The sequence below is a fragment of the Sphingomonas trueperi genome, from assembly GCF_011927635.1.
Classification (GTDB): Bacteria; Pseudomonadota; Alphaproteobacteria; order Sphingomonadales; family Sphingomonadaceae; genus Sphingomonas; species Sphingomonas trueperi.
Genome location: NZ_JAATJB010000014.1, coordinates 57,672 through 111,158, shown reverse-complemented (window position 1 = coordinate 111,158; position 53,487 = coordinate 57,672). Strand labels below are relative to the sequence as shown.

The following is a 53,487-nucleotide window of genomic DNA, read 5'->3' as shown; positions in this document are numbered from 1 at the left end:
TCGCCTTCCCGGAACAGCCCGGAGATCAGATAGCGGTCGCGCAGTTCCTCATTGCTCACGCACGCCATCATGTCCGGGTGCGTGGCGTAATAGGTGCGGTCGAACATCCTCTGTCTCCCTCGGGCGGCGCTTATGCCACCGGTGTCTATCAGGCTCTATCGAGCTTGTAGGCCTTGCGTACAAGCCCGTTGGTGAGTTCGAACGCCAGTTCCGCCGCTTCCCAGTCGAGCAGTCGCCCCTCGGCGACCAGCTGCGCCAGGAAGCCGCAGTCGATCCGCCGCGCGACATCGTGGCGCGCCGGAATCGAGAGGAAGGCGCGGGTGTCGTCGTTGAAGCCGACGGTGTTGTAGAAGCCCGCCGTCTCGGTCACCTGCTCACGGAAGCGGCGCATGCCTTCGGGGCTGTCATGGAACCACCAGGCCGGGCCCAGCTTGAGGCACGGATAATGACCCGCCAGCGGCGCCAGCTCGCGCGAATAGACCGTCTCGTCGAGCGTGAAGAGGATGATCGACAGCGCGGTCGAGGTGCCGAAGCGATCGAGCAGCGGCTTGAGGCCGTGGACATACTCCGTCGCCATCGGGATGTCGGCACCCTTGTCGCGGCCATGGCTGGCGAACAGGCCGCCATTATGGTTGCGGAAGCTGCCCGGGTGGATCTGCATCACCATCCCGTCCTCGACGCTCATCGCCGCCATTTCGGTGAGCATCTGCGCGCGGAACAGCTCGGCATCGGCCGGAGTCCAGTCGCTGCCGAGGATCTTGGCGAACAGCGCGGCGGCCTCGGCCTTGCTCAGGTTCGCGGTGCGCGCGGTTGGGTGGCCATGATCGGTTGCGGTGGCCCCAGCGGCGCGGAAGTCGGTGCGACGCTTGGCGTGCGCGGCGAGATAGCCGTCCCAGCTATACACATCCTCACCCGTCTTCTCGGCGAAGATCTTGAGCGCGCCGTGGAACTGCTCGTGCTCGACATCGATCACCGCATCGGGGCGATAGGTGGTGACGACGCGGCCCGGCCAGCCTGATGCCTGCACGGCATGGTGCGCCGAGAGGTCGTCCTGCGGACCCTCGGTGGTGGCGAGGAACTCGATGTTGAAGCGATCGAACAGCGCGCGGGGGCGGAAGTCGTCGCTCGCCAGCTTGGCGTTGATCGTGTCGTAGTAGAAATCGGCCGTCTCGCCGTCGAGCGCGACGTCGAAGCCGAACACCTCGCCGAACACATGGCCCAGCCACATCGCCGAGGGGGTACCGCGGAACAGGTAGAGATGCTCGGCAAAGGTGCGCCAGGCCGCGCGGGGATCGGTGGCGGGCATGCCGGCCTTGCTCGGCACGCACAGCGCGTCGAGCGACACGCCCTGCGAATAGAGCATGCGGTAGATATAATGGTCGGGCGAGAGCAGCAGCTCGGTCGCGTTCGACCAGTTGGCGTTGGTCGAGAACCAGCTCGCATCGGTATGGCCGTGCGGGCTGATGATCGGCAGCTCGGCGACTTCACGATACAGTTCGCGCGCGATCGCGCGGGTGCGGTCCTCGGCCGGCAACAGCCGGTCGGGATCGAGCTTGAGCGGCTTGGCCATCGGAGACTCCGGACAGGTCAGAGAAAAATCAGGCGCCCATGTCGACGCGAGCGAGCCGCGGCGACAGGAAATGCACGCAGGCGAGCGCGACGAAATAGGCGCTGCCGGCCACCGCGAAGAGCGGCCAGTAGCTGCCGATCCGCGCCAGCACTTCGCCGGCATAGAAGGACATCAGGATGCCGCCCACTGCCCCCACGGTGCCGCCGATGCCGATCACCGAACCCACCGCGCCGCGCGGAAACATGTCCGCGGGCAGCGCATAGAGGTTGGCGGAGAAGGCCTGGTGCGCCGCCGTCGCGATGCCGATCACGGCGACTGCCATCCACACGCTGGTGAGCGATTCCGCGAACAGCACCGGCAGCACCGCGAAGGCGCAGACCAGCATCGTCAGCTTGCGCGCGACATTGGCGGTGTAGCCCGCGCGCATCAGCCGCGAGGAGAGCCAGCCGCCGGCCACACTACCCATGTCCGACACGAGATAGATCGCCGCGAGCGGCAGGCCGAAGGTCTTGAGATCGAGCTGATAGCGCTCGAACAGATAGCCCGGCAGCCAGAACAGGAAGAACCACCACACCGGATCGATGAAGAACTTGCCGAGCGCGTACGCCCAGGTTTCGCGCTTCATGAGGACCGAGCCATAGCCGAGCTTCTGCACCTTGTCGGCGGGGTCCTGCTCGATCCAGGCGAGTTCGCCCTCGGTCACCTTGGGGTGCTCGCGCGGGCTGCGGTAGAGCAGCCACCAGGCGATCAGCCAGACGAAGCTGACCACGCCGGTGATGACGAAGGCCGAGCGCCAGCCCCAGGCGATCACCATATACGGGATGACCAGCGGGGTGAGCACCGCGCCGATGTTCGCGCCGGCATTGAACACGCCGATCGCGAAGGCGCGCTCCTTGGCCGGGAACCACTCGGTCACCGCCTTGATGCCGGCCGGGAAGTTGCCGGACTCGCCGATGCCCAGCGCGAAGCGGGCGATGGCGAACTGGGTGATGTTATGGGCCGCACCGTGGAAGATGTGCGCCACCTGCCAGACGACGAAGGCGATGGTGTAGCCGACGCGCGCGCCGACCTGGTCGACGATCTTGCCGAACAGGATATAGCCGACGGCATAGGCGAACTGGAACCAGATGATGACCCCGGCAAAGTCTTGCTCGGTCCAGTGCAGGTCGGCCATCAGCGTGGGCTTGAGCACGCCGATCATCTGGCGATCGATGTAATTGATGATGGTGGCCGCGAACAGCAGCCCGCAAATCACCCAGCGATACCGCCCCACCCGTTCCACGGCGCCGCTTACCGCGGCTTCGCCCTTGCTCGCCATCAACTCTCCAATCCCACTCCGCCGTCCCGGGATCAGGCGATCCCGATCGAGCATTGCACGCACAGCTCCGGCCCGAATCGCGCCTCGACTTTCTGCCCCGGCCGTACCGGGTGGACGCCGGTGACGGCGCCGGTCGATAGCCACTGGCCTTCCGCCAGGGGCAGCCCTTGGCGCGCGCGTTCGAACAGGAAGCGCACCGCTCCGATCGGTCCGTCGAGCATGGCGCTCGCAGTGCCGGTTCCAGCGACCTCCCCGTCGATCGTTAGCGACACTGGCCAGTGAAGGAAATCCTCTCCAGAAGATATACGGTATCCGATCAACAGGCCGTTGTTGTTGCCGAAGTCCGAAATGGTGACGGCGGGGCCGTGGCGGTTGATGCCCTCGAAGGGCGAACCGGCGATCTCGATGCCCACTCGGATATCGTCGATGAACGGCAGCACCGCCTCGTTGGTCCAGGCGCGGTCGAAACTGTCGGGCAGCGCGCCGAGCCGGAGCAGATACTCCGCTTCCGTCGCGCCGAAGCCGTTGCGGAACACGGGCATTTCCGGCGTTTCGCCTGGCTTCGCCCACACCACGCTGTCGGCGAAGATCGGGCCCGACAGGCGGTTCACGCCGTGCCGCGCTACCAGCGCCTCGGGCACGCGACCGACCTTCCATCCCGCGATCGGCTGATCGAACAGTTGGATGGCGCGGGTCTGGATGGCGTAGCCGTCGCCGAGCGTCTCCGGCAGCGGACCCGGATAGTCGGCGAAGCCTTGTCGGGCGCGGCGTGCGGCTACGAAGGCCTGGGCGATTTGCTCGACTGCCGCTTGCTTCGCCATCGCTTCGATTCCCTGCGTCGCGCCGATCCTTTCGACGGGCCGCTCTGATACCGGTATCAGCGTGAGCGATCAACGACGCTGAGGCGCCCGAGGACCGCCGCGCGCCGGCTGGATGGATCAGGCCGCAGCGAGCAACTCGCGTTCCAGCGCGGCATAGCGCTCGGCCTCGTCCACTATCCCCAGACGCTCGTAGAACATCGCCAGGTTGCCGGCCGCGAGATAGCTGCCGCACCCGACCACGGACCCGTCGAGCAAGGGTTGTTCGCCGATCTCCAGGCAGCGAAGCCACGCGCCCTCCACCACCGGCAGCAGCTCGTCGATCGCGAGTTCCGGCGCACGGCTCGCCCATTCGAGATAGAGGTCGGCGACGGCGAAATAGAAATCGGGCGAGGTCGACCAGGCGGCCTGCTCGGCATCGACCAGCGCCAGCGCATCGTGGAGCCGGCCCGCTTCCTTCAGCGCGCGGATATTGGAAAGCACCACGGCGTGGCGATAGGCCGCATCGGGCGCGGTCAGGCGATAGGCCCTCTGCAGCGGTTCGACCGCCGCCTCGACCTCGCCGCGGACGAGATGCTCCCGCCCAAGCTGGTACCAGAGATAGCAATCCTCGGGCGCCTCGGCGAGCGCCACCTGCAGCAGCGCGAGGTTGCGGCCCTGCTTGGCGGCAAGCTGCGCCTCGGCATAGCCGTCATGCCCGATGCGCAGCGCACCCGGCACCAGCGGCAGCGGCGACACCGGCTGTTCGTGGATCCGTCCGGCATAGCGCACCCCGCGCGGCAGGATCCTCGGCAGAAACCGTCGGGCAACGGTGCCGGCGTCCCCCTCGTTGCGCAGCCGCGCGCAGCCGATGAACGCGGCCGGCGCCTTGCGCCCGGTAGGCAGCGCCGCGGGCAAAAGTGCCTCGAATCCGCCCTCGAGCCACTCATCGGCGTCGAGCACCAGGTTCCAGTCCGCGTCGGCATGGTCGAGCGCGGCGTTGCGGGCGGCGGCGAAATCGTCGCGCCAGACGAATGTGTGGACCCTCGCGCCGCAGCGCTCGGCGATCGCCACCGTGTCGTCGGTCGAGCCGGTATCGAGCACGATCATGCGATCGACATGGGGACGCGCGCTATCGAGCGCCCGCGCGATTGCGCGCGCCTCGTTCCGGGCGATCATCACCAGAGCCAGTCGTACCACGCGCATACCTTCCCCCGACGCCGTCGCGGCGCCTCGCTCCGCATTATAGGCGATGCGGCGGAAATCCGGCGCCAATCGCACCGATCGGTCGCGCCCACGCTTCCGAAGTCCCGCGAGGCGCCAGCGTGTTATCGACCACATTTATGGCGCCAGAAGCACCACGGCGCAGCGCGCGGATTCTATAATGGGGTACTTGCCACCGGTGCATCCAACGCCGGTGCATTGGGGATTCTAGGGATGAAACAGTTACTCGCGCGCGTGCGCGTGCCCGTCAAAATCCTGGCGGTGATCGCCTTGATCAGCCTGGTGACGCTGGTCGTCAGCGCGATCAGCGCCAGCAGCCTCAATCGCGCCAACCGCGATTATTCCGAACTCACGCTGGGCAAGCTGCCCAGCACCACCCACACCGCCCGGCTCAACCGCCTGCTCGAGGCGATGGCCTATGCCGGCTATCGCGCCGTCGCCTATGACGGCAACAGCACGATGGCGCGCGAAACCGAGGGCGAGGAAAAGGACAATTACACCCAGGCCAAGGCGCTGCTGGGCCAGATCGAACGGGAAGACCCGTCCGCCAAGCCGGTGCTCGACGAAGTTCGCGCCAAGATCGAGACGCTGCAGGACAGGACCCAGGCCGCCATCCAGCACGGCCTGCGCAACGAAGACGCCGCCGCGCTGGCGCTGCTGCGCGAGGTGGACCCCGAAATCCAGACCATCTCGCAACATCTCCTCGCCTTCAACAACGACCGGATGAAGGTCGCAGCCGAGACGTCGCACAAGCTGCAGGCCGCCGGCGAATCGACCGTGTGGACGCTCGTCGTAATCAACGTGGTCTCGCTGCTCGTGGCGATGGGCACCGGCTATCTCGTCGCGCGCGTCGGCATCACCGATCCGCTCAACGCGCTGCAGTCCGCGATGCAGGCCGTTGCCGGGGGCGACCTCCGTCGCACCGTGCCGGGCACCGATCGCGGCGACGAACTGGGCACCATGGCCCGCACCGTCGAGGTATTCCGCGAGAATGCCATCGGCCTCCAGTCGACCCAGCAGGCCAAGGCCGCCGCCGATGCAGAACAGGCCCGCCTGCTCGAAGCGCTCGACAGCCAGCTGGACGCATTGTCGCACGGCAACCTCACCGCCACGATCGACATCGCGGTGGCGCCGGAATTCGAGCCGGTGAAGTCCAATTTCAACCGCGCCGTCGCCAATCTGCGCGCGCTGATCGCCCAGGTGCTCGACAGCGCCACGACGATCCGCACCGGATCGAGCGAGATCGCGATGGCCTCGGAAGACCTGGCCAAGCGCACCGAAGCCAATGCCGCCAGCCTGGAGCAGACCGCCGCGGCGGTCACCCAGATGGACCAGCGGCTCAAGGCCACCGCCCGCGCCGCCGACACCACCGTCCAGCGCACCAACGGCGCGATCCAGACCGTCAACGATGGCCGCGCAATCACCGACACCGCGGTGCAGGCGATGACCCGCGTCTCCGAAGGCGCCAAGGGCATCGACAGCGTGATCGAGGGCCTGGACAAGATCGCCTTCCAGACCCGCGTTCTCGCGATGAACGCCGCGGTGGAAGCGGGGCGTGCCGGCGAGGCAGGCCGCGGCTTCGCGGTGGTCGCCGATCTCGTCTCGCAGCTGGCGATGCGCTCGGAGGAGGAAGCCAGCCGCGCCCGCGACCAGCTGAGCGCGACGCAGAAGGACATCGTCGAGGCGGTGCAGACCGTCCAGCAGGTGGAAGGCGCGCTCGACACCATCTCGACCGCGACCGCCGAGGTCCACCAGCTGGTCAGCGCGATGGCGACCGACAATCAGGCGCAGGCCACTGCAATCTCCCAGATCGCCGCGGCGGTGCAGACGATGGACCACAGCACGCAGCAGAACGCCGCGATGGTGGAGCAGACCTCCGCCGCCGCGCGCAACCTTAATGCCGAGGTCACCAGCCTCAGCGATTCCGCGCACCAGTTCGAAGTGGGCGGGCAGCATGCGGCGCCCGTCCGACAGGCGGCGCAGCCACAGCCGCAGCCCAAGCGCCAAGCGCCGCGCAGCAACGGCGGTGGCTATGTCTCGCCGGTGAAGCCCCTTCCCGCTGCCGCGATGGCCGGGGCCGACGCGGACGACTGGGCAAGCTTCTAAGCTGCGCACGCCGGACAAAAGAAAACGGCCGGGAGAGCGATCTCCCGGCCGTTTCCATGTCCGCTTTGACGCTCAGGCGGCGGCGAGGCGCGCCGCGCTGCGAGCACGACGGCGCAGCGACGCGCCGACAAAGCCCACGCCCGCAATCATCAAGCCCCAGCTGGCCGGCTCCGGCACGCCGCTCGGGCCGAATACCGCGACCGGGGTCGCCGTGCCGATGGTGGCGCCGGCGAGACCGGCAGTGCCCAGCGTCGTCTGGAACGCGGCCGCCGCTTCGTTGGTCAGCGTCAGCACCGAGCCGGTGCCGAGGTTGAACAGCGACAGGTTGTCGCCGAGGGTGAAGCCATTGGCCGTGGCGCTGCCGCGGACCAGGCCGGCTGCCGTATCGATCTGGAAATTGCCGATGCTGAGCGTGTTGCCGCCCAGCGAGAATTTCAGGCCCGAACCGGCATGGTCGATGATCGTCGCACCGGTCGTGTCGTTGCGTGAGCCGCCGGTGATGAGGAACGCGGCGACGAGGTCGTTGCCGATCTTGAAGGCGCTCGCGGTGCCGTAGGTCGCGACCTTGTAGCCGAGCGAATTGAAGGTGCTGGTCGCGGTGAGATCGATGGCGGTCGCACCGCCGATGACGGTGGCGGCCTGTGCCGCGACCGGGGTAAGCGACAGGCCCGCAACCAGGGCCGCCGCGCTCAAAGCGCCTTTAATCATCCGCAAATCCTCCTGAACAGGGTACAACACGCCAGGAGCGGCCGCATGGATCATGCCCGCATCATGGCAGTCCCCGAACAGGGCGCGCGCGCAACGGGTTCCGTCGATTTGTCTAGGCAAACGATCGGCTTGGCGGAAAAATTAACCATTACGCGGCAGGCCGCCGGATTCCGTCGACCATTTGCGCAGGTACGAATGAACCTCAGCGATTCAGTCGGTGGAGAAGTTGGGCACGCAGCCGACGGGCGGCCATCGCGTCGATCGGCGCCAGCGGACCCCGCGCCGCCTCCGGCAGATGTTCAGCCGGGCGCTCGGGGTCGCCGAACACGTAATAGTCGAACAACGCCTTCCAGGCCTGCTTTTCGGATGCCGGGCGATCGCGCAGGCTGAGCAGTCCGTGGAGCAAGGTGAGCTGGGGCGTATCGAGCCAGGCGGGACTGGTGTTCCACCAATAGTTCACCAGCACGTTGAACGGCGCCAGCGCCTCGACATGGTGCCACCACATGGCGGGATAGAAGAGCAGGTCACCCGCCTCCATCTCGGCCACCTGCGCCGTCGCCATCGCCGCGCGGAAGCCGGGGTGACGATCGAAATCGGGCGCGGCGAAGTCGACCATGCTGACCACCTGCCCGCCCGGCGTCGGTTCGAGCGGGCCGGGATAGAGGTTGGCGATCTGGTCGGGCGGGAACAGGGTGAAGCGCCGGCGCCCCACCGCGCACACCGCCAGATTGTGCGACATATCGTAATGGCAGGTCGCGGTGGTGCGGTTGCCGATCCAGATGCTCGCCAGATGCCGGGCGAACATCGGGTGATCGAGTACGAGGTCGTTCTCCGCCCGGAAGCCCGGCAGATATTCGTCGAGATCGGTGGAACCGACATAGACGCTCGGCGCGTGCGCGTCGCCAATCCGCGCGCGCATTGCGTCGAGCAGCGGCGTCAGCGGCTCGCGGCGGCCGGTGAAGTTCAGGCCGGTGACGGTCTCGTCGTAGAAGAACCGCCCGTGGATCTCGGGGGCGCCGGTAAAAGTCACCACCGGGCGACCGGCGTCGAAGCGCTGCAGCAGGTCCATCGCTGCATCGGTCGAGGCGCGGCCGGCGCGCACCAGCGGCCAGTCGGCGGCGATCGCCTTCAGGATCACCGGCTGCTGCGCTTCCATCAGCTGGTCGAACGGAATGGCGTCGGGCGCCACACCGTCGATCACCCGTACGGCGGGCGCGACACCGGCGAGCACGTTCACCGGCCGGCGCCTGCGTTCTTGCGCTCGATCAGCGCGCTGATGTTGCCGAGCGACGACGCCACCAGATAGGCCAGCCCCAGCACATTGGCGCGGTGCAGCCGCTCGATCGCGGCGCCGTCCAGCGCCTCCAGCCGCTCGTGCGACAGCATCTGGAAGCCATCGATCCGGTAGCGCTGCTCGTCGTGCAAGGTCACTTCGATCACATTGGCCTCGAGCAGCCCCAGTTCCTGGAACAGCGCATAGACCGGTGCCGCGGCGCCCAGGCCCGCATGGATCCGTCCCAGCACGCGCGAGACATGCTCCAGATAACGGGTCGCGCCGCCCTGGGGCAGGAACAGCAGCTCGCCGGCCTCGGTGCCCACCCGCGGATCGTCCATGTCGACATGCACCGTGGGCCCCTCCTCCGGATCGGCGCCGTCGCCGGGGATGCCGATCGAGAAAGGTCCGCGCTGCTGGAGCGCGGGGATGTAGCGGCTCGTCCAGCGTTCGCCGTCGAAGAACAGGTTCTCGTCCAGGTCGAAGCCGGTGAGCGCCACCGCCTGCAGCCCCTCGCCTTCCGCGTCGCGGAACAGGATTGGGAATTCGCGCTGCACCGCCTCGAACTCGGTGGGGAAAATGAGGATCTGATTGGCGACATCGCCAAATTCCGCGCCGTAGCGGAAGGCGACGCGCAGGTCCTGGTGGAGCACATTGTCCAGCGCGACCGGGTTCGTCATTCGATTAGCATCCATGTTGCCGGACGTCGGGCCCGGTTCGGCGGGACCATGGCGCAAAGCCTCGGCCCTCTCAACCATCGGCATGCCGCGCGGATAAAGGAAAGGGCCGCTGCGCGGGGCAGCGACCCTCCCTCTCCACTCGCGCGGATGCGCGGTAGCTCAGAACTTGAAGCGAGCGCCCAGCAGGAAGCGGCGATCGAGCTCCTGCGCGAACCACAGCTGCTTCTCGTCACGCGCGTAGGTCCGCACGCTCTCCTCAGTCAGGTTGATGCCTTCGAAGGTGATCGCGATCTGCGGCGTGATCTCGTAGCTGATGTTCATGTCCAGCTGGCCGAACGGCGCCGTGAACTCGGGGTTGCGCGAGCCCTGGCGGTTGACGCCCGACAGCGACTTGCCGCGCCAGTTATAGGCGAGACGGGCCGAGATGCCGTTCTTGTCGTAGATCAGCGTGCCGCTGGCGGTATCGCTGAGGCCGACCAGCGCGAACTGGTCCTGCGACGGATCGGCACCGATGTTGAAGCCGATATTGCCGCGCACCAGCGTGTACTGTGCCGCCACGCCGAAGCCGGTGGTGCCGAGGAAGTACTGGCCGGCCAGTTCGACGCCGTAGATCTCCGCATCCCGATTGTTGATCGGCTGGGTGACCTGGAACTGCCAGAGCGCGTCGGTACCGTTGGCCTGGATCCGTGGGCCGTTGTTGATCGACTGGATGAAGGCCTCGTCCAGCGCACGCGCGGTGGCGTTGTAGTTGGCGTTGAACTGCTGGACGGCCGCGGCGGTCGAGCCGGTGGACTGGATCAGCGAGGTCATCACGTAGAGATTGACGTCGCTGGTGTCCGCACCGATCCCCTGCAACGCATCGCGCGCCGCACCCGAACGGCTGCCGGCCACCGCCGACGTCGGATCCCGCAGGCCGAACAAGGGCGAGGTATACTGGCCGTTGCCGATGAAGTTCCGCACGCGCTTGTCGAAGAACGACGCGGAAACATAGCTGTCCGGCTTGAAATACCATTCCAGCGACGCGTCGAAATTGTCCGAGATCAGCGGGCGCAGCCGGGCGTTGCCGGTATTGCCGGTCGGGATGCCGCCGTTGATGCTGGGGCGCGGCGGGCCGCCGACGGTGACCGAGGTGTAGAGGTTGTTGTAGTTCGGCCGCGCGATGGTCTTGCTGTACGACAGGCGGGCGAGCAGGTTCCGCTGCAGTTCCACCTGGAAGTCGACCTGCGGCAGGATGTTGTCGTAGCTGCCGCCGTCGCTCAGATACTGCCCCTGGTTGGACAGGACCACGGTGAAGTCGTTGTCCGAATCCCACTCGATCCCGGCCGGAACCGCGGTCAGCGAGGTCGTGTGCGACTTGGTGTGTTCGTAGCGCAGGCCACCGACGAGGCGCGCTGGCGCGTTGCCGATCTCGCCCTTCCAGGTCAGCTGGCCATAGGCTGCCCAGATCTCTTCGTTGACGCGGTTGTCGTTGCGGCTGTTCACCGCGACCGCGTTGCCGCGGCTGGCATAATAAGGCGACATGATCGAGTAGATCGCCGCGCCGTTGCCTCGGAAGGCAAGCCGCGAGTCCGGATCCGAGCCGGGGTTGTAATGCTCGAACTTGCAGACCAGACAGAAGGCCTGGAGCGCGCCCGGCGCCTGGCGCTGCACGTCGCCCGGGTTGGCGAGGCCCCAGTCACCCAGCGTCTGCTGCGTCTCGGTGTAGGTCTGCGTGGTTTCGACCTTGCGGAAGTTGCCGCCGAAGTCGAAGCGGCTGCCCTCGCCCAGGTCCCAGCCGAAATCGGCGCGGACTTCCTTGACCTTCTGGTTCTGGATCGAGCTGCGCGTCCGTCCGATCGACGAGCCGACATCGTTGATGTCGAGCGGCGCGCTGGCGCCCAGCGTGATGTCCTGCTGCGGGATGCCCGACAGATAGGTGACCGAATGCGCCGCGACGACGTTCGCGCCCATGCCCATCAGCGTCGAGCTGACGCCATTGGGGTTGTCCGGGCGGCTGGAAGCCGAGCTGATGTGGCCGTCGAGGTTCAGCGAGAAGGTGGGCGAGATTTCCCACTTCGCGTTGAGGCCGTAATCCTCGATCTTGCTCTTCTGCGCGCGCGACTGCGCCTCGAAGCCTTCGTCCTTCTGGCCGCCCAGCGTCTCGTGGAGATAGGTCGCGGTGGCGACGGTGGTGTTGCCGTCGAAGGTCACCTCGTCGAACGGGCGGCTGAACCAGTTCGAGACGTCGGAGCGCTCTTCGCGCTGCTTGTTCTGCGCATAGAGCGCGTCGGCGGTCAGCGTCAGCGTGTCGGTGGGCTTGAACTGCACCGTCGCCTGCCCGTTGATGCGCTCACGGCTGCCCTCGGCATAGTGATAGCGGCTGTCGTTGGGGATCGCGACGAGTTGGTTCGGATTGGTCGGCGCGTTCTTCACGACCGTGCAGGTCGGCGTCGCCGCGCCCGTGCACGCACCGCCGCTGCGCGCGAAGCCGCCGGTCAGGAAGGTGCTGTACGGGATGATGTTCCAGTCGTTCGACGTGGCCGAAATCGATGTGAAGTTACGCTTCTGATAGCTGCCGAACAGGTTGAAGCCGAGCCGCTGCTCGGGATCGCTCCAGCTGAGCACGCCCGAGAATTCCGGCGTTACCTTCGAACCGCAATCGAGGCAGCCGTCGACGCTGGTGTCGTACACCGCCTTCGCCCCGACACTGCCGCTCAAGCCGGCAGTACCGTTGTCGAGCGGACGCCGCGTGACGACGTTGATCGTCGCGCCGATGCCGCCCGAGGGAACCGCTGCGCGACCGGTCTTGTACACTTCGAGCGTGCGAACGCCCTCGGTGGCCAGATTGGAGAAGTCGAACGAGCGGGTGGTCCCCTGCGCACCGTCCGAATTCTGGTCACCACCGACCACCGCGACATTGGCCGCGGCGAGCTGACGCCCGTTCAGCGTCACCAGATTGAAGTTGGGACCGAAACCGCGGACCGTGACGAGCGAACCTTCGCCGTTGGTACGGTTGATCGACACGCCGGGCACGCGCTGCAGCGATTCCGCCAGGTTGGTATCCGGGAACTTGCCGATGTCTTCCGCCGAAATCGCGTCGACGATACCCGGAGACTCGCGCTTGATCGCGATTGCCCGTTCCAGCGACGCACGAATACCGGTCACGACGATTTCTTCGCCCTGCCCGCTTTCTTGCGGCACCGCAGCGTTGGCAACGTTGTCGGTCTGTGCTTGTGCAATCGTTGGCAAGACCATGCAGGCAGCCACTGCCATCATGGAAGCCGAGCGCGACCATATAGTCGAACGCGATACGCTCTTCATGTCCCCTCCTCTGCCGACTTTGTTCGTCGGAAACCGTTTTTGTTGCGAACGCCCCGATGCTTTCGCTACCGCGGTATCGCTACCATCGGTTGCAACATTGTCAATGTTTGAAACACGAAGCTGTCCGACAGGTTTGATTTTGTCCGCCGGTGTGTTTTCGATGTTACAGCCCGTAATTAGCTTTCACCCGTGCAACAAACTTGCAAGCTTCATTGCAGCGCAACAAGCTGTCGGACTGAAACGGGTTACATCGGCGGCTGCGGGGCGGGCAGCGCTATTCCGCGCGCGCTAACAAACGGCGCGCCTGTTCGAGATGCGGGCGGTCGATCATCCGGCCGTTCAGCCGCAGCGCCCCCGCCTCGGGATGGGCACGAAATGCCTGTACGATTTCCTCCGCCGCAGCGATTTCGGCCTCGCTCGGGGTAAATCCACGGTTGATCGGCTCGATCTGCGCCGGGTGAATCGCGAGCATGCCGGTGAATCCGTCGCGGCGGCCGCGCGCGACATAGGCAGAAAGCCCGTCGATATCGGCAATGTCGGGATAGACCGTCTCGATCGCCGCGGCTCCCGCGGCATGGGCGGCGAACAGCGCCAGCGCGCGCACCATCGCGAAGGGCGCGGTATAGCCGCCATCCTCCTCCCGCGCGCTGGCGGCACCGATTGCCGCCGGCAGATCCTCCGCGCCCCAGGTGAGCCCGGCGAGATGCGCCGCGACTTCGCCATAGCTGCCGAGGTGGAACAGCGCGGCGGGCGTTTCGGTGGCGATGGGGAGGATCGGCGGGCACGCGGCGCCTGCCTGGGCGACCAGTGCCACCAGCGTGCGGATGGCCGCAGCGCCGTCTGCCTTGGGGAGTACCAGCCCCGCCGGGCGGCTCCCGGCGATGGCGGCGAGGTCGTCGACGATCGCGGGGGTCCCGAGCGGATTAACCCGAACGAAGCAGGGTGTGTCGGCCGCCTCGGCGAGCCATTCAGCGATGGCATCACGGGCGAAGTCCTTCCGGTCCGCCACCACCGAATCCTCGAGGTCGAGGATCAGCGCATCGGCACCGCTCGCCGCCGCCTTGGCGAAGCGCTCCGGCCGATCGCCCGGCACGAACAACAGCGACCTGAGACGCATGGCACCCCTCTCCCATCCTGAGCGGGATGCCATGGCATTATCGGGGCCGGGCTGGCAACTGCCCGGCCGCCTCAGTCATTCGCCGCTGCCGGGCTCGGCGATCTTGCGGTGCTGCTCGGCGGTCACCGATTGCGGCAGCACGCCGGCGCCGGCGACCTGCAGCTTGTTGGACAGGCCGGAAACGATGTTGTCCGTCCCCTTCATCAACGCCGTCCAGCCGTCCTTGGCGACATCGGCCGGATCGGACTTGCTCTCGCTCTGGCCGACCTTGGTGTCCATCATGCCGGCACGCTCGAAGAACTCGGTCTCGACCGGTCCCGGCAGCAAGGTGGTGATGGTGATGCCCTTCACCTCCTTGAGCTCGTTGCGGATCGCCGCGGCGAAATTGTCCACGAACGCCTTGGAGCCGTTATACACCGCTTGGAAGCTGCCCGGGATCCAGCCCGCGATCGAGCCGGTGATCAGCACCTTGCCTTCGCCTGCGTCGCGCATCTGGCGCAGCACCTTCTGCAGCAGATAGACGGTGCCGGTGATGTTGGTGTCGATCACGTGTCGCCATTCGGAAACGTCCTGATCGAGGAAGCCGCCGCCCAGCCCATGGCCGGCATTGGCGCAGAGCAGGTCCACCCGCCGCCCGCCGGCGGCCGCCAGCAGCCGGTCGACGCCCTCGATGGTCGACAGGTCGGTTTCGACCGACTGCACGTCGACGCCCTCGTCCTTCAGCGCCGCTGCGGCATCGACAAGCGGGGTATCCGCCACCACCAGAAGGTCATAGCCGTCGCGTGCCGCGAGCCGCGCCAGTTCCAGGCCGATGCCGCTCGAGGCACCGGTCACGATCGCAAATTTGTTCGCCATATTGCCTTGCCTCCTTATTCGGCCGCGAGCGCCATGCCGGGCTTCAGCACGACCTTGGTCACTTCGTTCTGGTTGTCATGGAACATCTTGTACCCCTGCGGGGCCTGCTCGAGCGGCAGCGTGTGGCTGATCAGGAAGGTGGTATCGATCTTCCCTTCCATGATCGCGTTGAGCAGCGCGGGCATGTAATGCTGGACATGGGTCTGGCCGGTCTTGAGTGTCAGCCCCTTCTCCATCAGCGCGCCGAGCGGAAACTTGTCGACGAAACCGCCATAGACGGCCGGCATCGAGACGCGACCGCCCTTGCGACAGGCGAGGATCGCCTGGCGGATCGAGTGGATGCGATCGGTGCCGAGGAAGGTCGACTTCTTGATCTGGTCGAGCACGTTGTCGACGAAGAAGCCGTGCGCCTCCAGGCCGACGCTGTCGATCACCGCATCGGGGCCGATGCCGCCGGTCATCTCGAACAGCGCGGCGGCGGTGTCGGTTTCCTCGAAGTTGATCGTCTCGGCGCCGAAGCGGCGGGCGAGTTCGAGGCGGCGGGGGAAATGGTCGATCGCGATCACGCGCTCGGCCCCCATCAGGAACGCCGACTGTACCGCGAACAGGCCGACCGGACCGCAGCCCCAGACCGCGACGATGTCGCCGGGTTCGATTTCGGCATTTTCCGCCGCCATCCAGCCGGTGGGCAGGATGTCCGACAGGAACAGCACCTTCTCGTCCTCGATCCCGTCCGGAATCACGATCGGGCCGACGTCGCTGAACGGCACGCGGACATATTCCGCCTGGCCGCCTGCATAGCCGCCGGTCAGGTGGCTGTACCCGAACAGCCCAGCCATCGGCTGGCCGTACAGCTCCTGGCCGATGTCCTGGTTGTCCGCGGGCAGCCCGTTCTCGCAGCCCGAATATTGGTGCTTGCCGCAATGGTAGCAGGAGCCGCAGGCAATGGTGAACGGCACCACCACGCGCTGCCCCTTCTTGAGCGTCGAGCGCGCGCCGGTTTCGACCACCTCGCCCATGAACTCATGGCCGAGGATGTCGCCGGCCATCATCGTCGGTATATAGCCGTCATAAAGGTGGAGGTCCGATCCGCAGATCGCAGTCGAGGTGATCTTGATGATCGCGTCGCGCGGGTTGAGGATCTCGGGATCGGGGACCGAGTCCACGCGGACGTCGTGCTTGCCGTGCCAGGTGAGTGCGCGCATCAGTTCCGCTCCTCCTCGAGCTGTTGCTGGGTGCGGGACGAGGTTGCGATCTCGCCGGTTTCCATGAGTTGCTTGAAGCGGCGCAGGTCGCGCTGCGCCTGCATCTTCGGCTCGCGCTGGAAGATGCGCGAGATCACGCGGCCGATCGTCCCGCCCGGCTGGGCATAGTTGATCGTCGCGACGACCACGGTGCCCCGCGCGCCGGCATCGCGGAACTCGATGCGGCCGCTATTGGGGATGTCGGCGCCATCTTCCGAGGCCCAGGCGATCAGTTCGCCTTCGCGATCCTCGGTGATGCGGGAGTCCCATTCGACCGTGCCGCCGGCGGGAGCCTTCACCACCCAGTGACTACGCTCGCGATCGAGCACGTCGATGCGCACGACATTGTCGAGGATCGGCGGCAGGTTGCTGAAATCACGCCAGAAGGCGTAGAGTTCGGCACGCGGGCGATTGATCGTCACCGCACGCGCGACGAGCTTGTCGCCGCGCTGGACGATCAGGCCGTCAGTCGCCTCGTCGATCGCCTGCGATTCCTTGTTGGCAGTACTCAGCGGCGCGTCGTCCTTCGACGCGCGGTTCATCGTGTCGGCCATAATGCCTCCGTTGGCGGTTCAGCCCTGCGGCGAACCGGGCAGCTTCGGGGGAAGATCGTCGTCGCCCTCGGCGGGTGCCGGGGTCGAGATGGCGGCGGGGTTGGTCTCGGTCGAGCCGGGGTCGCGCTGTTCGTCGCGCGCCTCGGGATCGTTCGGCGGGGTGCCCATGATCCAGTCTCCTGCAGTTGGGAGGTGCAGAAGGTAACCACCGGCAGCGGCACGGGTTGCAAGAATTGTTGAAAGTAACGTGGGTTAGGCGCAGCTCGGCGCGCGGCGGACGGTGGACCAATAGTCCCCCTCCCGCGTGGGGAGGGAATGGCCTTACCGCCCGTAGATCCGATCCAACACCTCGGCCGAGCGCGCCAAATGCGCGGCCTCCGGATCGAAGCGCGGCGAACGTGCCAGTTGCTCCGCCCAGGCTGCAGCCGCCCGGCCGCCCCATGCATCCGGCGGGCTCGCCAGCACCGTCTTGGAGGTGCCGGTAAATCGCTCCGCGACGAAATCGTAGAAGCTGCCGCCGACATTCCGCAGCGCCGCCCCGCCCTCGGTGCCGTAGAACACCGCCGAGATCTCCGCGTCGGTTCCCGCATGCACCCGCCACGAGCAGGCGAGCCGCACATCGGTGTCGCCCGCCCGGAACGCGGCGGTGGCATAGTCCTCTACCTGCATCGCGCCGAGCGGCTGCCCCTGTGCACGCAGCGACGCCGACACCCCGTCCACCGCCGGAAAGCCCAGCGTCCACAGCGCCAGGTCTACCAGATGCACGCCCAGATCGATCACGCAGCCGCCGCCCGACTGCGCCGGATCGTAGAACCACGGCTTGTCCGGCCCATAAGCGTTGTGGAACACCAGATCGACCGCGAAGACATGGCCGAGCGCCCCGCCCTGCACCAGCTTGGCGATCGCGCGCATGCCCTCGGTATGCCGATAGGAGAGATCGACGCCCAGGAGGCGGTCGGCGGTTCGCGCAGCCGCGATCACGGCGTCCACTTCGTCGGCGGTGCGGCCCAGCGGCTTCTGGCAGAACACTGCCGCGCCTGCTTCCAAGGCGCGGATGCTCTGCTCCGCGTGCAGCGCGCTGGGCGTGGCGATGACGATGCCGTCGAGGCCGAGCTCCAGCATCGCCTCCAGCCCGTCGACCGCCCGCGCGTTCGGTGCCAGCGCCCGCGCCTGCTCGGCGCATTCTCGCGACGGATCGGCGAAGGCGGCCGCCTCGATCGCACCGGTGGCGAGGATCGCCTCCATCCGGTGGCGACCGATCCAGCCGGTGCCGAGGAATCCTACGCGCGGCCTCATCGGAACATCACCAGCGCCTTGACGAAATGCTCGGGCTTGTCGCGGGTTGCCGCCAGCGCCTCGCCCAGTTCCTCCAGCGCATAGCGATGCGTATAGAGCGGCGCAGGGTCGAGCCGTCCAGTCGCCACCGCATCCACCGCCTCGCGCAGGCCCTGCATCTGTATAGCGGGGTCGCGTTCGTGCGCGTTGATCACGTCGATGCCCTTCCAGTTCCAGCCCTGCATGTTGACCTGGCGCGGCCCATCCTGGTGGTAGCCCGCGACGACCAGCTTGCCGCCGAAGCCGACCAGCTCGCCCGCCAGATCCAGCGGCCATTGCTTGCCGACCGCCTCGATCACCCGCGCGCACATCGCGTCCCCGGTCAGGGCCTTCACCGCATCGATGATTGCGTAGTGATCGTGCATCGGGATCGTCTCGGCCGCCCCGTAGCGCTTGGCGAGATCGAGCGATTCCTGCCGCCGCGAAATCGCGATCACCCGCGCGCCCGCATCGCTGGCCAGCTTGGTCAGCACCGCGCCGAGAAAGCCGATGCCGATGATCGCCACGGTCTGCCCTGCGCGGATGTCGCTGCGACGGAAGATGTTGAACGCGCAGCCCAAGGGCTCGCCGGGAAAGGGCTGGCCGGAAAGGCTGTCGGGCAGCTTCACCACCATGTCGGCCGGCGCCACGTCGTAATCGGCAAAGCTGCGGAAGGAGAGCGAGGCGACCCGGTCACCCGGCATCAGCCCTTCCACGCCCTCCCCCACCGCGTCGATCTCGCCCCAGCCTTCATGGCCGAGACCGCCGGGATCGCCGGGGAACTGGCTCCAGGGCTGGCCCTGCCACGGCTCGACATTGGAGGCGCACACGCCGCAGCCTTCCAGCCGGATCCGCACCTCGCCCGGGCCGGGCGCGGGCAGCGTCGCGGTTTCGATCCGGAACTGCTCCGGCCCTTCGAGGATCGCCGCGCGCATCATGCGCCCTCTCCCTGCAACCAATTGATATTACGTTCTGTTGGAGCGTGATGATCGAACCACGCCAGGGCATGGGCGCCACGCTCCGCCAGAACATCGAAGACCTCACGGCGCGGCAGCGCGAGGATGCCGAGCGCGCACCGCTCAGTGACAAGGTGGCGGATCGGATCACCCGCTTCACGGGATCGATGACGTTCGTGGTGCTGCATCTTATCCTCTTCGGGGTCTGGATTTCGGTGAATCTGGGGGTGCTGCCCGTACTGCCGCGCTTCGATCCCACCTTCGTCGCGCTGGCGATGGTCGCGTCGGTGGAGGCGATCTTCCTCTCGACCTTCGTGCTGATCAGCCAGAACCGCATGGCGGCAGTCGCCGATCGCCGGGCGGACCTGGACCTGCACGTCAACCTGCTCGCCGAGCATGAGCTGACCAAGCTTGCGGGCCTGGTGGCGCGGATCGCGGAGAAGCTCGACATTTCGGCGGGCGATCCGGCTTTTGTGGAAGTCCATGCCGATGTGCAGCCGGTCCAGGTACTCGACGCGCTCGACGAGAGCCGGAAGGAAAAGGGGATCGAGTGAGCCCCTAAAGTCCTCCCCGGCACGGGGAGGGGGACCATCCGCGCAGCGGATGGTGGAGGGGCCGCGCCGCAGGCGCGGTTCGGCTGAACCCACCGGGCAACCCGCCGCTAGCGCGGCGGCCCCTCCACCACGCTGCTGCGCAGCGCGGTCCCCCTCCCCGTTCCGGGGAGGAATTTGCAAGGCTTCCACCCTCACTCCCCCGCGATGAACGCTTCCACCGCCGCATACGCATCATCGTCCGGCATCTGCTCGGGCGGGTGCTTGCAGAACCATGCCGCCGCCGGAAGGATCGCCCCGCCCAGCCCGCGGTCCTGCGCCAGCTTGGCGCAGCGGATCATGTCGATCGCCACGCCGGCGCTGTTCGGGCTGTCCTCCACCGACAGGCGGAGTTCGAGGTTCATCGGTACGCCGCCGAACATCTGGCCTTCCATTCGCAGGAAGCAGATCTTGTTGTCGTTCTGCCACGCGACATAGTCGCTCGGGCCGACATGGATGTTCTCGTCTTCCAGCCGCACCTCGGCGACCGACTGCACCGCCTCGGTCTTCGATTCCTTCTTGGACGCCAGCCGCGAACGGTTGAGCATGTTGAGGAAGTCGGTGTTGCCGCCGGTGTTGAGCTGGTAGGTCCGCTCCAGCTTGACGCCGCGCTTGCGGAACAGGTCGGTCAGCACGCGGTGGACGATGGTCGCGCCGAGCTGCGCCTTGATGTCGTCGCCGATGATCGGGACCCCCGCCGCCTCGAACCGCGCCGCCCATTCGGGGTTGCTGGCGATGAAGACGGGGATGTTGTTGACGAACGCCACCCCGGCTTCGAGCGCGCATTCGGCGTAGAATTCGGTCGCCGCCTGCGAGCCTACCGGGAGATAGTTCATAAGAACGTGCGTGTTCGTCTCGCGCAGCGCCTGGACGATCTCGCCCTTGCTCGGTTCCGCACCGTCGCCCAGCAGGAAGGTACGGTCCGGCGCATAATTCGCCATGTGATCGGCGACGCCGTCCAGCACCCTGCCCATCCGCACCTTGGCGCCGGTGTGCCGAACCTCGTCGCAGAACACCACGGTGCAGTTGGGCTTGGCGAAGATCGCCTCGGCGACGTCCTGCCCCACCTTGCGGCTGTCCACGTCCCAGGCAGCGACCACCCGGATGTCGCTGGGGGCATAACCGCCCAGCTCGGCATGCATCAGCCCGACCATGTCGTTGGCGCCGGCGCGGTAATGCTCGATGCCTTGCACCAGCGAGCTGGCACAGTTGCCCACGCCCACAAGCGCGACATTGATGGCATGGCGATCTGGGGACAGCATCAGGCGGACCTCCTCTCGGCGGCGAGACGCTCGTCGCGGTTGAACAGCAAGGGGTTGAGCTCGGGCTGGCTGGTCGCCAGCGCCAGGGGGGTGACCGGCGCCGACACGGTGGCGGTGCCGGCATAGCGATCGATCATCCAGGCGCAGAAATCGGCGAACGCCTGCGGATCGCGTGCCGGGCTGGTGTGGTGCGGCGCGATGCCGAGATGCTCGGGGGTGAAGCAGAAGGTGACGGTGACGTCGAAGTCCGCCAGCGCCTCCATCTGCCGATCGAACCAGTCGACCGCATTCTCGCGGAAGCTGTCCGCCCAGCTGAGCCCGGTGCGGATGCGGCGGGTACCCAGCCGCTTCATCCACGCCACCGCCTCGTCAAGCCGGTGATCGTGGAAGTGGAACCACTGCATCAGCCCGATGTCGGCGGCATGCTCGGCATAGACGTCGAGCGCAGGCTTGGGCGTGCCGTCCTCGCGGATCAGGCCGAGATAGAAGTGACGGTAATAGGAGGAACCTTCCGCCTCGCGGTGGCGGGTCTCGGCGCCCCAGCTGGTCGGCAGGTCAAACAGCGAGTACCAGAAGACCCGTTCCGCCTTCCCGCGCAGAAGCTCCGCCGTGCGGCGCAGGCCGAATGCCTGCACTTCCTCGGCGCCGAACGAGCTGACGCCGACCTCGGTCACCCAGACGGGCTTGTCGGTGACCGCCTGGATCTCGGCGATCTTGTCGGGCCAGGCGGAGAGCGGCCACAGGTTCCAGTCGAGCGGGAAGCCGTGGACGGCGACCACATCAACCGCCTCGAGCGCGCCATGCGCCTCCATCCGCCGCAGCCAGTGCGGGTCGATCGGCGACATGCCGCCGAGCACGCGCGGCAGCGTGGGGTTCACCGCGCGGATCGCGTTGCCCGCCGCGATCACATGCTGCGCGAACATCGACCAGTCGGGGTCGATCGCCGGGTCCCAATGCGACTTGTTGTTGGGCTCGTTCCAGAGCATCGCCGCTTCGATCATGCGGCACCTCCCTTCGCCGGATAGACTGCAGCGGGGCCGTATTCCGCATAGGGCACGTCGGCGACGCGGCACCAATAGACTTCGGATTCCGGGTTCGCCTCGATCGTGAAGCCCGCCGCGCGCAGCATCGCCTGGCTGGCCGCGGCGTTCGGCGCCCACCAGTTGGTCCAATCATGCGCGAACTGGCGCTCGATGAAGTGCAGCTTGGGGTAACCGGGATCATTGAAATAGCCCGGTGGATCGAAGGTGCCGGGCATGTGGAAGGGATGATCCTCCGGCACTTGCGCAACGCTGTCCGATCCCTGCTGCATCGTCTGGAACAGCATGAACTCGCCCGCGACGTGCTCGCGGATCAGGTCCAACGCCAGCAGCGGGTGGCGCAGATGGTAGAGCACGCCCATGAAGATGACGATATCGAATCGCCGGCCGAGCGCGGCCACGTCGTAGACCGAGCGGTTCTCGAAGCGGACGTCGTCATAGCCCAGCGCCTCGGCCGCGAACCGTGCCTGCGCCAGATAGCGTTCGTCGCTGTCGATGCCGAGTACCTCACCCGCGCCGCGTCGCTTCATCTCGAAGGCATAGAAGCCCGCATTGCAGCCGATATCGAGTACCGAGCGCCCTTCGAGATCTTCCGGCAGCGCATCGGCGAAGCGGGCGAACTTGAAGGCGGGATAGTCGCCGAGGAAATGGTCCGGCGCGGTCTCGACGCCCTGGATGCGGATGTTCTGGAACCATGGCCCCAGTGCATCGATCCGCGCGCGCAGATCGTCCACCGGCGTGCACCGCGCGGCTGCAAGGTTCTTCATTCCTGTCCCCCGTTGAGCTTGAGCAGACGCGCCCCCCAATTGCCGATCAGCAGCGTGCTGACCGAGCCGGGGTCCACGTCGAAGGCGAGCAGGCGATCGAGGCCCAGCCCGAGATAATGGGCGATCACCCCCCGAATGATGTCGCAGTGGCTGACGCAGAGCAGCGTCCCGTTCCAGCCGCGGTCTACCAGCGCGTCGAGATGACCGACGGCGCGTTCGGTCGCTTCCGCCATCTTCTCCCCGTTGGGCGGGCGGACGGCAGAGCGCTGGCGGTTCCATTCGCGCCATTCGGCATCGCGCTCCAGTTCGTCGAAGCTGCGGCCGGTCCAGGCACCGAAATCCACCTCGTCGAGCGCCTCCACCACCTGTGCCCGCACGCCGATCCGGCCGCCGATGATCTCGGCGGTGGCTCGCGTGCGCTCGCGGGGGCTGCAATGAATGGCGGCGATCGGACTCTCGCGCGCGAAATGCGTGGCCAGCCACTGCGCCTGCGCATGTCCGGCCGCAGACAGCGGCGAGCGCGCGCTGCGGCCGCTCAACACCTGACCAACATCGTCATGTGCGCCGTGCCGGATCAAATGTACCTTTGCAGTCATCAGCAGGTTTGCAGCCTATCAGCATCAACTTAGATGCTAGCGTAACAACTGCCTCATCGTAATGGTTCCAATTAACCTAAATCATCTTCGTATATTCAACATGTTAAATATAGTTGTTACGTCACGATCATCGGGAACAAAGATGAAGAAGAAGCTGTTTGTTGCATCGGCGGATGGTTTCTCTAGCAAGTCATCATTCTGTCACGACTTACCTAGATTAGTTTAAAGGCAGGAAAGCATCGACATGGCGGAAAAGGTGCTCGTAACGGGCGGCGCGGGATTCATCGGGTGTCAGGTTTCGGCCGAACTGCTGCGCAGAGGGCACCAGGTCCGCGTGCTGGATTCGATGCTGGAGCAGGTCCATGGCGACCGCGAACGCCCGGAGGCACTGGACTCTGAAGTCGAGCTGATCCGCGCCGACGTGCGCGATGGCGATGCTGTTGCCCGCGCGCTGCAGGGTGTCGACAGCGTGATCCACCTCGCCGCCGAAGTCGGCGTCGGCCAGTCGATGTACGAAGTCGAGCGCTACACCTCCACCAACGATGTCGGCACCGCGGTGCTGTTCGAGCGGCTGATCGACACCCCCGTCCGCCGCGTGGTCACTGCGTCGTCGATGAGCATCTATGGCGAAGGCCTATATCGCGATGCCGACGGCACCCTCGTCGAGAATGCCGAGCGCGGCATCGTCCGCGACGGCCAGCAGCAGTGGAATCCGCTCGACGGACAGGGCCGCCCGCTCGAGCCGGTCGCCACGCCCGAATGGAAGCGGCCCAGCCTCGCCTCGATCTACGCGCTCAACAAATATGTCCAGGAGCGCACCACCCACATCATGGGGGCGCCCTATGGCATCGAGACGGCGTGTCTGCGCCTGTTCAACGTCTATGGCCCCGGCCAGGCGCTGTCCAACCCCTATACCGGCGTGCTGGCGATCTTCGCCTCGCGACTGCTCAACGGCCAGCGCCCGATGATCTTCGAGGATGGCGAGCAGCGCCGCGACTTCGTCCATGTCAGCGACGTCGCCCGCGCCTTCGCCGACGCGCTCACCCTGCCCCAGGCCGCCGGCCAGACCTTCAACATCGGCTCCGGAAACGATCGCTCGGTGACCCAGGTCGCCGAGGCGCTCGCCCGCGCGATGGGGCGCAACGACGCCGCGCCGGAGATCGTCGGCAAGACGCGCGTCGGCGATATCCGCCACTGTTTCTGCGACACCAGCCTGGCGCGCGAGAAGCTCGGCTTCGAGGCGCGGCAGGATTTCGAGGCCGGCCTCGCCGAACTCGCCGACTGGGTGCAGCAGCAGACCGCCGAGGACCGGGTGGGCCAGGCGCGCGCCGAGCTCGAAAAGCGGGGCCTGGTCGCATGAACGGCGGCGACGCACGGCCGATCCTGATCACCGGCGGCGCCGGGTTCATCGGATCGAACCTCGCCGACCGGCTGGCGCGCCAGGGCGAGGCGGTGCTGATCTACGACGCACTGCGCCGCCCCGGTGTCGAGCGAAACCTTGCCTGGCTGCAGGCGCGCCACGGCGACCGTATCAGTGCCGAAATCGCCGACATCCGCGAGACGACCAAGCTCGTCGAGGCGGTACGCTCGGCGCGCGCGGTGTTCCATTTCGCCGCGCAGGTCGCGGTGACGACCAGCCTCACCGATCCAACCGCCGATTTCGAGGTCAACATCGCCTCCACCTTCGCGCTGCTCGAAGCGGCCCGCACGGCCGACACTCCGCCACCGGTGATCTTCGCCTCGACCAACAAGGTCTATGGCGACCTAGCGGATCTCGACTTCGAGCTTGGGGACAACGGCTACCAGCCCGTCGACCGCCAAGTGCACGAGAGCGGCATCGGCGAGGCGCGGCCGCTCGATTTCCACACGCCCTATGGCTGTTCCAAGGGTGCGGCCGACCAATATGTGCTCGACTACGCCCGCAGCTACGGTCTGCCGACCGCGGTGCTGCGGATGAGCTGCATCTATGGCCAGCGCCAGATGGGCACCGAGGACCAGGGCTGGGTCGCGCATTTCCTGATCCGCGCCCTCGAAGGCGCACCGATCACGCTGTACGGCGACGGCCACCAGGTGCGCGACATTCTCGACGTGTCGGACGCCGTGGACGCCTATGTCGCCGCATGGCGACAGATCGACCGGGTCTCGGGCCAGGCCTTCAACCTCGGCGGCGGTCCCGCCAATGCGGTGAGCCTGCGGACGCTGCTGGCGCATGTCGAGACGATCACCGGCCGCCCGCTCGACCTGCATTTCGACGATTGGCGCGCGGGCGACCAGCGCTATTTCGTCGCGGATACCAGCAAGGCGCGAGCCGCCCTTGGGCTGGGCGCGCCCACCGGATGGCAGGACGGCGTGACCGCCCTCGCCCGCTGGCTCGGCGAAGAGCGCGGCCTGACGATCGGCCGCCCGGCCCAGCGCGAGCGCATGGCGGCGGCTGCACTGTGACCATGGCCGCGCCGCTGCGACTGCTGCTGACCACCGACACCGTCGGCGGCGTGTGGCAGTACAGCATCGACCTTGCCGGGGCGCTGGCCGAACGCGGCGTGAAAACGGTGCTGGTCCAGCTCGGGCCGGCGCCCAGCGACGCGCAGCGGGCGGAAGCGCACGCTATTCCCGGAGCGACGTTCATCGAAACGGGTCTGCCGCTCGACTGGTTGAGCGATGGCCCGGCTCCCGTGCTTGCAGCAGGCGTCGAGATCGGCCGATTGGCCCGGCTGCACGGCGTCGACGTCGTCCAGCTCAACATGCCCACGCTTGCTGCGTCGGCGGTTCCGGGCGTGCCGATGTTGGCGGTGACGCATGGTTGCGTCTCCACCTGGTGGCAGCATGGCCGGCCCGGCGTGCCGCTCGACCCGAGCTTCGCCTGGCACCGGGCACTGACCGAACAGGGCCTGCGCGCCGCAGATCGGGTGGTCGCCCCCTCCGCCGGCTATGCCCAGGTCGTGCGGGACTATTACAGCCTGCCGGTGCAGCCCACCGTGGTGCACAACGGCCGCGCACCCTTGGTGACGCCCAAGCACGAACCGGCGCAGGACTGCGTGCTGACCGTCGGCCGGCTGTGGGATTCGGTGAAGGGTGCCGAACTGCTGGACGCAGTGGCGGGGCAGCTCTCCGTCCCCTTCCATGCCGCGGGCGCCGCGACCGGCCCGCACGGCGAGACGGTGCAGCTGGAAAACCTGCATCTGCTCGGCCAGTTGGACAGAGCGGCGCTCGCCAAGCGGCTCGCCGCGCGCCCGATCTTCGTCTCCGCCGCCTGTTTCGAGCCCTTCGGGCTTGCCGTGCTGGAAGCAGCGGCCGCCGGATGCGCGCTGGTGCTGGGCGACATCCCGGTATTCCGCGAACTCTGGGACGGCGCCGCCACCTTCGTCCCGCCGCGCGACCCCGCCGCCTACCACGCAGCCATCGAGCAGTTGATCGGCGATCTCGCGCTGCGCCGCCATCTGGGCGACGCCGCCGCCGAGCGCGCCCGCCGCTACACGCCTGCCCGCATGGCCGACGCCATGCTCCCCCTCTACCGCCAGCTCGTTTCCGAGCGCGCGCCCGCCGGAAAGGTCGCGGCATGAAGATCGTCTATTTCACCCATTCGCTCACCTCGTGCTGGAACCATGGCAACGCGCACTTCCTTCGCGGCGTACTCAGCGAGCTGATCGCCCGCGGCCATGACGTGAAGGTCTGGGAGCCCGAAGACGCCTGGAGCCTCACGAACCTGCTCGCCGATCATGGTCGGGAAGGTCTGGCGCCGTATCACTGCGCCTATCCGGAGCTGCATTCCCACAGCTACACGCCGATGTGCACGCCTGCCGAGATGATCGGCGACGCCGATCTGGTGATTGTCCACGAGTGGAATGATCCCAAGCTGGTTTCCCGGATCGGCCATGCCCGCGCGATGGGCGGCAGTTTCACCCTGCTCTTCCACGACACCCACCACCGCGCGGTCAGCGAGCCCGCGGCGATGCAGGCCTATGACCTCAACGACTATGACGGCGTGCTCGCCTTCGGGGAGACGTTGGCCGAGGTGTATCGCGGCTGGGGCTGGGGCAACCGCGTCTGGACATGGCACGAAGCCGCCGATCTGCGCCGCTTCCAGCCGCCCGCGCGTGAGGGCGCGCGCGATGGCCTGGTCTGGATCGGAAACTGGGGCGATGGCGAGCGGACCGAGGAACTGGAGCGCTTCCTGTTCCAACCCGCCGCCACGGCCCGCCTGCCGCTCGACATCTACGGTGTTCGCTATCCGGACGAGGCCAAGGCGATACTCGCCCGCCACGGCGCACGCTATCATGGCTGGGCGCCCAATGCCCGCGCCCCGGAGATTTTCGCCCGGCATCTTGCGACGGTGCATGTGCCCCGGCGCTATTATGCGACGATCCTGCCCGGCATCCCGACGATCCGCGTGTTCGAGGCGCTGGCCTGCGGCATCCCGCTCGTCTCCGCTCCCTGGGACGATGCGGAAGGCCTGTTCCGGCCGGGGACCGACTATCTGGTCGCGCGAGACGGCGCCGAGATGACCCGCCACCTCATCGCGCTTCGCGAAGACACCGATCTCCGCGCCGCGCTGGTCGCCCACGGCATCGAGACGATCGGGACCCGCCACAGCTGCGCGCACCGGGTGGACGAACTGCTCGCCATCGTCGCCGGCCTAGCCCGCCCTCAACTTGCCAAGGACGCCGCATGAAGATCGCATTCTACGGATCCAGCCTGCTCTCTTCGTACTGGAACGGCGCCGCGACCTATTATCGCGGCATTCTCAAGGCGCTGGCCGCGCGCGGCTATGACATCACCTTCTACGAGCCCGACGCCTTCGAGCGCCAGCAGCACCGCGACATCGATCCGCCGTCCTGGGCCAAGGTCGTGGTCTATCCCGCCACCGACGAGGGCCTGCGCAGCGTGCTGGCCGAGGCGCGGCATGCCGATGTGGTGGTGAAGGCAAGCGGCGTAGGCGTGTTCGATCGCGAGCTGATCGAGGCGATGCGCACCGCACCGCGCCCGGAGGCGCTCCGCATCTTCTGGGACGTCGATGCCGCCGCGACGCTCGACGAGATGCGCGGTGATCCTGCCCACCCCGTCCGTGCCATGCTGCCGGAGATCGACCTGGTGCTCACCTATGGCGGCGGCCCGCCGGTGATCGACGCCTATACCACGATGGGCGCGCGCGCATGCATCCCGGTCTACAACGCGCTCGATCCCGAGACGCACCACCCCGCCCCGGCCGATCCGCGTTTCATCGCCGATCTCGGGCTGCTCGCCAACCGACTTCCCGATCGCGAGGCGCGGATCGAGGAGTTCTTTCTCCGCGCAGCATCGCTGGCGCCCGATCGCCACTTTCTGCTCGGCGGCAATGGTTGGCACGACAAGGGTTTACCGGCGAACGTCCGCGCGATTGGCCATGTCGGCACCGCCGACCATAATGCGTTCAACTGCACGCCCCAGGCAGTGCTCAACGTTGCGCGCGATTCGATGGCGGCGATCGGCTTCTCCCCGGCCACGCGCGTGTTCGAAGCCGCCGGCGCCGCTGCCTGCCTGATCACCGACGCCTGGGAAGGCATCGCGCTGTTCCTGCAGCCCGACACGGAAGTGCTCGTCGCCCGCGACGGCCAGGACGTGGCCGAGCATCTCGCCATGCTCACCCCCGAGCGCGCCCGCGCGATCGGCGCGGCGGCAAAGGCCCGGGTGCTCGCCGAACACAGCTACGACCTCCGGGGTGCGCAGGTCGATGCGATCCTCAAGTCGCACCAGCCCCGCGAAAGGAAAGCCGCATGAAGCTGATCGTCCTCGGCCTCAGCCTCGGCTCCTCCTGGGGCAACGGCCATGCCACCACCTTCCGGGCGCTGCTTCGCGCATTCTCCGCGCGGGGACATGACATCCTGTTCCTGGAGCGCGAGGTGCCGTGGTACGCCGGCGCACACCGCGATCTCGTCGATCCGGACTTCTGCCGGCTGGAATATTACCGTACGCTCGCCGATCTAGACATCTGGCGGGAGGCGATCGCCAACGCCGACGCGGTGATCGTCGGCTCCTATGTGCCGGATGGCGTGGAAGTCGGCCAGTTCGTACAAGGTACCGCGAAGGGCGTCACGGCCTTCTACGACATCGACACGCCGGTCACCCTCGCCAAGCTGGCGCGCGGCGCGTTCGAGTATCTCACCCCGGCGCTGGTCCCCGGCTATGACGTGTATCTCAGCTTCACCGGCGGCCCCACGCTCGACCGGATCGAGCGCGAGTTCGGCAGCCCTGCCGCCCGCGCGCTATACTGCTCGGTGGATACCGACGCCTATCGCCCGCTCGACGTGCCGAAGCGCTGGCATCTCACCTATCTCGGCACCTACAGCCCCGATCGCCAGCCGACGCTGGAGAAACTGCTGCTCGAACCAGCCCGTCGCTGCCCGGAGAGGCGCTTCGCCGTCGCGGGCCCGCAATATCCCGACAGCATCGACTGGCCGGCCAATGTCGAGCGGATCGAGCATCTGCCCCCGGCGGAGCATCCGGGCTTCTATTCCGCCTCGCGGATGACCCTGAACGTCACCCGCGCCGACATGATCGCGGCCGGCTGGTCGCCCTCGGTGCGGCTGTTCGAAGCGGCGGCCTGCGGCACCCCGATCCTGTCGGACCGCTGGGAAGGCATCGAAAGCCTGTTCGTCCCCGGCGACGAGATTCTGCTCGCCGACACGACCGAAGACGCCATCGCAGCGTTCCACCGCGATGCGGAGGCGATCGGCACCGCCGCGCGGCGGCGGCTGTTCGAAGGCCATGACGCCGCACACCGCGCCGCCGAACTCGAAGCCCATCTCAACGAAACCAGCGCGCGACCCCACGGCACGCGCCGGGAGAGGAATGCCCCGATGACGAACGATACAGAGAAGTCGCTGATCCTGGTCGCCGGGGGTGCCGGCTTCATCGGCTCGCACCTCTGCGCCGAATTACTCGACCGCGGCGAGCAGGTGGTCTGCCTCGACAATCTCCAGACCTCGAACCTGTCCAACCTGCGCGGGCTGGAGGGGCGGCCGGGCTTCGAGTTCGTCCGCGGCGACATTGTCGACGAACTGCCGGCAACCATCCTGGAACGCGCGCATCGCTTCAAGCAGATCTACAACCTCGCCTGCGCCGCCTCGCCGCCGCAGTATCAGGTGGATCCCGAGCATACGATGCTTACCAATGTGGTTGGTACCGATCGCCTGCTGCGACTCGCATCGGAGGCGGGCGCCCGGTTTCTGCTCACTTCCACCTCCGAGGTCTATGGCGATCCCGAGATGCACCCCCAGCGCGAAGACTATCGTGGCTGGGTAAGCTGCACCGGACCGCGCGCCTGCTACGACGAAGGCAAGCGCGCCGCCGAGGCGCTGACCTATGATTTCTGCCGCAGCGGACGCGCGGAAGTCCGCGTTGCGCGGATCTTCAACACCTATGGCCCGCACATGCACTTCGACGATGGTCGAGTGGTGTCGAACCTGATCGTACAGGCACTCTCCGGCAAGCCGCTGACGCTCTACGGCGACGGCAGCCAGACGCGCAGCTTCTGCTATGTCTCGGACCTGGTGCGGGGCCTACGCCTGCTAATGAATAGTGATATCACCGGTATGGAGCCAATAAACCTCGGGAATCCTCATGAAATTACGGTAGAGGCGTTAGCCGAGGCGGTCGCGGTGTTCACGGGCAGCAATGTTGCTATTGCGTATCATCCGCTCCCGACGGACGATCCACGCCGGCGCAAGCCCGACATTGCACGTGCGCGTGCGCTGCTCGGATGGGAGCCGCGAGTCCCGCTTGCCGAGGGGCTGGAGCGCACCTGTACCTGGTTTGCGCAGGCGATGAACGTCCCCCTTCCGCAAACGACGTCCCTCGAAGTCGCGGCCGAATAAAAAGCAACGGGTTCCATGTTAAGCGTGCATCCACCCTGCCCTTAAGGCCGTAGTTCCTTTCGCCAGCTAGCGGCGTACGCATGTGATGCCGCATTCCGCCCTGCCGCGCGCCCTCGGGACGCGGCACCGGCGCGAACCATCCCGTCGGCGAGAGGAACGGTCCCGGGTGACGCAGCCCAATACACGCCCTGCAGTTGCCCATGGGGGCGTTCAGTCCGGTCTCAGCGACGACGCACCGGCAATCGCCCTTTCTCCGGCCTGCACGCCGGAAGCGGTTCTGACCAAGCTGCGCGCGCTGGTGAACGGCCAACATGCTGAGCTTCCCTCTACCGAGACTTTCGCCGAGGATGCGCGCGCGCACCAGGCCGGTCGCAACGATGCCGTGCGGCACGCTGCGGCGATCGGCGCCACGAGCAATGGCGCCGACCTGGAACTGCTGGTGCGCGACGCGCTGCGGGCCTTCCAGTTCGGCGGCGTGCCGGGCATTTCCATCACGGGACCCGGCGTGCTGCTTCGCCCGGCGGCTGCGCGTCTGCTGACGCTCGTTTTCCACGAACTCACCACCAACGCGATCAAGTTCGGCGCACTAGGTGGCGCCGGCGCGCGTCAATCCCTCCAGATAGCCTGGAAGCACACTACGCTGGGCGTCGAGGTCGAGTGGAGGGAGCGTGGCGTTGCCATCCTGGCCCCGGCAGATCACCCACGCTCTGGTTTCGGAAGAAAACTGATCGAGACCATCTTCGCTTCCTATTCCGGAATCCATTCCAGTTTCCGCTTACTTCCTGGCGGAGCTGAATGCAGCTTCACGATTCCGGCACAAGCATTGATGTACTGATCCTTGTTAGGCTGTTTATTCTGAACTTCGCACGCACCCAGCGCGTTGCCTTGGGATCATGCTGACAACTCCACCCCACGCGGCGGACGCATTTGCATCCAGCCGGTTAGGCTCGCTTGCGTCGCTCAGCGATGCTGAGCGTCGTGTGCTCCGGCAGGCGGCGGAGTTTCCCCAGCGGATCCGCGCCACCCGCGACCTGATCCTGGCGGGGCAGCGAACGCCGGGGCCGCTGCTCGTCCTCGACGGCTGGCTGGGTCGCGTGCAGTTGTTCAGCGACGGCCGCCGCCAGATCCTCAGCTTCCTCCTGCCAGGCGACGTGATCCAGGACGCCGGAACCTTCCAGCCGGTAGCCCCCAGCACGATCACGGCCCTCTGCGATGCGGTGCTGTGCTCCGCCCCTGCGCCCGAAGACGAAGGCCCGCGCGAAGCCTATGCGGCGAGCGCCGCACTCGACGAGATCTATCTTCTACGCCAGATCGCCCGGCTCGGCCGGATGAGCGCCTATGAACGCATCCAGGACTGGCTGTCCGAAATGCACGAGCGCCTGCTCCTGGCCGGCGCTGCGGGGCCCGAGAGCTTCCCGATGCCGCTCACCCAGGAGATGCTGGCCGATGCGCTGGGCCTCACCAGCGTCCATGTGAACCGCACGCTCCAGGCGATGCGGCGCGACGGCATCCTCGAATGGCGGGGGGGCACGGTGCGTCTCCGCCAGAGTGCTGCAACGAACGGGGCGCGGGCACGCCCGATGCCGGAAGCGGCGATTTCGGCCTTCCGCAAGGCGCTGCTCGCGGGTTAGATCAGGACCCGCGGGACGACGTTGCTGCAGCGACGGGCATGCGCGCGGCCATGGCGCGCACCCGCCGCTCATATTCGTCGGCCAGCCGGAAATGCGCGAGCGCGGCGGCATTGTCCTCGCAGGTGGAGGCGATGGCCAGCTCGGCACGGGCGCGGCGCTGGAAATAACTGCGATCATCGGGACTTGGCATGGGCGGCACTCCGTTGCTCGGCCGCCGACGCTACACCCGTTCGCCACCCCGCCGCGTTCGCGCAGATCACGACAACGCAGGACAAGCGGCGCTTCCGGAGTCGACGCACCCGCAATCGGGGGGCTAAAGGCGGGCGCCATGACCGACGCTGCCCTGCCCCGCCCCACCCGCTGCGACCGCGCCTGGGTGGATGACGCCGTCCGCACCATCGATGCCGAGTTCAACCGCTCGGCCGACACCCATCTGGTCCGCGTCGAGCTGCCGGGCGCACCGGGCATCACCTTGTACCTCAAGGACGAATCGAGTCACCCGACCGGCAGCCTCAAGCACCGGCTGGGCCGCTCGCTGTTCCTTTACGCACTGTGCAACGGCTGGATCGGGCCGCAGACGACCATCGTCGAGGCATCGAGCGGGTCGACCGCGGTTTCCGAAGCTTATTTCGCCAGGATGATCGGGCTGCCCTTCGTCGCGGTGCTGCCGCGCGGTACGTCGCCCGAGAAGATCGAGGCGATCGAGTTCCATGGCGGCCGTTGCCACGAGGTCGCCGATCCGCGCTCGGTCCGCACGGAGGCGCAGCGGCTCGCCACCGAACTGGGCGGCCATTTCATGGACCAGTTCACCTATGCCGAGCGCGCAACCGACTGGCGCGGCAACAACAATATCGCCCAGTCGATCTTCGAGCAGATGGCGCAGGAAGCCCATCCCATCCCTACCCATATCGTCTGCGGCGCGGGGACCGGCGGCACTTCGGCGACGATCGGCCGCTATCTGCGCTATCACCGCCTGGAGACACGGCTCTGCGTCGCCGATCCCGAGGCCTCGGTGTTCCACCGCCATTATGTGGACCGCAGCATCACCACCGTCGACGGCGCGCCGTCCTGCGTCGAGGGCATAGGCCGGCTCCAGCTCGAGCCCTCCTTCCTGCCCGACGTGATCGACCGGATGATCGCCGTCCCCGACGCGGCGAGCCTGGCGGCTGCACTGCGGATCAGCCGCGTGCTCGGCCGCCCCTGCGGCGTCTCGACCGGCACCAATATCTGGGCCTGCGCGACGCTGATCCGCGAGATGCGTGCCGCCGGCCAGACAGGCTCGATCGTCACCCTGCTGTGCGACGATGGCCGCCGCTATGGCTCGACCTGCTTCGACGCGGAATGGCGCGCGGCACATGGCTATGAGACCGACACGCACGATCGGGCACTTGACGATCTTTTCCTGCCGAGTGTCTGAAAACCGTCATCAATTCGTCATCCCGCTGCTGCACCCGCCTGCAGGTATTGTTTTGGTGACATGGGAGTTGGGGGCACGATGACGAACGGGGGCACGACGCGGCGGCGGTTCCTGGCAGCGGGCGCGCAGGCGGCGGTGGCATCGGCGCTGCCTGCATCGATCGCACGGGCGGCGGCGATCCCGGCGGACGTCCGCAGCGGCACCATTGCCGATGTCGCGCATGTCGTGATCCTGATGCAGGAGAACCGCAGCTTCGACCATTATTTCGGCACGATGAAGGGCGTGCGCGGCTTTGGTGATCCGCTGACGGTGCCGCTGCCGGGCGGCCGCAGCGTGTTCGCCCAGGAAGCCGCCGACGGCCGGCTGGTCGCGCCCTTCCATCTCTCCACCAAGGAGCATTTCGAGCTGATGCGGGTGGCGAGCACGCCGCACAGCTGGCCCGATGCGCAGGCCGCCTGGGATCAGGGCCGGATGCAGCGCTGGGCCGCCGCCAAGACCGATCGCGCGATGGGCTATTTCACCCGCGAGGACCTGGAGTTCCAGTTCGCCCTCGCCGAGAGCTTCACGATTTGCGACGCCTATCACTGCGCGGTCCATACCGGCACCAACACCAACCGCCTGTTCCTGTGGACCGGCACCAACGATCCCAGCGGGATGATGGGCGGCCCGTCGATCGGCAATTCGCACGACGAGCTCGCGACCAAGGGCGGCCACCCCGACTCCTATCGCTGGACCACCTATCCGGAGCGGCTCCAGGCGGCCGGGATCGACTGGCGCATCTACCAGGACATGGCGGACAATTTCACCGACAACCCCCTGGTCGGTTTCGCCGCCTATCGCGAGGCGCAGCCGGGCTCGCCGCTCTACGATCGCGCGCTGACCACCCACGGGCTCGACCAGCTCCGCGCCGACGTGCTGGCGAACAAGCTGCCCCAGGTCTCGTGGATCATCGCCGACGCCAAGGGCAGCGAGCACCCCGCCCCCTCCAGCCCGGCCCAGGGCGCGGCCTATACCGCCGCGGTGATCGACGCGCTGACCGCCAATCCGGAGGTGTGGGCACGCACCGTGCTGATCGTCAATTTCGACGAGAATGACGGCTTTTTCGACCATGTCCCGCCGCCCGGGCCGCCGTCGCGCGATCCGGCGGTGGTCGGCGGCTTCCTCGGCGCCTCGCAGGTCGACACGTCCAACGACTATCACCAGATCCCCAGCGTCGCCGACGAGAAATCCGAGCGGCCCGAGCTGATCGGACGGCCCTATGGCCTCGGCCCGCGCGTGCCCTGCTATGTCGTCTCGCCCTGGAGCCGCGGCGGCTGGGTGAACTCGCAAGTCTTTGACCACACCTCGGTAATCCGTTTCCTGGAGGCGCGGTTCGGGGTGCAGGAGCCCAATATCTCCGCGTGGAGACGGGCGGTCTGCGGCGACCTGACCAGCGCGTTCGACTTCCGCAGCCCCAACCGCAAGATCGGGCCGGTGCTGCCCGATCCACGCGACCTCGCCACCCGCGCCGCCGCGCTTCGCAGCCAGCCGGAGCCCAGCGCGCCGGTCGCCGCCGGCCAGGCACCCGCGCAGGAGCCGGGCATCCGCCGCGCGCGCGCCCTGCCCTATGCGCTGGAGGTGAGCGAAGCCGGGCTCGATTCGAGCAAGATCGTGCTGCGCTTCGAATGCACTGGCGTGCCGGCGGTGGTGCATGTCTATGATCGGCTCCAGCTCGATGCGGTGCCGCGCCGCTACACGCTCAAGCAGGGTGGCGCGATCGAAGCCGAATGGCCGCTCGACTCGGAAGGCCGCTACGATCTCTGGCTGCTCGGTCCGAACGGTTTTCATCGCCATTTCGCCGGCCAAGGGCCTGCCCATGCCGGTGCGGTGCGCTGGCAGCAGCGCCGCGGCACCGCCCCCTCGCTGCGGATCGAGGCGCCCGCTGGGATCATTTCGGAATGGCCCCGCCACCCCCAGCTCAAGCCGATCGTATCAGAAGAAACCAAGGTAGCGCTAACGGTTACCGGTGGCTGGTACGACCTTGTCCTCACCGATCCGGCTGTCCCCGGTTACCGTCGTCGGCTCGCCGGAAGGATCGAAAACGGCAGCGATGGTTGGTCCGAACCGCCCTATACCAATGTTAAGGTTTCCCAAATCGATTAGGACGCGATACTGTCAGCGCTGACAGAACAACGCGTTGGGGGGCGGGACAGTTGAAGTCAGTGGGCTTGGTCGAGCTGGCGAAAATCGCAGGCGTGTCGGTTTCGACTGCCTCAAGGGCGCTTTCCAATCATCCTAGAGTCGCGCGAGGTACCCGCGAGCGCATCGTTGCGCTCGCCCAAGAACACGGCTTTCGCCTCAACCAGACCGCCAGTGCGCTGCGCAAGCAGCGTACCGGCGCGATCGGCGTAGTGGTACCGCTGGGCCACGAAGTCGATCAGGCGCTGTCCGATCCGTTCTTCATGGGGCTGCTGGGCGGACTTGCGGATGCGCTGACCAAGCGCGGCTACGACCTGTTCCTGTCGCGCGTGGTGCCGCAGGGGCCGCGCTGGCTCGACGACATCATTGCCTCCGGCCGCGTCGACGGCATCATCCTGATCGGTCAGTCGGATCAGTTGGAGGCGATCGAGCGGGTGGCGGGCAGCTATCAGCGCATGGTGGTGTGGGGCGCCGCGCGACTGGGCTCGAACCAGATCACGGTCGGTACTGACAATGTCACCGGTGGGGAACTTGCCGCGCGCCACCTGATCACGCGCGGGTGCAAACGCCTCGCCTTTCTCGGCAATGCCGGAGCGCCCGAATTTTCCGATCGGTACAAGGGCTTCCACAGTGCCGTCGCCGAAGCCGCTGGGGTGACCGACACCGTGGTGCCGATCCATCTCACGATGGAAGACGCCTATCGCGAGATGGCCGCCTATCTCGCTGCCAATCCGGCGCCGGACGGCATCCTCGCCGCCTCCGACGTGATCGCTATGAGCGCGATGCGCGCACTGGCCGAGCGCGGCTTGCGCGTACCGGAGGACGTTGCGGTCATCGGCTATGACGACATCCTTCTCGCCGGCTACACCACGCCCGCGCTCACCACGATCCGCCAGGACGTCGTCTATGGCGCGAATCTTCTCGTGGAGCTGCTGCTGGCACGAATCGCCGGGCAGAATGTCGGCTCGGTGGCGATGCTGCCCGAACTGATCGTTCGTGATTCGGCCTAGGCTGAGTCGCGCACGGGCGTGCGCACCAGCAACTGGTGGAGCGCCGCGGCGATCGTGCGGGCATCGAACGGCTTCTCGATCACGGTGACCGAGTCTAGCCCGATCGGCAGGTGATCGCGGCCGTAGCCGCTGACGAACAGGAACGGGATGTCGCGCGCGACCAGCGCCGCCGCCACATCGTCGACCAGCGCGCCCTGGAGGTTGCCGTCGAGCAGCACGGCATCGACGGGCGTCTTGGTGATCGCCGCCATCGCATCGGCCGAAGTGGCGACGACACCCGCCACCACCATGCCGGCATCGCCCAGAATCGTCGCGAGTTCGAGCGCGACCAGCGGCTCGTCCTCGACGATCAGCACCCGCTTGCCGACCAGCGCCGCGCCGCCGCCTGCCGGCAACACCGGGATCGCCTTGCGCGCCGCGCGCGGCTCCTCGCGAAGCCGAACCGCGCTGGCATAGGGGATCGAGAGCTTCCAGGCGACGCCTCCCTCGCCATAGCTCGGCACGGCACTACCGCCCTCGGCTTTCAGGCTGCGCTCTATCAGCGCGGTGCCGAAGCCGCGCCGTGTGGGCGGTGTCGCGGCCGGTCCACCGCTTTCTTGCCAGTCAAGCTCGAGCATCCCGTTCCGGACGCCCCAGTGGAGCCCCACCCGTCCCTCGGGCACCGACAGCGCGCCATATTTGTGCGCGTTGGTAGCCAGTTCATGCAGAACGAGCGCCAGATGCAACGCGGGCTCGGGCGCCAGTTCAACCATCGGTCCACCGGTGTCGAACCGTTCCGGATCGATCGTGCCGGTCTGCAGCTGGCCTTCGATTAGCTCCTGCAGGCTCGCGCCCTGCCAGGTGCTGCTGCTGAGCAGCGAATGCGCGCGCGCCAGCGAATGGATCCGCCCGATGAAGGTCGGGGCGAAGTCCGAGGGGCCGGAGGAATGGCGCAGCGTCTGCGTGGCGATCGCCTGCACCGAGGCGAGCGTGTTCTTTACTCGGTGGTTGAGCTCGCCGATCAGCAGCCGCTGCGTCTCCTCGGCACGTACCCGATCGGTGACATCTAGAATCTGGGTGTTTACCGACAGCAAGGACCCATCCGGCCCCAACAGCGCCGACCCATAGACTTCGCAGTCGAGCATCACGCCTACAGCCGTCCGCATGCACAAGGGCCGCATGTCGCGGACATGCTCGCCGGCGATCATCCCGCGGATCATCGCATCGAACCGCGCGGCATGCTCGGCATCGAGCCATTCGAGCTCGGACGGGCGCAAGCCGGAGACTTCCACCACCCGCCAGCCGAACATCCGCTCGGCTCCCGCCGACCAGGCGATGATCCGCTGCTCGGCATCGAACTCGACGATGGCGAGCGGGGAATTGTCCCGGTGTGCCTTCAGCCGGGCGAGTGCGGCGGCATGGCGGTCCCGCTGGCGGGCGATCTCCTGTCGCTGCGCCGCCAGCTCCACGAAGATCTCGACCTTGTTGCGGACGATCTGCGGATCGACCGGCTTGAGCAGATAGTCCACCGCCCCGGTTTCGTAGCCGCGGAAACGGCGGCGCTCGTCGGTGGCGACCGCGGTGAGGAAGATGATCGGCACGCGGCGGGTCCGCTCGGTACCGCGCATCAGTTCGGCGAGCTCGAACCCGTCCATCCCCGGCATCTGCACGTCGAGCAGCGCCAAGGCGACATCGTGCACCAGCAGCAGCTCCAGCGCCTCCATTCCCGAGGCGGCGGTGAGCAGTTCCAGCCCCTCCTGCGCGAGCAATGCCTCCAGCGCGATCAGGTTTTCGGGCACGTCGTCGACGGCAAGGACCTTCACCGGATCACGCATCGGCCATCGTCCGCAGGCCGGCATTGGTGCGCCGGTAGAGGCGCTCGCCCGCATCGAAATCGGCGAAGGCGTCGGTATGGCGCGAGAAACGCAGCGTCTCGCGCGCGCCGAGCCCGAGGAATCCGCCGCGCACCAGCGTGTCCCCAAACAGTCCCAGCGCGCGATCCTGCAAGTCGCGATCGAAATAGATCAGCACGTTGCGGCTCGACACGAGATGTGCCTCGGCAAACACCTGGTCGGTGGCGAGGCTGTGTTCCGCGAATACGGCGCGGGCACGGAGGCTCTTGTCGAACACCGCGCCACCATAGGCCGCCATATAGTAATCGGAAAGCGAACTATGGCCGCCGGAGTGCCGGTGATTCTCGGTAAATTGCGGAATCCGCCCTAAATCGAAAATGCCCGCCTCGGCCTTGGCCAGCGCCGCCGGGCTGATATCGGTACAATAGAAGATCGTCCGGTCCTCCAGGCCCTCCTCGCGGAAGAGGATGGCGAGCGAGTAGAATTCCTCGCCATTGGCGCAGCCCGCGATCCATACCTTGAGCGAGGGCCAAGTGCGCAGATGCGGCACCACCTTCTCGCGCAGCGCGCGGAAATAGCCGGGATCGCGAAACATCTCGCTCACCTGGATGGTGAGGAAGCCCATCAGCTCGGCGAACACCGTCGGCTCGCGCAGCAGCCGGTGCTGGAGCTGCGAGAACCCTTCGCAGCCGAAGCGCTGGCACGCCCGCTCCATCCGCTTGTGCAGCGAGCTGCGCGAATAGCCTCGAAAGTCGTAGTGATACTGCCGCCAGATCGCCTCGAGCAGCAGGTCCAGCTCGATCTCCGCATGCGCCGGAACGAGGTCATCGATCACCGCGGCATCCACACCCGCACCAGGCTGAGCAGCTTGTCGATATCGAGCGGCTTGGCGAGATAATCGTTCGCGCCGGCGTCGAGGCATTCCTGCTGGTCGCGCGCCATCGCCTTGGCGGTGAGCATCAGGATCGGCAGCGTCTTGCCCCAGGGCTGCTTGCGGATCTCGCGCGTGGCGGTGAGGCCGTCCATCTCCGGCATCATCACGTCCATCAGCACGAGATCGACCCGATCGGTGAGATGGCGCGCGGATTCGTCGAGCGCATGCAGCGCCTCTCGGCCGTTGCGGGCGATGCGAACCTTGACTCCATGGGGCTCGAAAATGCTCGTGAGCGCATAAACGTTCCGGATGTCGTCCTCGACGACCAGGATCGATCGGCCTTCGAGCGCCGCGTCGCGGCCCAGCGCCTTGGCGATCAGCGCCTGCTGCGGCTCGGGCAGCTCCGAGACGACCTGGTGGAGGAACAAGGTCACCTCGTCGAGCAGCCGCTCGGGCGACTTGGCGCCCTTGACGATGATCGACTTGGAATATTTGCGGAGCCGCAGCTCTTCGTCCTGGCTGAGGTCACGGCCGGTATAGACGATCACCGGCGGGAACCCCACACTGTCGTCCTCGCTCAGCCGGTCGAGCAGGTCGAGGCCCGAGGCGTCGGGCAGGTTGAGATCGAGCACCATGCAGTCGAACGTCTCCTGGCCAAGGCGTTCGAAGGTCTGGGCGGCCGAATGGGCCTGGACCGTCTCCACCTCGCGCGAGGCGAGCAGCGCCTTGACGCTTTCCGCCTGCTGCGCGTCGTCCTCCACCACCAGCACGCGGCGCATGCGCTGCGACATCCTGGCCTCGAGGCCCTCCAGCATGTCGACCAGCTGCTCGCGCTTCACCGGCTTGAACAGATAGCCGACCGCGCCGCTCGACAGCGCCGCCTGGCTGTCGTCGTCGACCGAGACGACGTGCACCGGGATATGCCGGGTGCGCACGTCGCGCTTGATCCGGTCGAGCACCGACAGGCCGGTATGGTCCGGCAGGTTCATGTCGAGGATCACCGCGTTGGGCACATATTGCCGCGCGAGCAGCGCGCCCTCGTCGGCGGTGCCGGCGATCAGGCACTGGAAACCCAGGTCGTGCGCGATGTCGCACAGGATGCGCGCGAACACGGGATCGTCCTCGACGATCAGGATCACGCGGGAATCGCCCGACAGTTTCTCGCGATCGTCCTCGCAGGGCTCGGCACTGCGGCGGCGGCCCGGCTTGGGATTGGAGGGCTGTGGCTTGACCGGCGCCGGACTGGGGCTCGGCAGCGGGGCCGCTGCCTGGACCAGCGCGGGATCATAGGCCTCGGGCAGGATCAGCGCGAAGGCGCTGCCCTCGCCCGGCATGCTCTCGACCGCCACCTCGCCGCCGAGCAGCCGCGCCAGCTCGCGCGAGATCGACAGGCCGAGCCCGGTGCCGCCATATTTGCGGCTCACGGTGCCATCGGCCTGGCGGAACGCCTCGAAGATCACCTGCTGCTGCTCGGAGGGAATGCCGACACCGGTGTCGCGCACCGTGAACGCGATCCGCCCATCGGGCCGCCGCGAGACACCGAGCGACACCTCGCCCTTGTCCGTGAACTTGATCGCGTTGGACAGGAAGTTCTTGAGCACCTGCTCCAGCCGCTGCGGATCGGTCTCGATCTCGCCCGGCGCGCCCGCCGCCTGCTCGATGCGGAACTCCAGCCCCTTCGCGGTGGCGGAAGCCCCGAATACCGCCTTGAGCTTGTCGAGCACCGGCGCGATGCGGACGCGGCGGGGCTGCAGTTCCAGCTTGCCCGCCTCGATCTTCGAGATGTCGAGGATGTCGTTGATCAGCGTCAGCAGGTCGTTGCCCGAGGTCTCAATCGTCTCGGCGTGGCGGACCTGGTCCGCGCTGAGATTGCCCGCACGGTTCTCCGCCAGCAGCCGCGCCATGATAAGCAGCGAGTTGAGCGGGGTGCGCAGCTCATGGCTCATATTGGCGAGGAATTCGGACTTGTAGCGGCTCGCTTGCTCCAGGTCGGCAGCCTGCTGCTCCAGCGCGCCCTGGGCGCGGGCAAGTTCATCGCGCTGCAATTCCAGCGCGCGGGTCTGCGCCTCCAGCTCGGCATTGCTCTGCTCGAGTGCGGACTGCTGTGCCTCCAGCCGGGCGGCGGTGTCCTGCAGCTGACGGCTCTGGGTCTCCAGCTCGTCATTGTTGGTGCGCAGCTCCTCGCTCTGCACCTGCAGCTCCTCGGCCTGCTTCTGCGTCTCTTCGAGCAGCGCGCGCAGCCGGGCGCGGTACTTGCCCGAGCGGATCGAGACGCCCAGCTGGCCGCCGATCCGCTCCAGCAGCGCCTGCACCTGCGGGTCGACCGCGCCGGGGAAGCCGAGTTCGAGCACGCCGTTGATCTCGCCGTCCGCCTCGGTGACACCGATTACCAGCGTGCGCGGCTGCGCCTGGCCGAGGCCCGATCCGTAATAGAGATAGCCCTCCGGTACCTGCTCCAGCACGAACTGGCGGCGATCGGCGATCGCCTGGCCCAGCAGCCCCTCGCCCGACTTCACCCATTCGGGCAGCGGTGCGTCGGCCGGCACGGCGTAGGTACCGCGGCGGCGGAAGCCCGCGCCGCTGGGGTCGCGCACGAAGATGGCGCCCGCCTGCCCACCGCTATAGTCGGCGAGGAAGCGCAGCGCGGCGGTGGCGAGCTCGTCGAGCGGCAGCTCGCCGGCGACGGCCTTGGCGAGGCCGACCTGCCCCGATTGCAGCCATTCCTCGCGCCGGATCGCCAGCCGGTTGCGCACGAAGGCGAAGCCGATGCCCGCCAGTATCCAGAGGATCGCCGAGCCCAGGATGCGGTTGACCAGCACCACCTGCGGATCGACGCCCGGCGGCGCCAGCGTGAATCCGGCGAAGTTGAGCAAGGTCGCCAGTGCCGCGACGATCAGCGGCACCACCGGTCGCCCGGCCGTGTAGGCGATCACCGTCGGCAGGATATAGCCCGCCCAGGTCGCCGTGCCGAGCGGCAGGACCGCGTCGGCGCCGAACGGCAGCACCAGCAGGGCGGCGAGGGCCGCATAGAGGGGACGCGAGGGCTTTCGGCTGCGCTGGCTGGGCGACATATGGAATCTCAAAGGGATAGATGGGCAAGCAGGTACCCGGCTTTGCCCCGCCCCTGCAACCCTGACGGCGGGACCATCCCGATCCTCCCCTCCCAGAAAGCGCCGTCGCGTCAGACAGAAATGCACCGTCATCCCTGCGGAGGCGGGGATCCATTGGCGCTGGTGCCACAGTTCTTTCCCCGGACGCACAGGCGAATGGATTCCCGCCTTGGCGGGAATGACGATGGTTTCAGGTGCGCTGGCACCGTCTCACTTCAAGCGCGACTGCAGTGGCGGGGATGCGAACCCTGAACCATCCCCTTCCCCGTCGGTTACCCCAATGACTTCAGGAGACGGCAGATGGCGAAACAGACGAGCGACTTTTTCGTGGCGCGGCTCAAGGCCTGGGGCGTGACGCGGATCTATGGCTATTCGGGCGACGGCATCAACGGCGTGCTCGGCGCGCTGCAGCGGGCGGAGGCCGAGGGCATCGAGTTCATCCAGGTCCGCCACGAGGAAATGGCCGCCTTCATGGCCGCCGCGCACGCCAAGTTCACCGGCGAGCTGGGCGTCTGCCTCTCCACCGGCGGACCCGGCGCGACGCATCTCATTACCGGCATGTACGATGCCAAGCTCGACCATGTCCCGTTGCTCGCCATCGCCGGCCAGGCCGAGACCACGATCCGCGGCGCCAATTACCAGCAGGAGCTGAACCTCGATCGGCTGTTCGCCGACGTATGCGGCTATGTGCAGGAGGTCTCCGCGCCGGCCCAACTCCGCCACGTGACCGATCGCGCGATCCGCATTGCCATCGCCAACCGCGACGTGACCGCGATCATCCTGCCCAAGGACGTGCAGGACGAGCCCTATCAGGACCCGCCGCTCCAGCACGGCTTCACGCGATCGGGCCCCGGCTATGTCCACCCGCAGGTGGTTCCGCCGGCGAGTGCACTGGCGCAGGCGGCGGAAATCCTCGATTCCGGCCAGAGGGTCGCGATCCTGATCGGCGCGGGCGCGCGCGGCGCTGAGGTGCAGGTGATCGAGATCGCCGAGCGGCTCGGCGCGGGCGTGGCCAAGGCGTTGCTCGGCAAGGACGTGCTGGCCGACGACCTGCCCTTCGTCACCGGCGCGATCGGCCTGCTCGGCACCAAGCCGTCTTCGGACATGATGGCGGGCTGCGACACGCTGCTGATGATCGGCACCGGTTTCCCCTGGGCCGAGTTCCTGCCCAAGGAAGGCCAGGCCCGCGCGGTACAGATCGACATCGATCCGGCGATGCTCGGTCTGCGGTACCCCGTCGAATGCAACCTGCACGGCGGCGCGGCCGAGACGCTCAACGCGCTGCTGCCCCTCCTCAAGCGCAAGGAGGATCGCAGCTGGCAGGAGGGGATCGTCCATGAAGTCACCAAATGGTGGAAGACGATCGAGGCGCGGGCGATGGCCGAGGCGAACCCGGTCAACCCGCAGCGGGTCGTCTGGGAAATGTCGCCGCGGCTGCCGGCCAACGCTATCGTCACCTCGGATTCCGGCTCCTGCGCCAACTGGTATGCCCGCGACTATCGTGTGAAGGCGGGGCAGCGCGCCTCGCTCTCGGGCGGGCTTGCCTCGATGGGGGCGGCGGTGCCCTATGCGATCGGCGCCAAGTTCGCCCATCCCGATCGGCCGGTGGTGGCGCTGGTCGGCGACGGCGCGATGCAGATGAACAACATGGCCGAGCTGATCACCGTCGCCAAATATTGGCAGCGCTGGGCCGATCCGCGCTTCATCGTCTGCGTGTTCAACAACCAGGATCTCAACGAAGTCACCTGGGAGCAGCGGGTGATGGAGGGCAATCCGCGCTTCCCGACCACGCAGGACATCCCCGACGTGCCCTATGCCCGCTTTGCCGAGTTGATCGGGCTGCACGGCATCCATGTCGACACGCCGGAAGCGCTGGGCGATGCCTGGGACGCAGCGCTGCGCGCCGATCGGCCGATGGTGCTGGAGGTGAAGACCGATCCCGACATCGCCCCCTTCCCGCCCCACCTAACCCTTGCCCAAGCCAAGGGTTTCCTGTCGTCGATGCTCAAGGGGGATGCCGGGCGCGGCGGAGTGATCAAGGAAACGGTACGACAGATCGCGAAGGAGATCACGGGATAGCGGATCGATATGCTGTGGGCGGAGCCGTGCCGGACACGGCGCCGCATCTTTACGAGGTGTTGATCCCACAGCGTGGTGGTACGATTGACCAGCATGCAGAGCGGGAGGAGCTATGGGCCAGGTTCTACCCGAACGACGGAGGCAGTGCGTCGAGCGATACAGCGGAGTGAAGAGAGCGTAAGGGTGCTCGCCGGTCGCTATGGGATCAGCCCGACGACGGTCATGATCGACGCGACTTACCTGAATGCGCACCGCACGGCCTCAAGCCTGCGGGTAAAAAGGGGGGTCTCGGTCGCCTGATTGGGCGCACCAAGGGCGGCATGAACACCAAGCTCCACGCCGTTGCCGACGCGAACGGCCAGCCCTGAACTTTTTCATGACTGCCGGCCAGGTCAGCGACTACACCGGAGTGGCAGCGCTGCTCGACGACATGCCCAAGGCGCAGTGGCTGCTCGGCGACCGCGGCTACGACGCCGAAAGGTTCAGGGATGCTCTGCAAGCCAAAGGCATTCAGCCCTGCATCCCGGGCCAGCGATCCCGCAACGAGTCGATCAGATACGACAAGCGGCGCTATCGGCGACGAAGCCGCATCGAGATCATGTTCGGTCGCCTCAGGGGCTGGCGCCGCGTCGCAACCCGCTACGATCGCTGCCCTACCGCCTTCTTTTCCGCCATCACCCGCCTGCCGACGTCATACTCTGGCGATTATCAACGAGTCCCGACCCTGGACTAGCGCCTCTGCCCTGTGCGCTTCCGCCGTTTCCGACCAGATCAGGCATTCAGCGTCTTTGATGTAAGCGACGGCTATTGCTGAAACGCGCCCTTCGGCTGGCGCAAACCAGCCCTGTCGAACACCGGTGCCATAGGCTTCTTCTGGTCATCGGTCCTCATTGCACTGTTGGGCGAAGCACTGCTGATCGGATTGGCCGGTGCGGCACTCGGCGGCATTATCGCCTGTCTGGCGTTCGACCGCCAAAGCATCACGACGATGGGTGCAAGCTCCGACTCGGTGATCACGTCTCGCGCTGTGTTCAGCGGCATGCTGATCGCGGTGCTAATCGACCTTCTTGAATCGCTGGTTCGTGCGGTTCGCGCCACCACATGACCACTTCCCGAAGTATTTGGGCCCGGCATAGACTAAGGACCCGTTTGGCGATTTCCCGCCGCTTCCGGTTCGGTGCCGAACGCACGCTACGCCACCGTCAGCGTGACCGTCCCCCCGATCGCGATCAGCGCCAGCGGAGGCGAATCCTGCGCCCTAACGTTCATCTTCAGTGCCTCCTCCCGGGCGACCGGCTTGTCGCCTGCCGCCCGGAAGGCAGCGAACAGTCCCAGACTGGCCAGTGCTGCGTCGGCATCGCCCCCGGTCCTGCCGATCAGATCGGGCACCGGTCGATTGTCGTCGAGTGCAGATGGCGGTGGCACGGGCACGATCTTGAAGGTCAGCTTGGCGCTCGCCGACGCCTGATAGCCGAAGCGGTTGGCAAAACCGGCATCGACCGGGGTGACGTAGGGACGCGATCGCATCGAGGCGGGAGAGCCCGGCGCCGCGTTGGCGGCACCGTCGACGCCATTGCTGCCCCCCACCCGCATCGACACCTGCACTTCGCACGTCGTTTCGGGAAGTACGTAGAAGGTCGGGCGATAGCCGATGTCGCGCAGCAGCGTGGCCGCGGCCGTTCCTTCGTCGTGATAGACTTCCAGCGTCGCCTCCAGCGAGGCACGGTCGAGCGCGGCCTGCGCATCGGCCACGCCCCGCCCGACGGCTGCAATCACTTCGCCGAGCGGCGCGGCAAAGCCGTCGCTGAATACCTCTCTCAACGTGTCATTCATCCCGACGTCTCCATCCGTCTCACGTCGTGCTGCGCGCGAAGATCGCCATCACCGTCGATCCCCGCGCAGCCGAATCACCAGCCTTGGGCGCCTGCAGCATCGCCTGGCCCTCGGCACAATCGGGGTTGATCTGCGGCGGTCCGTGATGGGCGTCGAGGGCCAGGCCGACCGACGCCAGCACCCGACGCGCCGCGCTCTCGGTCAATTGGCGAATATCGGGAATCTGGACGCCGCTCGTCTCGGTAACCGGGCTGGGATTGAACTGGAGTCCAATATCCGTGAGCCCGCCACCGACGGTCTTCAAATCTTCTTGCCCGGGGAACGTGATCCCCTTGCCACCCTGATCGACTAACGCACGGGCGTTCACGGAAATCGTCCCCAGCGAGAATCCGCGGGTGCGCAGGGCAATCTGCGCGCCGTCGATTTCGCGACCCACCTGTGTGGCAAAATCGCCGATGCTGATCACGCTGCTGGCGAGGCCGATCGTATCGGTCGATTTGCCGGCCGCGCCGGCGGCCGCCGCGGCGCGCAGCGCCGCCAGCTGGTTTTCTGAGTCCGCCAGGCGCGCGATGACATCGTCGCGCTCGCCCCGGAGTGCCGCCAGATCGCGCTCGCGCTCGGTCGCCAGCCGCTCGGCGACGGTGGCGCGGGTCACTAGGGCGTCGGCGTCGATCCTCGTCGCGGCAGTCGCTGCCGTTGCCGCCCCGACCGTATCGCCGTCGACGCCGGCAAGCCTTGCACCGACGGCGACGCGCGCCGCGGCGGGGATCGCAACGCCGCCGATCGTCGCGGTGTCACGACCTAGGCGTTTCGGCGCGACATGGCCAAGTTGGAAATGCGCCTGCTGTTCGATGCGCACGATCTCGCCGAAGTCGGCGGTCAGCGTGCCCTCGTTTGCCGACGCCGTCAGCTGCGGGACGCCGCCGAGCACTGCCGACGCCGCCTCCACGTCGACCAAGCGAAGCATCGGCGCGAGCTTCGCGTCCGCCATCCCGTCGTCGGCACGGCCCTTGACGCTCCCGTCGCTCGCAGTCGTTGCGTCGGCGATGCTGCGCCAGCCGGACTTCATGTCGAACAATTGCAACTGCACAATCTGGCCGATGAGCGGATTGCCGTCGGACGTGACGATACGGGCAAACCAGCTGATCGCGGTCATCCCAGCATCTCCAGCGGCACAGCACCGCGCGCGGTGTATGGTCCGATATTGGCAACGAGCGCCACGATCCCCGGCCTCTGATCCTTGCCGATGATCAGCCGCGTGGTCGCGATCCCGTCCGGCCCGGTGGACAACAGGCCGTCCTTCAACCGCGTCCCGGCTGCGCGGCTGAAATCATCGCGCCCCCTGCCGGCGGACAGGTGCGCAGAGGCAGCATCGTCGATATTGATCTCGATGGCCTGATTGACCAGCAATTCCCCGGCGGAATTCGTTGCCTTTACCGTGATTGCGGCCTCACCACCGATATTGACGCCTGTTGTCACCACGATGTTGGGTACCGGCAATCCATTGCCTGGCGGTATCGCGACCAGACGGCCGGTGATGTTGCTCTGGATTGCCGTCGTCGTGGAACTCTGCGGCGGTGCGGCCTGGAACATCAATGCGATGGGTCTGCCACCGCTATCGGTCTGGGTCGACATATTCACGTTGATCGTGAAATCGAGGAACGGCAAGTGATAGCCGGCGACGGGACGTCCGCTCGCATCGACTTGCTGGCCGCTGTCGAGCGCGCTCTGCGCCTCGCGCAGCCCTTCTGCCAGCGCAACGAGCAATTCCTCGATCGAATTACCGACGAACCGGCTGTCCGCAGGCATCAGACCTCTTCCCGTCGTTTGGCTTGGAGCTTGGCGAGCGCGCGTTCGCGCCGCGCGTCGTCATGCGCTTCGTCCGCCGCCTTCAACTCGCGAACGTCGCGCATCTTGTCCGCCAGTTCGGTGAGTTGATCGATCGACCCGACGGCTACCGTTAACAATTCCCGTGTGCGCTCGGCATAGCCCTTCGGCTCGGACAGCGCCGGAATCGCCGCCTTGGCGCGGCGCTGCCAATCGTCGGGAATTGCCCGCCGCGCCTTGCCCAGCGCGGTCTCCGCCATCCGCGACTTGTCGCGCATTTCAGCCCAGCGGTCGATCGCACGATCGAGCAGCCCGCTACGATCGTTGCTCGGGCGCGACGTTTCCCCGGGCGGTGCGAAGAGCGCGCGCGCGGCGTCGCGCGCTTCGGCAAAGGCCTGCGCGTCGAGCGGCGTTCCGCCACCGCCTGCCGTTTCTCCCGGTGTGGGCCGCAGCGCCGGCGCCACGTGCAGGGCCTTCGCTCTGGGCGCCATCATTCGCCCGGCGACCGAATCGATCCCTGCCGGCTTGTCCGCGTCGGGTTGTGCCCCCGCCGGTCGCGGGCGCCCGATGTCGCGTTTCACCAGGCTGCGACGTGCGTCGCGCGCGTCGGCCCAGCGCTGGAAATCCGCCCGCCTTTCCGCCATTCCTGCAACGGCATAACGCGGATCGGACGTGCCAACGCCGTCGACCGCGCCGGTCAGCGCGGCCATCTTCGCTTGCAGCTGTTCGCGCTCCTTGAGGAGCGCGGCAAGGTGCGGCGATACCGTCGTCGGATCGATCGAGGCGGCATTGGGGGCGATCGCGGAGGCAGGCTGTGGCTGCAACGCCGCCGCGCCGGCCCGTGAGGCAGCGCCCGCACGTTTCAGCGCGTCGCGCCAAGGTGCCGATAGCGTCATGGCGCCGGCGGCGTCCGCGCCGCGAGCAGGGCGCGGATCCGGGCCTCGAGCACCGCGGGCGGCGGAACCGGCACCAGCTTGGTGCGCATCAAGCTCGATCCTTCCGCGCTATATTGGTACTTCGCGGCGAAACTCGCGCTGACCGACGTCGAGGATACCGATCCGCCGGCCGCAAACGGGACAGCATAGCCGCTTGCCTTCGCGCTGAGCGTGGACTTTTTGAACTCGCTCTTGGTCTCGCTCGACATCGAGATCGACATCTTCAGTTCAATGACCGTGTCGACGAACTGGTAGAAGGTCGGCGTGAACCCAAGCTCCAGCAGGCTGTAGCTCTGGCCGTCGCCGAATTTTACGAGATAGCGCGGCGACTTCACACCATCGCCGTCCTTCTGGTCGTCCTCGTCCTCGTCATAGCCTGCCATCAGCCGGGCGATACGAAGGCTTACGAGGTCCATTTGCAACTGCGCCTCGGCCACGCCGACCCCGAGGCGCTGAATCATCTGGGGGAACGGAACGGCGAGCAGTTCGGTACCGACAGTCATTGCGACGCTCCCTATTTCGGCGGATTGAGCTGGAGATCGAGCTTCTTGCGACGGCGCTCGATATCTTCGTCGAGGGTGCGGCGGATGCGTTCCTCAAGGATAGCCGGCGGAGGCAACGGCACCAGCTTAGTCCGCAAAAGGCTCGATCCCTCTGCCGAATAGCTGTATTTGCTCGAATAGGTGGCGTCGACCTGACTGGTCGCAACCCGGCTGCCGTTCGAGCTGTCGCCGCCGAAAATCGCCCGGAAGACCCCCCCTCCCGAACTGAAATTGCGGGTGCGCGTATCCTTGGACGATTGCGACCTGGTCGACTGGTATTCGCGGGTAATCTTGATCGCGATCTTCACCTCGATGATCGTGTCGACGAACTGATAGAAGGTGGGCGAGAAGCCCAGTTCGAGCATCGACAGCCGCGTCGGCACCCGGATCAGCGCTGCGGCCTTTTCCTCCGGGGTGCCGGTCGTCGGCGTCTGGGCGGAGACCAGCTCGTTCAGCGCCGTCTTGTCACCGCCGGTCATCGCTTCGTCCGCGGCGATATAGGCTTGCGCCTCCTTCACCGTCATCAGCTCGTAGCCGAAGAAGATCCGGCTGTCGTCGAACGACTGCTTGCCGTTCTCGTCCTGAACCACCTTGAGGCCGCCCATCATCTCGGCGACTTCGATCGAGCTTGCGTCGAGCTGAACCTGGCCCTCCGCAATGGCGAACGCCATCTGGCGAATCATGTCGCCCATCGGGACGTTCAGCAATTCCTGGCCGATTGCCATGTTGCAGTCTCCTTTGCGTTACGGAGTGACAGGGACGGGCGGGCGCTCGCTCAACTTGCGCAGAACCTTTTCAAGTTCGCCCGGGACAGGCAGCGAGACGAGGCGCGCGGCGATCGAGCTCGTTCCTTCCGCGGTGACGGAAAATTTTCTGGCGTACGAGACGCTGACCGAAGCCGCGACCATGACGATGCCGGCATTGACGCCGACCCGTGCCCCGGCCGTGACCCCCAGCTCGGTTGTTTCGGTCATGGAAAAGCTCAGCTTCGCTTCGACCGTCGCCTCGGTGAATGCATAAAAGGCCGGGGAGAAGCCGAGCGCGAGGAGATTGTAGTTATCCCCGCCGATCTCGACCTGGCTGGTGGCCAGCGCGGCCGCTGTCTTGACGCTGTTTTCGTCGAGTGCATGCTGGGCATCGGCCACGGCGATACCCAGCCGTTCGATGATCTGCGGCAGGGGCGCGGAAACCAGTTCGCGCGTGACGGAAGGGACGACGCTCATGGCGCCGGTGCCGGTGCCGGAGCAGGTGTTTCAGGTGCCAGGAATTTCTTGATCTCCTGCAGAAATTCGACGGGGGCAGGGATAGCGACCAGCCGCGCGCTGATCGAACTGTTGCCGTTGGCCGATTGTTCGAACTGGCGGCTCGTGCGGTAGTCGACCGTCGCCCCGACCGCGAACGTGATCTTGCCGCTCCCCGATCCGTCCGCGGCCGGCTTGCCCGTCGCGATGTCGCTCAGCGGCTTGGAGATCGTCGCGCCGCCATCGGCGGCCAGCTTGATCGAGTCGGTCGAGAGGGTCACCAGATCGATGGTCACGGCGTCGTTGACGCTGGCGAGCAGGACGACCGATCCCTTTCGCGTTGCGCGTGTGCCATGCGTCGCGCTGCTGTCGTTGATCGATTTGGCAAGGTTGAACGCACTGGCTTCCGGCGTGTCGGCGGCGAACTTGTCGTCCGCCGTGTTGACCGCATCGCCCTTGATGTCGACCGGCGTTTTGGCATCGCCCAGCAACACCTTCTTGCCGTCGACCGGCGCTGCGTCGAACTTCTTGACAATGATGAAGCCATTGCCGTCGCCCCCGCCGGTCTTATCGGGGGTGGGCGTCGCCTGCAGCTGCACCGAGCCCTGGTTTTCGACGATGATCAGCAGATCCTTGTTGCCGTCGAAATGCACCTCGGCGCGACGAAAATGCTGGTTATTGTCTGGATTCGGGGTCTTGCTCCAAGGCTCCTCGCCGAAGTGCTTCACCGACTTGATCTTGTCGGCACCGACGCCGTTCTTCTTCAGGAATTCGGCGACGTTGGTGGCGCGGCGCTTGGCCAGATCGAGATTGTGATCGTTCTTGCCCTGGGTATCGGCATAGCCCACGACATCGACCGATTGCCCGCTTTCCTTGATGATCCTTGCGCCGTCGCGCAGCGCAATGGCGGCATCGTTCTTGATGACGTCCTTGTCCGTATCGAACAGCGCAAAGATGAAGGGCTGGAAATCGCTCTGTGAATCGATCGTGCCGTTCGGGTTGGGATCGAACGCAAGCCGCGCCTTGAAGTCCGCGAGATCGTCGATCTGCTTCGCGACCTTGCGTGCATAGAGCAGGCGGCTCGATTCGGGAGTGACCTCGGTCGAGACGCTCGGCGCAAGCTGGAACGTTTCCTTGGCCGCGGGCGTGTTGGTGATCCGGATGATGCCCGTGCTCGATGCAGCGGTGGGCAGGAAGACGACCGCATTTTCCGCCAGCAACGGGTTCTTCGCGGACGCGGGATCGAGCTCTGCCTTGACCTTGCTATCCTTGCTGGAGACGAACGCCTGCTCGAACTTGCCGGCAGGCGCGCGCAGCTTGTCTGCCAGAGCCTGCGCGGCGGTGTCGATGTCAGGGCCCGCCGCGTCGAGCTTGGTGCCATCGACAGTAATGCTGGCAGGCAGACTCTTCATCGTGATCTGCGCCGTGCGCGCACTGGCCGCCCCACCCGCTCCGCTCCCCTTGTTGCCAATCTCTCCCGTCACGTTGACGCCCAGCGCCTCGCTATCCCCGATCTTCATCGTCAGCTGCAACGACACCGTCAGGTCTGCATGCTGGTAATGGTAAAATGGCGGCGAGAGCCCGAGTTGCATCAGCGATTTACCGCCTGGATTGCCGAGGCCCGGCCGCGGCTTGGCATATTCTTCCATCTGCGCGATGGAATTCAGGTCGAGCGCTTTTTGTGCTTCGGCGATGCTCAGTCCCATCGCCTTGATGAATTCGGACACGCTGGCGTCGGTCAGCACCTGCCCCGGCGTCATGGTTTCGATAGGATTCTTATCGGCCACGGAGAGGCTCCTCGCTTCCGGAATCGGGAATCGTTAGCGCGCGGCTCGCGCGGACGGGATCGACCGTTTC

The 53,487-nt window shown here is 66.7% G+C and carries 48 protein-coding genes and 3 pseudogenes (1 of these 51 cut by a window edge); 18 read left to right on the top strand and 33 right to left on the bottom strand.

Annotated elements, in window-relative coordinates; all coding sequences use genetic code 11:
- The 5 genes and pseudogenes from GGR89_RS22430 to GGR89_RS18350 form a co-directional block, all read right to left on the bottom strand.
- Nucleotides 1-107, bottom strand: a pseudogene (locus GGR89_RS22430) (5-dehydro-4-deoxy-D-glucuronate isomerase); the annotation flags it as partial.
- 41 nt (nt 108-148) lie between these two features.
- Nucleotides 149-1,570, bottom strand: a complete 1,422-nt coding sequence (gene uxaC, locus GGR89_RS18365) for a glucuronate isomerase (protein ID WP_125974737.1) — start codon at nt 1,568-1,570, stop codon at nt 149-151.
- A 28-nt stretch (nt 1,571-1,598) separates the two neighbouring features.
- Nucleotides 1,599-2,888 (bottom strand): MFS transporter, encoded by a 1,290-nt coding sequence (locus GGR89_RS18360; protein WP_125974739.1) that lies wholly within the window; start codon nt 2,886-2,888, stop codon nt 1,599-1,601.
- A gap of 32 nt (nt 2,889-2,920) precedes the next feature.
- On the bottom strand, nt 2,921-3,709 hold the full coding sequence (locus tag GGR89_RS18355; RefSeq protein WP_125974741.1) for a 2-keto-4-pentenoate hydratase: 789 nt from the start codon (nt 3,707-3,709) through the stop codon (nt 2,921-2,923).
- A gap of 117 nt (nt 3,710-3,826) precedes the next feature.
- Nucleotides 3,827-4,885, bottom strand: a complete 1,059-nt coding sequence (locus GGR89_RS18350; RefSeq protein ID WP_241213456.1) for a glycosyltransferase family 2 protein — start codon at nt 4,883-4,885, stop codon at nt 3,827-3,829.
- Nucleotides 4,886-5,122: 237 nt separating this feature from the next.
- Between GGR89_RS18350 and GGR89_RS18345 the strand changes: the two genes are divergently transcribed.
- Complete coding sequence (locus GGR89_RS18345; protein WP_241213457.1) at nt 5,123-7,015, top strand: methyl-accepting chemotaxis protein; 1,893 nt, start codon at nt 5,123-5,125, stop codon at nt 7,013-7,015.
- A gap of 72 nt (nt 7,016-7,087) precedes the next feature.
- On the opposite strand, the gene GGR89_RS18340 is transcribed toward GGR89_RS18345, so the two are convergent.
- From GGR89_RS18340 to GGR89_RS18325, 4 genes are all read right to left on the bottom strand, one after another.
- A complete protein-coding gene (locus GGR89_RS18340) occupies nt 7,088-7,723 on the bottom strand; it encodes a PEPxxWA-CTERM sorting domain-containing protein (RefSeq protein ID WP_164521790.1) in 636 nt (211 codons plus the stop codon).
- A gap of 202 nt (nt 7,724-7,925) precedes the next feature.
- Nucleotides 7,926-8,879 carry a cupin-like domain-containing protein gene (locus GGR89_RS18335; protein WP_164521793.1) on the bottom strand — a complete coding sequence of 318 codons (954 nt, stop codon included), beginning with the start codon at nt 8,877-8,879 and terminating at the stop codon, nt 7,926-7,928.
- 77 nt (nt 8,880-8,956) lie between these two features.
- Nucleotides 8,957-9,676 (bottom strand): SapC family protein, encoded by a 720-nt coding sequence (locus GGR89_RS18330; RefSeq protein ID WP_125974749.1) that lies wholly within the window; start codon nt 9,674-9,676, stop codon nt 8,957-8,959.
- A gap of 159 nt (nt 9,677-9,835) precedes the next feature.
- Nucleotides 9,836-12,976: a TonB-dependent receptor gene (locus GGR89_RS18325; protein WP_125974751.1), complete on the bottom strand. Its 3,141-nt coding sequence runs from the start codon at nt 12,974-12,976 to the stop codon at nt 9,836-9,838.
- Here GGR89_RS18325 and GGR89_RS18320 point away from each other — a divergent pair.
- Nucleotides 12,864-13,268 (top strand): hypothetical protein, encoded by a 405-nt coding sequence (locus tag GGR89_RS18320; protein WP_164521788.1) that lies wholly within the window; start codon nt 12,864-12,866, stop codon nt 13,266-13,268. The two genes, GGR89_RS18325 and GGR89_RS18320, sit on opposite strands and share 113 nt — an antisense overlap.
- Here the strand turns inward: GGR89_RS18320 and GGR89_RS18315 are convergent.
- From GGR89_RS18315 to GGR89_RS18285, 7 genes are all read right to left on the bottom strand, one after another.
- Nucleotides 13,251-14,093, bottom strand: a complete 843-nt coding sequence (locus GGR89_RS18315) for an HpcH/HpaI aldolase/citrate lyase family protein (RefSeq protein WP_125974753.1) — start codon at nt 14,091-14,093, stop codon at nt 13,251-13,253. The genes GGR89_RS18320 and GGR89_RS18315 overlap by 18 nt on opposite strands.
- A gap of 75 nt (nt 14,094-14,168) precedes the next feature.
- The gene (locus GGR89_RS18310; RefSeq protein WP_125974755.1) at nt 14,169-14,948 is read right to left on the bottom strand and encodes an SDR family NAD(P)-dependent oxidoreductase; all 780 of its coding nucleotides are present in this window, start codon (nt 14,946-14,948) and stop codon (nt 14,169-14,171) included.
- Between the two features lie 14 nt (nt 14,949-14,962).
- On the bottom strand, nt 14,963-16,153 hold the full coding sequence (locus GGR89_RS18305; RefSeq protein ID WP_125974757.1) for a zinc-dependent alcohol dehydrogenase: 1,191 nt from the start codon (nt 16,151-16,153) through the stop codon (nt 14,963-14,965).
- A complete protein-coding gene (locus tag GGR89_RS18300) occupies nt 16,153-16,746 on the bottom strand; it encodes an SRPBCC family protein (protein WP_425338777.1) in 594 nt (197 codons plus the stop codon). The genes GGR89_RS18305 and GGR89_RS18300 overlap by 1 nt, the downstream gene beginning before the upstream one ends.
- Before the next feature lie 18 nt (nt 16,747-16,764).
- Nucleotides 16,765-16,914: a hypothetical protein gene (locus GGR89_RS18295; RefSeq protein ID WP_164542647.1), complete on the bottom strand. Its 150-nt coding sequence runs from the start codon at nt 16,912-16,914 to the stop codon at nt 16,765-16,767.
- Between the two features lie 153 nt (nt 16,915-17,067).
- On the bottom strand, nt 17,068-18,042 hold the full coding sequence (locus GGR89_RS18290; RefSeq protein ID WP_125974759.1) for a Gfo/Idh/MocA family protein: 975 nt from the start codon (nt 18,040-18,042) through the stop codon (nt 17,068-17,070).
- Nucleotides 18,039-18,998, bottom strand: a complete 960-nt coding sequence (locus tag GGR89_RS18285) for an MDR/zinc-dependent alcohol dehydrogenase-like family protein (RefSeq protein ID WP_125974761.1) — start codon at nt 18,996-18,998, stop codon at nt 18,039-18,041. Before GGR89_RS18285 ends, GGR89_RS18290 begins: the two co-directional genes overlap by 4 nt.
- Nucleotides 18,999-19,045: 47 nt before the next feature.
- Between GGR89_RS18285 and GGR89_RS18280 the strand changes: the two genes are divergently transcribed.
- On the top strand, nt 19,046-19,570 hold the full coding sequence (locus GGR89_RS18280) for a DUF1003 domain-containing protein (protein WP_125974763.1): 525 nt from the start codon (nt 19,046-19,048) through the stop codon (nt 19,568-19,570).
- Between the two features lie 191 nt (nt 19,571-19,761).
- On the opposite strand, the gene GGR89_RS18275 is transcribed toward GGR89_RS18280, so the two are convergent.
- Genes GGR89_RS18275 through GGR89_RS18260 form a run of 4 tightly spaced genes read right to left on the bottom strand, consistent with a single transcriptional unit; the run spans nt 19,762 to nt 23,271 of the window.
- A complete protein-coding gene (locus GGR89_RS18275; protein WP_125974765.1) occupies nt 19,762-20,868 on the bottom strand; it encodes an inositol-3-phosphate synthase in 1,107 nt (368 codons plus the stop codon).
- Entirely contained in the window at nt 20,868-21,869 is a 1,002-nt protein-coding gene (locus GGR89_RS18270) for a glycosyl hydrolase (protein ID WP_125974767.1), read from the bottom strand. Before GGR89_RS18270 ends, GGR89_RS18275 begins: the two co-directional genes overlap by 1 nt.
- Entirely contained in the window at nt 21,866-22,675 is an 810-nt protein-coding gene (locus tag GGR89_RS18265) for a TIGR04290 family methyltransferase (RefSeq protein WP_125974769.1), read from the bottom strand. Before GGR89_RS18265 ends, GGR89_RS18270 begins: the two co-directional genes overlap by 4 nt.
- Nucleotides 22,672-23,271: a histidine phosphatase family protein gene (locus GGR89_RS18260; RefSeq protein ID WP_125974771.1), complete on the bottom strand. Its 600-nt coding sequence runs from the start codon at nt 23,269-23,271 to the stop codon at nt 22,672-22,674. The genes GGR89_RS18265 and GGR89_RS18260 overlap by 4 nt, the downstream gene beginning before the upstream one ends.
- Before the next feature lie 244 nt (nt 23,272-23,515).
- Between GGR89_RS18260 and GGR89_RS18255 the strand changes: the two genes are divergently transcribed.
- The 9 genes and pseudogenes from GGR89_RS18255 to GGR89_RS18215 all read left to right on the top strand — a co-directional run bounded on the left by GGR89_RS18255 (nt 23,516) and on the right by GGR89_RS18215 (nt 32,752).
- Nucleotides 23,516-24,631: an NAD-dependent epimerase/dehydratase family protein gene (locus GGR89_RS18255; protein WP_125974773.1), complete on the top strand. Its 1,116-nt coding sequence runs from the start codon at nt 23,516-23,518 to the stop codon at nt 24,629-24,631.
- The gene (locus GGR89_RS18250; protein ID WP_125974775.1) at nt 24,628-25,713 is read left to right on the top strand and encodes an NAD-dependent epimerase/dehydratase family protein; all 1,086 of its coding nucleotides are present in this window, start codon (nt 24,628-24,630) and stop codon (nt 25,711-25,713) included. Before GGR89_RS18255 ends, GGR89_RS18250 begins: the two co-directional genes overlap by 4 nt.
- Before the next feature lie 2 nt (nt 25,714-25,715).
- Complete coding sequence (locus GGR89_RS18245) at nt 25,716-26,831, top strand: glycosyltransferase family 4 protein (RefSeq protein WP_125974777.1); 1,116 nt, start codon at nt 25,716-25,718, stop codon at nt 26,829-26,831.
- Nucleotides 26,828-27,940 (top strand): CgeB family protein, encoded by a 1,113-nt coding sequence (locus GGR89_RS18240; RefSeq protein WP_125974779.1) that lies wholly within the window; start codon nt 26,828-26,830, stop codon nt 27,938-27,940. The genes GGR89_RS18245 and GGR89_RS18240 overlap by 4 nt, the downstream gene beginning before the upstream one ends.
- Entirely contained in the window at nt 27,937-29,025 is a 1,089-nt protein-coding gene (locus GGR89_RS18235; RefSeq protein ID WP_125974781.1) for a CgeB family protein, read from the top strand. Before GGR89_RS18240 ends, GGR89_RS18235 begins: the two co-directional genes overlap by 4 nt.
- Nucleotides 29,022-30,032 (top strand): annotated as a pseudogene (locus GGR89_RS22925) (CgeB family protein); the annotation flags it as partial. The gene GGR89_RS18235 and the pseudogene GGR89_RS22925, both read left to right, overlap by 4 nt.
- Nucleotides 30,033-30,104: 72 nt before the next feature.
- The gene (locus tag GGR89_RS22920; RefSeq protein WP_125974905.1) at nt 30,105-31,121 is read left to right on the top strand and encodes a UDP-glucuronic acid decarboxylase family protein; all 1,017 of its coding nucleotides are present in this window, start codon (nt 30,105-30,107) and stop codon (nt 31,119-31,121) included.
- A gap of 166 nt (nt 31,122-31,287) precedes the next feature.
- Nucleotides 31,288-31,956, top strand: a complete 669-nt coding sequence (locus tag GGR89_RS18220; RefSeq protein ID WP_125974783.1) for a sensor histidine kinase family protein — start codon at nt 31,288-31,290, stop codon at nt 31,954-31,956.
- A gap of 145 nt (nt 31,957-32,101) precedes the next feature.
- Complete coding sequence (locus GGR89_RS18215) at nt 32,102-32,752, top strand: Crp/Fnr family transcriptional regulator (protein WP_241217893.1); 651 nt, start codon at nt 32,102-32,104, stop codon at nt 32,750-32,752.
- Nucleotide 32,753: 1 nt separating this feature from the next.
- Here GGR89_RS18215 and GGR89_RS18210 read toward each other — a convergent pair whose 3' ends face one another.
- The gene (locus tag GGR89_RS18210; RefSeq protein WP_125974787.1) at nt 32,754-32,942 is read right to left on the bottom strand and encodes a hypothetical protein; all 189 of its coding nucleotides are present in this window, start codon (nt 32,940-32,942) and stop codon (nt 32,754-32,756) included.
- A gap of 138 nt (nt 32,943-33,080) precedes the next feature.
- Between GGR89_RS18210 and GGR89_RS18205 the strand changes: the two genes are divergently transcribed.
- The 3 genes from GGR89_RS18205 to GGR89_RS18195 all read left to right on the top strand — a co-directional run bounded on the left by GGR89_RS18205 (nt 33,081) and on the right by GGR89_RS18195 (nt 37,357).
- A complete protein-coding gene (locus GGR89_RS18205; protein ID WP_125974789.1) occupies nt 33,081-34,169 on the top strand; it encodes a PLP-dependent cysteine synthase family protein in 1,089 nt (362 codons plus the stop codon).
- Nucleotides 34,170-34,247: 78 nt separating this feature from the next.
- Nucleotides 34,248-36,311 (top strand): phosphocholine-specific phospholipase C, encoded by a 2,064-nt coding sequence (locus GGR89_RS18200; protein WP_125974791.1) that lies wholly within the window; start codon nt 34,248-34,250, stop codon nt 36,309-36,311.
- Between the two features lie 59 nt (nt 36,312-36,370).
- Nucleotides 36,371-37,357 (top strand): LacI family DNA-binding transcriptional regulator, encoded by a 987-nt coding sequence (locus GGR89_RS18195; RefSeq protein WP_125974907.1) that lies wholly within the window; start codon nt 36,371-36,373, stop codon nt 37,355-37,357.
- Here the strand turns inward: GGR89_RS18195 and GGR89_RS18190 are convergent.
- Genes GGR89_RS18190 through GGR89_RS18180 form a run of 3 tightly spaced genes read right to left on the bottom strand, consistent with a single transcriptional unit; the run spans nt 37,354 to nt 43,134 of the window.
- Nucleotides 37,354-39,171 carry a response regulator gene (locus GGR89_RS18190; RefSeq protein ID WP_125974793.1) on the bottom strand — a complete coding sequence of 606 codons (1,818 nt, stop codon included), beginning with the start codon at nt 39,169-39,171 and terminating at the stop codon, nt 37,354-37,356. The genes GGR89_RS18195 and GGR89_RS18190 overlap by 4 nt on opposite strands.
- On the bottom strand, nt 39,164-40,036 hold the full coding sequence (locus GGR89_RS18185) for a CheR family methyltransferase (protein ID WP_125974795.1): 873 nt from the start codon (nt 40,034-40,036) through the stop codon (nt 39,164-39,166). Before GGR89_RS18185 ends, GGR89_RS18190 begins: the two co-directional genes overlap by 8 nt.
- On the bottom strand, nt 40,021-43,134 hold the full coding sequence (locus GGR89_RS18180; RefSeq protein ID WP_125974797.1) for a response regulator: 3,114 nt from the start codon (nt 43,132-43,134) through the stop codon (nt 40,021-40,023). Before GGR89_RS18180 ends, GGR89_RS18185 begins: the two co-directional genes overlap by 16 nt.
- 339 nt (nt 43,135-43,473) lie before the next feature.
- Between GGR89_RS18180 and GGR89_RS18175 the strand changes: the two genes are divergently transcribed.
- The 3 genes and pseudogenes from GGR89_RS18175 to GGR89_RS18160 all read left to right on the top strand — a co-directional run bounded on the left by GGR89_RS18175 (nt 43,474) and on the right by GGR89_RS18160 (nt 46,357).
- Nucleotides 43,474-45,252 (top strand): thiamine pyrophosphate-requiring protein, encoded by a 1,779-nt coding sequence (locus tag GGR89_RS18175; RefSeq protein WP_125974799.1) that lies wholly within the window; start codon nt 43,474-43,476, stop codon nt 45,250-45,252.
- 216 nt (nt 45,253-45,468) lie between these two features.
- A pseudogene (locus tag GGR89_RS18165) lies at nt 45,469-45,985 on the top strand (IS5 family transposase); the annotation flags it as partial.
- 165 nt (nt 45,986-46,150) lie between these two features.
- Complete coding sequence (locus tag GGR89_RS18160) at nt 46,151-46,357, top strand: hypothetical protein (RefSeq protein WP_125974801.1); 207 nt, start codon at nt 46,151-46,153, stop codon at nt 46,355-46,357.
- 86 nt (nt 46,358-46,443) lie between these two features.
- Here the strand turns inward: GGR89_RS18160 and GGR89_RS18155 are convergent, their stop codons facing one another.
- The 9 genes from GGR89_RS18155 to GGR89_RS18115 form a co-directional block, all read right to left on the bottom strand.
- The gene (locus GGR89_RS18155) at nt 46,444-47,085 is read right to left on the bottom strand and encodes a PASTA domain-containing protein (RefSeq protein WP_125974803.1); all 642 of its coding nucleotides are present in this window, start codon (nt 47,083-47,085) and stop codon (nt 46,444-46,446) included.
- Nucleotides 47,086-47,104: 19 nt separating this feature from the next.
- Nucleotides 47,105-48,241, bottom strand: coding sequence for a hypothetical protein (locus GGR89_RS18150; protein WP_125974805.1), 1,137 nt, complete (start codon nt 48,239-48,241; stop codon nt 47,105-47,107).
- Nucleotides 48,238-48,894, bottom strand: a complete 657-nt coding sequence (locus GGR89_RS18145; protein WP_125974807.1) for a hypothetical protein — start codon at nt 48,892-48,894, stop codon at nt 48,238-48,240. Before GGR89_RS18145 ends, GGR89_RS18150 begins: the two co-directional genes overlap by 4 nt.
- The gene (locus GGR89_RS18140) at nt 48,894-49,622 is read right to left on the bottom strand and encodes a hypothetical protein (RefSeq protein ID WP_125974809.1); all 729 of its coding nucleotides are present in this window, start codon (nt 49,620-49,622) and stop codon (nt 48,894-48,896) included. Before GGR89_RS18140 ends, GGR89_RS18145 begins: the two co-directional genes overlap by 1 nt.
- Before the next feature lie 182 nt (nt 49,623-49,804).
- Nucleotides 49,805-50,350 carry a hypothetical protein gene (locus GGR89_RS18135; protein WP_125974811.1) on the bottom strand — a complete coding sequence of 182 codons (546 nt, stop codon included), beginning with the start codon at nt 50,348-50,350 and terminating at the stop codon, nt 49,805-49,807.
- An 11-nt stretch (nt 50,351-50,361) separates the two neighbouring features.
- Entirely contained in the window at nt 50,362-51,114 is a 753-nt protein-coding gene (locus tag GGR89_RS18130) for a hypothetical protein (RefSeq protein ID WP_206431170.1), read from the bottom strand.
- An 18-nt stretch (nt 51,115-51,132) separates the two neighbouring features.
- Nucleotides 51,133-51,612, bottom strand: a complete 480-nt coding sequence (locus GGR89_RS18125) for a hypothetical protein (RefSeq protein ID WP_125974813.1) — start codon at nt 51,610-51,612, stop codon at nt 51,133-51,135.
- Complete coding sequence (locus tag GGR89_RS18120) at nt 51,609-53,375, bottom strand: OmpA family protein (protein ID WP_167713040.1); 1,767 nt, start codon at nt 53,373-53,375, stop codon at nt 51,609-51,611. The genes GGR89_RS18125 and GGR89_RS18120 overlap by 4 nt, the downstream gene beginning before the upstream one ends.
- A gap of 31 nt (nt 53,376-53,406) precedes the next feature.
- Nucleotides 53,407-53,487, bottom strand: partial view of a peptidylprolyl isomerase gene (locus tag GGR89_RS18115; protein ID WP_125974817.1) — the end only. 510 nt of this gene lie beyond the right edge of the window; the window shows 81 of its 591 coding nt (coding positions 511-591); its start codon lies off the right edge, out of view; the stop codon is at nt 53,407-53,409.

Bases quoted from the DNA above. Each gene is read 5' to 3' on its own strand.
- uxaC (WP_125974737.1), bottom strand. From the start codon at position 1,570: ATGGCCAAGCCGCTCAAGCTCGATCCCGACCGGCTGTTGCCGGCCGAG.
- GGR89_RS18360 (WP_125974739.1), bottom strand. From the start codon at position 2,888: ATGGCGAGCAAGGGCGAAGCCGCGGTAAGCGGCGCCGTGGAACGGGTG.
- GGR89_RS18355 (WP_125974741.1), bottom strand. From the start codon at position 3,709: ATGGCGAAGCAAGCGGCAGTCGAGCAAATCGCCCAGGCCTTCGTAGCC.
- GGR89_RS18345 (WP_241213457.1), top strand. From the start codon at position 5,123: ATGAAACAGTTACTCGCGCGCGTGCGCGTGCCCGTCAAAATCCTGGCG.
- GGR89_RS18340 (WP_164521790.1), bottom strand. From the start codon at position 7,723: ATGATTAAAGGCGCTTTGAGCGCGGCGGCCCTGGTTGCGGGCCTGTCG.
- GGR89_RS18335 (WP_164521793.1), bottom strand. From the start codon at position 8,879: ATGGAAGCGCAGCAGCCGGTGATCCTGAAGGCGATCGCCGCCGACTGG.
- GGR89_RS18330 (WP_125974749.1), bottom strand. From the start codon at position 9,676: ATGACGAACCCGGTCGCGCTGGACAATGTGCTCCACCAGGACCTGCGC.
- GGR89_RS18325 (WP_125974751.1), bottom strand. From the start codon at position 12,976: ATGAAGAGCGTATCGCGTTCGACTATATGGTCGCGCTCGGCTTCCATG.
- GGR89_RS18315 (WP_125974753.1), bottom strand. From the start codon at position 14,093: ATGCGTCTCAGGTCGCTGTTGTTCGTGCCGGGCGATCGGCCGGAGCGC.
- GGR89_RS18310 (WP_125974755.1), bottom strand. From the start codon at position 14,948: ATGGCGAACAAATTTGCGATCGTGACCGGTGCCTCGAGCGGCATCGGC.
- GGR89_RS18305 (WP_125974757.1), bottom strand. From the start codon at position 16,153: ATGCGCGCACTCACCTGGCACGGCAAGCACGACGTCCGCGTGGACTCG.
- GGR89_RS18300 (WP_425338777.1), bottom strand. From the start codon at position 16,746: ATGGCCGACACGATGAACCGCGCGTCGAAGGACGACGCGCCGCTGAGT.
- GGR89_RS18295 (WP_164542647.1), bottom strand. From the start codon at position 16,914: ATGGGCACCCCGCCGAACGATCCCGAGGCGCGCGACGAACAGCGCGAC.
- GGR89_RS18290 (WP_125974759.1), bottom strand. From the start codon at position 18,042: ATGAGGCCGCGCGTAGGATTCCTCGGCACCGGCTGGATCGGTCGCCAC.
- GGR89_RS18285 (WP_125974761.1), bottom strand. From the start codon at position 18,998: ATGATGCGCGCGGCGATCCTCGAAGGGCCGGAGCAGTTCCGGATCGAA.
- GGR89_RS18280 (WP_125974763.1), top strand. From the start codon at position 19,046: ATGATCGAACCACGCCAGGGCATGGGCGCCACGCTCCGCCAGAACATC.
- GGR89_RS18275 (WP_125974765.1), bottom strand. From the start codon at position 20,868: ATGCTGTCCCCAGATCGCCATGCCATCAATGTCGCGCTTGTGGGCGTG.
- GGR89_RS18270 (WP_125974767.1), bottom strand. From the start codon at position 21,869: ATGATCGAAGCGGCGATGCTCTGGAACGAGCCCAACAACAAGTCGCAT.
- GGR89_RS18265 (WP_125974769.1), bottom strand. From the start codon at position 22,675: ATGAAGAACCTTGCAGCCGCGCGGTGCACGCCGGTGGACGATCTGCGC.
- GGR89_RS18260 (WP_125974771.1), bottom strand. From the start codon at position 23,271: ATGACTGCAAAGGTACATTTGATCCGGCACGGCGCACATGACGATGTT.
- GGR89_RS18255 (WP_125974773.1), top strand. From the start codon at position 23,516: ATGGCGGAAAAGGTGCTCGTAACGGGCGGCGCGGGATTCATCGGGTGT.
- GGR89_RS18250 (WP_125974775.1), top strand. From the start codon at position 24,628: ATGAACGGCGGCGACGCACGGCCGATCCTGATCACCGGCGGCGCCGGG.
- GGR89_RS18245 (WP_125974777.1), top strand. From the start codon at position 25,716: ATGGCCGCGCCGCTGCGACTGCTGCTGACCACCGACACCGTCGGCGGC.
- GGR89_RS18240 (WP_125974779.1), top strand. From the start codon at position 26,828: ATGAAGATCGTCTATTTCACCCATTCGCTCACCTCGTGCTGGAACCAT.
- GGR89_RS18235 (WP_125974781.1), top strand. From the start codon at position 27,937: ATGAAGATCGCATTCTACGGATCCAGCCTGCTCTCTTCGTACTGGAAC.
- GGR89_RS22920 (WP_125974905.1), top strand. From the start codon at position 30,105: ATGACGAACGATACAGAGAAGTCGCTGATCCTGGTCGCCGGGGGTGCC.
- GGR89_RS18210 (WP_125974787.1), bottom strand. From the start codon at position 32,942: ATGCCAAGTCCCGATGATCGCAGTTATTTCCAGCGCCGCGCCCGTGCC.
- GGR89_RS18205 (WP_125974789.1), top strand. From the start codon at position 33,081: ATGACCGACGCTGCCCTGCCCCGCCCCACCCGCTGCGACCGCGCCTGG.
- GGR89_RS18200 (WP_125974791.1), top strand. From the start codon at position 34,248: ATGACGAACGGGGGCACGACGCGGCGGCGGTTCCTGGCAGCGGGCGCG.
- GGR89_RS18190 (WP_125974793.1), bottom strand. From the start codon at position 39,171: ATGCGTGATCCGGTGAAGGTCCTTGCCGTCGACGACGTGCCCGAAAAC.
- GGR89_RS18180 (WP_125974797.1), bottom strand. From the start codon at position 43,134: ATGTCGCCCAGCCAGCGCAGCCGAAAGCCCTCGCGTCCCCTCTATGCG.
- GGR89_RS18175 (WP_125974799.1), top strand. From the start codon at position 43,474: ATGGCGAAACAGACGAGCGACTTTTTCGTGGCGCGGCTCAAGGCCTGG.
- GGR89_RS18155 (WP_125974803.1), bottom strand. From the start codon at position 47,085: ATGAATGACACGTTGAGAGAGGTATTCAGCGACGGCTTTGCCGCGCCG.
- GGR89_RS18150 (WP_125974805.1), bottom strand. From the start codon at position 48,241: ATGACCGCGATCAGCTGGTTTGCCCGTATCGTCACGTCCGACGGCAAT.
- GGR89_RS18145 (WP_125974807.1), bottom strand. From the start codon at position 48,894: ATGCCTGCGGACAGCCGGTTCGTCGGTAATTCGATCGAGGAATTGCTC.
- GGR89_RS18140 (WP_125974809.1), bottom strand. From the start codon at position 49,622: ATGGCCGCGCTGACCGGCGCGGTCGACGGCGTTGGCACGTCCGATCCG.
- GGR89_RS18135 (WP_125974811.1), bottom strand. From the start codon at position 50,350: ATGACTGTCGGTACCGAACTGCTCGCCGTTCCGTTCCCCCAGATGATT.
- GGR89_RS18130 (WP_206431170.1), bottom strand. From the start codon at position 51,114: ATGGCAATCGGCCAGGAATTGCTGAACGTCCCGATGGGCGACATGATT.
- GGR89_RS18125 (WP_125974813.1), bottom strand. From the start codon at position 51,612: ATGAGCGTCGTCCCTTCCGTCACGCGCGAACTGGTTTCCGCGCCCCTG.